Raw genomic sequence first — 56,401 nt, 5'->3', positions numbered from 1 at the left:
CTGGAGGATCTGGTGGCGCTGGACCCGGAAGACCTGTACGAGGTGGACTCGGACGTCCCTGACCTCGGCGGGGCCGTGCTCCTGCACTACTTCGACGGATTCATGGACGCGGGTTCGGCGGGCAAGCTCGTCGCCGAGCAGCTCCTGAACTCCTCCGAGCACCGGGTGATCGCGCGGTTCGACGTCGACCGCCTCATCGACTACCGCTCGCGCCGCCCGGCGATGACCTACTCCATCGACCACTGGGAGGCCTACGACGCCCCCGAACTGGTCGTCCACCTGCTGCACGACGCCGACGGCGTGCCGTTCCTGCTGCTCACCGGGCCGGAACCGGATCACGACTGGGAGCGGTTCTGCGCCGCCGTGCGCGGGCTGGTCGAACGCTGGGACGTCCGGCTCACCACCGGTTTCCACGGCATCCCGATGGGTGCGCCGCACACCCGGCCGCTCGGCGTGACCGCGCACGCGACGCGGAACGAACTCGTCGGCGAGCACCGTCCGCTGCCCAACCGGATGCAGGTGCCGGGCAGTATCGCCGGGCTGCTGGAGTTCCGTCTCGGGGAGTGGGGGCACGACGCGTCCGGGTTCGCGGCGCACGTGCCGCACTACCTGGCGGACTCGACGTACCCGAGCGCCGCGCTGAACCTGCTCGGCGCCGTCGCCGCGGCGACCGGGCTGAACCTGCCGGACGGTGACCTGCGTGAGGCTTCGCACGAGGCGGAGGCCGAGATCGCCCGCCAGGTCGCCGGATCGGAGAAGGTCGCCGACGTCGTGCGCGCGCTGGAGCAGCAGTACGACACGTTCATGGAGGCGTCGGGCAAGGAGAGCCTGCTCGCGGAGTCGGTCGAGCACATGCCGACCGCCGAGGAACTGGGCAAAGAGTTCGAGCGGTTCCTGGCCGAGCAGAACGGCGGCGACGCCCCAGAGCGCTGAGGCACTGTCCAGCGGTAGCGCGTGAAGGCCCCCTTCCCTCGGCTCAGCCGAGGGAAGGGGGCCTTCACGCGCATCGTGTCAGTGGTCGATCGCGACCATGACCCGGGAATGCTTCGGCCGCTCGATCTCGTCGACCAGCGCGACCGCGAGATCCGCGTAGGAGAACGGCCCCGCGTCCGCCGCGCGCGGCAGCACCCGGTGGTCACCGCTGCGGTACTCGCCCGTGCGCCCGGCGTGCTCGTCGAGCATCACCGGCGGCGGCGCGACGACCACCCAGTCGAGTCCGTCGCCGGACGCACGGAAGACCTCCAGTTCCGCCGTGTGCCCGAGCGAGAACTCGCGGTGCTCGGGCGGCCAGCCCGGCTGGTCGTGGAAAGCGACGCCCGGGGCGATCTCCAGCGCCGACCCGACGCCGACGACGACCAGTCTCGCGACACCGGCCCGGCCGAGGCCGTCGATCAGCGCGTGCGCGGCGGCCGGGTAGTACTCGCGTGACGGGAGATCCGCGCGGTAGATGGAACTGATCGCGGCGTCGTGCCCGGCGGCGGCCTTCGCGACGTCGTCCGCGACGGTGACGTCGGCGGCGGTCAAGGTGACGTTGTCCCCGGCGAGATCCTTGTGGCGGCCGGGATCCCGCACCGCGGCGGTGACCCGGTGCCCGCGGCTCACGGCTTCGGCGACGGCCCGGCGCCCGCCGCGTCCGCCCGCCCCGAAGATGACGATCCTGCTCATCGTGCTCCCCTTTTTCCGTGCTGGGTAAGTGATCACGATGCTAGGAGCGGACCCCTCGGTTACCGCAACGAAACCGACCCCGCACGTTCCGGCCCCGTTCACCCGGATGGCGCTGGTGTATCGTCCCGGGATGCGTCACCTGGTACCCCATTCAGCCCTGAAAACCCTGGGCCGGTCGGCCCGTGGCACGCTCGGCCGGGGCCTGCACCGGCTCGCCCGCCGATTCCATGATCCTTATACGGAGGAATTGCAACAGGTCGTCGCGGAACTGCGCGAAGAGATCGTCCGGCAGGGGGATCGCTGTTTCGATCGGATCGTCGAGTTCGAAATCCGGAGCCGTCGCGACATCATCTACGCGGGCGACCAGGACGCGGCCAAGGACAGCAATCGTTTCGCCCGTGAGCAGCTGACCGGGACCAAGCATTTCGCGAATCCGGAAGAGACGCTCGCGTACGCGCTTTCCCTTGCCCCGTCCGGAGGAATGGCCCTCGAATTCGGCGTCGCGACCGGGAACACACTGGGCGCGATCGCCAGGGCCCGCGGTGGTGCCGAGACCTACGGATTCGACTGGTTCCAGGGGTTGCCGGAGAACTGGCTCAACGGGATGCCCGCCGGTTCGTTCGCGCGCGACGACCTGCCGGACGTCCCCGGCGCCGAACTCGTCGTCGGTCTTTTCGCGGACACGCTTCCCGGTTTTCTCGAGCGGCACGAAGGCGTCGTCGACTTCCTTCACGTGGACGGCGATCTGTACAGCTCCGCGAAAACCGTGCTCGATCTGGTCGGCCCGCGGCTGCGGTCCGGCAGCATCGTGCATTTCGACGAGTTCTTCAACTATCCCGGCTGGCAGCGGCACGAGTACAAGGCGTGGCTGGAGTACGTCGAACGCACCGGCGTCGAATTCGAATACGTGGCCTACACCTACACCGACAACCAGGTCACCGTCCGGATCAGCTAGAGCAGTCCGCGGACCTCGATCGTGCCGATCGCGGCCCACGGGCGGCTCTTCGCCGCCTCGACGGCCTGTTCACGGCTGTCGCGTTCGAGGATGTTGATCCCGCCGATCTGTTCCTTCGTCTCGGCGAACGGACCGTCCGTGAGCAGTGTCTCGCCGCCGCGGACGCGGACGGTCGTCGCCGAGGCGGGCGGGTGCAGCCCCATCCCGTCGACACGCAGGCCGCGCCGCGTCATCTTCCTCGCCCCAGGCGCGGCAGGGGTTCGGTGATGTCGGTGGCGACCGCCGGATCGCCGGCGGTCCCGCAGAGCATGAGCAGGTAGCGCACCGCTACTCCTAGTCGGTCAGTCCGTCTTCGTAGGCGCGCAGGGTATCGATGAACAGGCGCCGTTCGGCCGGGGTCAACGGCGTGAGCGCCTTCTGCCAGGCTCGGGCGCCCTGCGCGAGCCAGCCGTCGATCGCGGGCCGCATCCGCTCGGCGATCGCGACGATCCGCCGCCGCCGGTCCGCCTCGTCCTCGCGCCGGTCGAGCACGTCCTTCTTGGTCAGTTCGCCGACCATCAGGCTCACCGTGGTCGGGGCGACCTCGAGCCGTTCGGCCAGTTCGTTCACCGTCATGGGCCCGTCGAAGAGCAGGTACGACAACAGGGACAGGTGACGCGGAGCCAGTGACAGCGACTGGAGCTCTTCGGGGATCTTGATCCGCTTCGCGCGCCCGACCATCCGCGGCATGAGCAGCAGCAAAGCCCGCACGGCGTCGTCGACTTCCATGTCCTCGGTTGACACCGGCCACCCTCCTGGATACCTTTGCAAGCAAAGAGGCTTTGCTTGCAAAGCAAAACAGCTTTCACGATGATGCTACCTGGGGAGTACCGGTGCTGATGACCACCGCGGACGCCGAAACGGGGCGTCCCCGCACCACTCGTGTCGACTGCCGCCCGTCCGGAAGCCGGTATCTGGTGTTCGCGCCCGACGACGATTCGGCTTGGTATCGCGACCTTCTGGTTAGTCCACAAGCGACACTCGAAATCGACGGCGTGCCGCATGCCGCGCGCGCCGTGCCGCTCGAAGGCGGGGAACCGGGTTTCGCGCTGCATCTCTTGGAGGTCGACGCCGCCCGCGGCCGGGCGATCGCCGATCAGCTGCTCGTCCACCACGGGGAGCTCCGCAAGACGCTGGCGGCGGCGCGGGCCGAACTCGACGGCGCGCCCGCCGCGCGCCGGACGGAGCTGCGGGGCGAACTGCTCGGCCATTGCGTGACCTTCTGCAACGACCTGCGCATGCACCATCTCCGCGAGGACGGCGCGTTCACCGCGATCGAGAAGGCCCATCCCGGGCTCGCGCCGGCATTGAAGCGGCTGCGCCAGGAGCACGAATCCGTGTCCCGCGCACTGTGCGATCTCGATCGGCTGCTGCAGGGCAAGGGGGAAATCGACCGCGCCGCGCTGCGCGACGAGTTCGAGCGTGTCGTGAAGGGGCTCGAAGAGCACTTCGCCTACGAGGAGGCGAATCTGCTCCCCGCGCTTCGCGGTGAGGACCAGGTTGCTCCGAGCGGGTGAAAGCGGCGGGCCGGGCGGCGGAAAGCGCCGGTAACGAATACCCGTCGTCCGGCGACTGATCGTTGTCCGCACCGACGTCCGGGATTGTGAGAACCGATGAAGCTTCGAAGAGCCACACTTCTGTCGCTCGTGGTCGCGGCCGCCACCATCACGCTCGTGTCACCGGCGCCCGCCTTCGCCGAAACTCCCACCAGTTCGGTGGTGGTCGGCCCGACCACTGTCCAGCGTGGACAGACGTTCACCGTCGAGCACTCGCTGTACAACGCGCTCACGGACGCGGCCATCGAGGGCGGGGCGGCGACGCTCTACACCGCCGAGACCCCGCTCACGGGGATCGCCGATGTCGTCTCGTGCCCGGGCGCGCTCAGTTGCAGCTCGCACGTCGTGAGCATCCGCGGCGGGGTCGGGGACGTGGCTCCCGGCGACAGCCGCAAGGTGACCTTCACCCTGCGGGTCAAGGACGACGCCCCGCTCGGCCCGGTGACCCTGCGGCATCAGTTCCTTGGTGAGAACTACAGTTTCGAGACTTTCGACGGCCCCGTCCTGACCGTCACCGGCGGCACGACCGCGGCCGACCTCGGGGTCACGCTGACCGCGTCCCCGCGCGGGCTCCTGACGTCGTCGATCGATTACACGGTCAAGGTGACGAACGCCGGCCCGGCCGCGGCGTCCGGGATCCGGGTGGCGTCGGCCCTCGGAAACGGGCTGCGCTTCACCGGCTCGGCAGCCTGCTCGAACCCGGGCGGCACGAAGGTCGTCAACTGTGACTTCCCGTCGCTCGCGTCCGGAGCCAGCGCCACGGCCAAGTTCTCGGTGGCGACCGGGCTGCTGACCGTCGGGCCGGTCAAGACGACCGCGAAGATCACGCAGAGTTCCGTCGCCGACCCGAACGCGGCCAACGACACCGCGTCGTCGACCTGCACGGCGATCACCGGGCTCCTGGTCAGCTGCTAGTGGCTGCGCGCCTCGTGAGTGGTAAGGACGGTTCTAACCGTCCTTACCACTCACGAGGCGTTCGGCCCGGGCGTGCAGATAGCGCTGCTGCGGCAGGCTCGTGGCCCGCCGTGCCGCGTCCACATAGGACTCGACGGCTTCGGCGGTGTCCCCGGCCATCTCCAGCAGATGCGCGCGGGCGGCGTGGAACCGGTGGTCACCAGCGATCCGATCGCCGAGCTTTTCCAACGCCGCCAAGCCTTCCCGCGGCCCTTGGGCCATCCCGACGGCGACGGCGTGGTTCAGCATCACCACCGGATTGTCGGATAGCCGCAGTAGTAGTTCGTACAGCGCTTCGATCTGCGGCCAGTCGGTCTTTTCGGCGCTCGGCGCCTCGTCGTGCAGCGCGGCGATGGCCGCCTGGATCTGGTACTGCCCGGTCGGCCCGTGCGGCAGCGCTTCGGACAGCAGCGCGATGCCCTCGGTGACGTACTCGGTGTTCCACCGGCCCCGGTCCTGTTCGGACATCGGGATCGGCGCGCCGTCCGGCCCCGTCCTCGCCGGACGGCGCGCGTCGGTGAGCAGCATCAGCGCGAGCAACCCGGTGACCTCGCTGTCGTCCGGCAGCAGCCGGTGGACGATCCTGGTCAGCCGGATGGCTTCGGCGGAAAGGTCGCTCCGCACGAGATCGGGGCCGGACGTGCTCGCGTATCCCTCGGTGAAGATCAGGTACAGCACGTGGAGGACCGCGTCGAGCCGTCCCGCTTCCGGCGGCTTGCCGAACGGGACGCCGCTCGCCTTGATGGCGGCCTTCGCGCGGCTGATCCGCCGGGTCATCGTCGCTTCGGGGACCAGGAACGCGCGGGCGATCTCCGCTGTGGTGAGCCCGCCGACCGCCCGCAGGGTCAGCGCGATCTGCGACGCGGGCGACAGGGACGGATGGCAGCACAGGAAGAGCAGGACGAGCGTGTCGTCGGAGTCGGCGGCACGCCGGTCCGCGGCGGGGGCGAGGTGTTCCTCCGGCAAGGTCCGCTGGACGACGTTGTCCTCGCGACGGCGTCGCGCCTGCTCGGCGCGGAGCAGGTCGGTCAGCCGCCGTGAGGCGACCGTGATGAGCCACGCGCGCGGATTTTCTGGCCGTCCTTCGGCGGGCCACTGCGTCGCGGCTGCGAGCAGCGCCTCCTGCGTCGCGTCCTCCGCCAGGTCGAAGTGACCGTAGCGGCGGACGACGGCGCCGAGGACCTGCGGCGACAGCTCGCGCAGCAGGTCTTCGACGCCGGTGTCCCGCACCTAGAGCTCCAATTCTTCGAAGCTGTCGGCGCACGGCCGGATGTCGACGTACCAGTCGCGGCCGAGGTCGCTGCCTTCCGGATGCGGGGTGTTCGCCAGCTGGGCCGCGATCTCGGTCGCGCGGTCGTAGCTCGCGCAGTCGACGGTCGTGTACCCGACCAGGACCTCCTGCGTCTCGGCATACGGTCCGTCCGTCACCACAAGGGAGCCGTCGCGCAGGGAGATGCGGCGGGCGTGCGCCGGCTGGGAGAGGCCCTGCGCGTCGACGAACTCGCCCGATTCGACCAGGTCGTTGTTCCACTTGCTCATGAACTCGTGCAGAGCCTTGACCTCGTCGCTGCTCCAGGCCCCGGCGATGTCGGTGAGGTCCTTCTGCGACCCGAACATCATGATCATGTACTTCACGGTTCTCTCCTCTCGGCGGGGCACCGCTCCGGTGCCTTCTGCCGGGGACGTCGGAGCCGCCGGACAGGACCGGACATGGTCCGCCGAAGATTCTTCCTCAGCCGCGATCGGCCGCGGTGTTCATCGCGTCGGCGGGTTCCAGGGTCCGCCCGCCGGTGATCTTGGCGTAGAGGTGCTCGCCGCCGAGGACCGGCGGATACTTCGGCGGGTTTTCGACGGAATGGCAGGTCGGGAGGCATTCGAACCGCGCGTCGTGGTCGCCGTCGAAGAAGAACGCCACGCTCCGCCGCCGTGACGGCCCCGGCCCGGACGGCGGCACGACCCGGTGCAGGGTGGAGCGCCAGCGGTCGTTGGTCCACTGCGCGGTGAGGTCGCCGAGGTTCACCACCAGCGCGTCCTCGGCGGGGACGACGTCGTGCCAGGCGCCGTCGGGCCCGTGGATCTGCAGGCCGGGGACCGGGTCGGCGTAGAGGACGGTGACGATGCCGTAGTCGGTGTGCGCGCCGAGCCGCATCTGGCCCGGCAAGGGCTCGGGCGCTCCGGCGCGGCGCTCGAAGTGATTCACCCGCAAGGTGCGTGTCGGGTGCCGCGTGTACGCGCCGAGGTAGCCCTCGGGCAGCTCCAGAGCCTTCTCGAAGATCTCCAGCAGCACTCGCGCGACCCGGTGCGCTTCGTCGGCGTACGCGGTGAGCGCGGGACGCAGGTTCTCCGGCAGCTCGGGCCAGATGTTGGGGGCGAAGAAGCCGTAGGGGTCTTCGCCATCGATGTGCTCAGCGCCGATGACGAACGATTCCGACAGGTCGGGCGGCGTCTTCTCGCCGAGGCTGTACGCCAGCCCTTCGGTGCCTTCGGCCGCGTACCCACGATCCGAGGCGCGGTCGGCCGGCGCGGATTGCAGCTTCTCCTCGACGGGGAGCGCGAAGAAGGCGGCGGTCGCTTCGCACATGTCGTCGATCGTCGCCCGGGGGATGCCGTGCCCGACGACCTGCAGGAACCCGACGCCCCGCAGGGCCTCGTCGACGGCGTTCGCGAGCCGCGTGCGGTCGCCTTCGTGCCAGGTGCTCAGGTCGACCGTCGGTACGAGAGTCATACAGCGACGGTAGCCAGGTCCGCGCCGGTGATCACCGGGTCGCGGTCATCCGTTCGGGCGATCCGCGCTGCCCGATCGGCCCGCGCAGGTTCACCGCGCACACCAGACCGATGATCAGCGCGCCGACGGGAAGCAGGAAAGCGGCCTTGACCGCGTCCGTGAGCGCGGCGCCGGTGACCTGGGCGACCAGTTCCCTGGCCTGGGCGGGCAGATCCGCGGCGACGTCGGGAACACCGCCGAACTCGCCCGCCGCGACCACCGAACCGGCCTCTCCGGTGAATCCGCCGACGAAACGCTGCCGGAGCTCGGCGGGCAACGCGGCCGCCGCCTCGTTCGCCCGGGCCACCATCGAGGCACTGGTCCGCGCCTCCACCAGGACACCGACGGCCGCGCCGCCGAGCACCCCGCCGACCTGGCGCGCGGTGTTGAAGATGCCCGACGCGCTGCCGACCAGCGAACGCTCGACGGAGTTGAGGGTCACGTTGTTCATCGGGGAGAAGGTGAACCCGACCCCGAGGCCGCAGAGCAGCAGCCCGGGGAGCAGGGCCTGCGGCGAACTCGCCGGGATGATCACCAGCGAGACGAGGCACAGGCCGCCGCTCAACGAGAGCATCCCGAAAGCCAGCAGGTACTTGGGATTCACCCGGTCCGAGAGCCTGCCCGCGAACGGCGCGACGCCGCCGGACACCAAGGCGAGCGGCGCGATGAGCAGCCCGGCGTCGGCCGGGGACAGGCCCAGTACCGACTGGATGTAGATGACGAACACCAGGAGCATGCTGGTCATCGTGAAACCGACCGTCACCGCGGACGCCGCACCCAGTGAGAAGTCACGGTGGCGGAATATCCGTAACGGCAGCAACGGCTCCCGGCGGTTGGCCCGCTGCCACAGGACGAAACCGGCCAAGAGCAGCACCCCGGCCCCGATGATCTCGAACGCCGTGCCCCAGCCGTAGGTCTGTCCATTTTGGATACCGAAGACGACGCAGACGAGACCGGCGCCGAAGAGCAGGATGCCGGGAACGTCGAAGCGGTGCGAATTCCCCGGCCGCCAGTCGGGGACGAGGATGACGGTGAGCGCCAGCGCGATCAGCCCGACCGGGACGTTCGCGAAGAAGATCCATTCCCAGCCGAGCCGGTCGACGAGCACCCCGCCCAGTACCGGGCCGGCGATCATGGCGAGGCCCGCGACGCTGCCCCAGGCCCCCATCGCCGGGCCGCGTTCGTCCGGTGGGAACAGATGCGTGATGAAGGCCGTGGTCTGCGGGGTCATCAGCGCGGCACCGAAACCCTGCACCGCGCGGGCGGCGATCAGCGTCTCCACGTCGCCGGCGAGCCCGCACCAGAGCGACGCCGCGGTGAACACGAGCAGTCCGGCGACGAAGACGCGTTTCGGCCCGAACCGGTCGCCCAGCCTGCTGGCCGGCAGGATCGGGACGGCGTAGGCGAGCAGGTACACGCTGGTCACCCAGATCACCGCGGTCAGCTCGGTGCCGAGTTCGCGCACCATCGACGGCACCGCGATGTTCACGATGCTGATGTCGAGCATGACCATGAAGAAACCCAGGCACAGTGCGAAAAGCGCGGGCCAGGGCCGGGTTCGCTTCGCCATCCGTCCTCCTGTTCCGGCGCTGGAGGGGGACGACGAGCAGCGCCGCTCGCCGTCCGCCCCGGGGTCATCCTGCGTGCGTGACCATTTCGGCGACGGGCGCCACGGGGGCCCAGACGCTGTCCGGACGGCCGATGCCCTGATAGGCGAGCCCGGTCCGCGCCACGGTGCGCGGGTCGAGCAGGTTCCGGGTGTCGATGACGGACCGGCCGTGGAGCCGGTCGGCGATCCGTCCCCAGTCGAGGGCGCGGAACTCCGGCCATTCGGTGAGCAGCACGACCGCCGCCGCCCCGTTCGCCGCGTGATAGGCGGTCCCGGCGATCCGCACGGCGTCCGTCACGCCCGCCACCGGCGCGTGGACGCTGGGGTCGTAGCCGGTCAGTACAGCGCCTTCGGCGGCCAGCAGCGCCGCGATCGCCAGCGACGGGGAGTCCCGCAGATCGTCCGTCCCGGCCTTGAACGTCAAGCCGAGCAGGCCGATCCGGACGCCGGCGAGGTCGCCGCCGACGGCCTTGCGCACCTTGTCGACCACGAGTTCCTGTTGCTTCACGTTGGTTTCGATCGCCGCCCGCAGCAAGGCGAAATCGCTGCCCGCAGACTCCGCGGTGCGCAGCAGCGCGAAAGTGTCCTTCGGCAGGCAGGAGCCGCCCCAACCAGGGCCCGGGCGCAGGAACGACTTACCGATCCGCTCGTCGTACCCCATCCCGGTCGTCACGTCGTCGATACTCGCGTCGAGGTACTCGCACAGCTCCGCGACGGTGTTCACAAAGGACAGACGCGTCGCGAGGTAGCAGTTGGACGCGTATTTGATCATCTCCGCGCTCGCGGAATCGGTCACCAGCACGGAGGTGTCGAGCTTGTCGTACAGCTCCGCGACGCGGCGCGCGGGGACCGGGTCGCGATCGGCCGAACCGACCACGACCCGGTCGGGGTTCAGGAAGTCGTGGACCGCGAACCCCTCGCGCAGGAATTCGGGATTGGACACGACCGCGACGTCGGGGCGATCGATCAGGTCCGCGACGCGGGCCGCCGTGCCGACGGGGACCGTCGACTTGTTCACCACGACGCAGCCGGGCGGCAGGAGATCCCGCACCTCGGCCACCACGGATTCCAATGTGGACAGATTCGCCGCACCGCTCGCGCCCATCGGGGTCGGCACGCAGAGGATGACGATATCCGCCGCCGCGGCCGCCGCGCTCGCGCCGAGGACGAACCGCAGCCGTCCGGACGCCAGCCCGTCCACCACGAGTTCGCAGATCCCCGGTTCCCTGATGGTCGCTTCTCCGCGCTGCAGCGCGTCGAGCTTTTCCTGGTCGACGTCCGCGCATACGACGCGGTGACCCAAGGACGAAAGGCACGCGGCCGTGGTCAGCCCGACATAGCCGGCGCCGATCACGGCGACCTCTGCCCCCATAGTTGCACCCATTCCCTTACCCTCCAGTTTTCGACGTCGCCGGGCAGCACGGAACCGCACTGCCCGGCGACGTCGCGAGATACGGATTTTCAGCCGGACGAACGTCGTGTCACTTGGCGTGCGGGATCGCCCTGATCCCCTCGTACGGGGTTTCCCGGCCGAGGTAGTCCACCGTTTCGAACAGGCCGATGGCGTCCATCGGGTAGCGCGCGCCCCCCTCGGCCGCGAAGACGCACGGCAGGATCTGCTTCCGCTCGGAGGCGGCGGCCTGACCGCCCTTGCGGATGTGCTTGTGGGTGTGGATCAGGATCGGCATGTAGCCGCCGCCGAGGAACGAACCCGACTGCAGCACCGCGCCGCCGACGCAGTCGATCACGCAGCCCTTGCCGAGGATCGCGTCGCGGCCCTGGTAGTAGTACGAAGGCGTGGCGAGCGTGCCGTGCTCCACATGGAACACGCCCGCCGAAAGGCCGATGATCGAGCGGCCGCAGGTGCGCAGCACCGATCGGTAGAAGTCGACCAGGATCGGTCGCACGGTCGTGTCCGGAAGCGAGAATTCGCCGCACATCAAGGTGATGCGCACCAGTTCCGCGAGCGTGAGGCCGGAGCCGTGCTCCCCGGGGAATTCCTGGTCCCACGGCACGAGGTAGTCCGACGGCGCGACCATGGTCGTCCCGACGTCTTCGAGGATCAGCCGCTCCGGCTCGCCGACCGGTTCCTGGGGCAGGACACCGTTCGCGAGGACCCGGACGGCGAGCATGTGCCTGCTCTCCAGCGTTTTCGCCCGGCTGGCCGCGATCAGGAGGTTGAGCCTGCCGGTCACCGTTTCGGGGATGTCGAAGAGGTGGTCGATACCGTCGGTGGGGACGGCGATCTTCGCCTGCAATCCGCGGGCGGGCAGCGGTTCGTAGGAGTCGACGACCTCCTGGAGTGCACCGGCGTACTCGCCCGTCCCGGCCTGCACGAGCCGTTCCGCGGCCAGAGCCCGGTAGTCGTAGGGGATCGAGGTCGACGTCGACAGCACGACGTCGGCGAGCAGGGCGCGATACCGGTCGTCGTCCAGCGACGACGCGGCCAGTTCCAGTGACAGGTAAGGGGATTCGTCACCGGGGCCGTGGATCCAGCTCGCGGTGAACGGTGCCTCGAACCGGCACGCCTTCGAGAACAGCGCCCGGGCGGCGTCGTCGTTCTTGATCTGGCCGGTGACCTCGGCCAGCGCCACGTCGCGGTCCGAGACCTCGGGCAGCATGTCCTTGGCCGGCCGCAACAGTGTCGAAAGATCCTCGATGCTTCGCGTCATGCTTCGCTCCCAATCCGTGCGAACTTCTCGTTTTCCGTTGTCTGCGGGAAGATTCCGGTGAACATCGCCGAACCCAGGGCGGCGAGGAACCGGTGCTCGGCGGGGCGGACCACCGTGGTGCCCTCGCCGAGGTGCTGCAAAAGGTCCAGCTGGGTCAGAAGTGCCTCCTTGAAATGGTTGACGGCGATGCGGAAATGGCGCGCCGGAGCGGCGGTGTCCCTGATGTGGACGGTGTGGACGTTCTTGTGGTCGGGATCCGCGCCGAAGAACGGTTCGAAGACCAAGGTGACGTGCTTCCCGGAGCGGAGCTCGACGTCCGCGAACCGGTACCGGAACTCGGACCCGTACGGGATCGCCGAAGGGGTGATGAAATCTCTCGAAACCCTTTCCGGGAAAGCGAATCCGGCCAGCTCTGGGAAGGCGATTGCCCCGGTCGACGAGGTGTAGAGCTCGACCTCCGGGATACCGGGAGCCGTGGTCCGCACCCGCATCTCCGGCGTCACCGAAGACGGCACCGTGCGCAGATAGGTCCGGTACTCCGCGGACGGGAGGATCGCGCGCAGGATGCTCAGCATGTGGAAGCCCTCGTAGCCTGCTTCGCCGTACTGGGTGTCGACGAATCTGCCGTTCGCGACGTCGGATTCGCGGTTCTTGGTGAATTCGACGGTGATCTTCCTGATCGGATCGGGGCCGGCGGATGCCCGCACCGACGCCGCGAAACGCTGCACGGCTTCGCTGTGCGAGTACACGTCGTTGACGATGATCCTGGCACGGGGGTGGCGCCGGACGGTGCGGCCGAGATCGGCCAGGTCGTCCGGGTAGCAGGCCGGCTTCTCCAGCAGCACACGGGCATCGGGCCGACGCCGCAGGATCTCGTCGACGATCGCGAGATGGGACGCCGTCGGGGTGGCGACCACCCAGGCGTCGACCGCCGCGGGATCCGGCACCTGCGCCACCCGTTCCCAGTCGGCGCCGTCGCCGATGTCCACGGTGCGGATCCGGTGGCCCGCCTGCCCGTAACACGCGGCGTACAGCGAGCCGATCTTGCCGAGCCCGACGATCACGATCGTCTTTTCAGCCAGCGTTGGTGCCGACACGGGCTTCCCCTCCCCGTGACCGGATGGCGTGCCGGGCGGCGGACGTTCCCGCCGCCCGCCCCAGCACGGCGCCCGCCATCAGGCCGGTGCCGCCCGGATAGCCCTGGTCGTAAAGGCCGCCGACGATCACACCCGCCGCGTACAGGCCGCTGATCGGCTCGCCGCCGCCGCGTACTTCGGCATCCGGGGTAACGGACAGCCCGCCGTAGGTGAAGGTCAGCCCGCAGACCACCGGGACGAACAGGTACGGGGGCGTGTCGAGACGTTTCTCCGCCTGGCCGTCGTGCAGCCGCTGGACTTCGGCGGTCAGGTTCGCGGCGTCGATGCCGAGCCGCCGGGCGCCTTCTTCGAGCGAGGAGACGGACACCGACGCCGGGTCGCCGACGTAACCCTTCGGGAGCGAGCCCGCCGAGACGACCTTGTCGTCGAAGATCTGGAAGGCGATCCTTCCCGGCTGTTCCTGGATCTTCTGGCCCAGCGTGACGTAGGTGAGGTTGCTGTAGCCGCCGGATTCGTCGAAGAACCGGCGCCCCTCCCGGTTGACCACGACACCCAGCGGATAGGCGTAGCGGGCCAGGCCATGGGATTTGTGCATCTGTCCCGGCAGCATGTGGTCGGGCAGGTTGATGCCCTGCGGCGTGGTGTGGCACTTTTCCCAGTTGCCCGCGGTGTCGGCGCCGAGGTCGACGGCCGCCGCCAGCGGGGCCCCTTCGTTGAACGGGACGCCGCGCAGCTTCACGTCCCGCCACTGTTCGCCGAGGTGGCGTTCACGCAGCCGGTCGTTCGCCTCGAAGCCGGCCGATGCCAGCACCAGCGCGTCGGCGAGCATGGGGAACGCGGGGCCGGAACCGTGGAGCAGATACCGGCCGCCGTCGGTCCTCTCGAATCCGGTGACCGCGCTGTCGTAGAAGACCGTTCCACCGAGCTGTTCGAACCGGGCGAAGTTGCGGTCCTGCAGGCTCTGTCCGCCGCCGTCGAGGACGATCGGCACGTCACCGGGCAGCGGGGTCGGTCTCGGCGCCCAGCGCTGACCGAAGTCGCGCATCCAGGTGATCGTGTCCGTCGAACGGCGGATGATCGATTCGATGAGGGCGACGTCCACCTGATCGCCGGACACCGCCAGCCAATCGCCGAGGTACTGCTCGTCGGTGTATCCCGGCCTGCCCGCCAGTATCTCTTCGACCCGGCCTTTGTCCGCCTCCCGTAACAGGGAGGCGATGAATGGTCTTTCTTGCCAGGAGAAACGCATCGTCCTGGTCAGAGAACTGTTTCCACCGCGTAAATTCCTCGGTGCGGCTTCGAGGACACTGACCGTCGTCGCGCCCGCCTGTAGTGCGGCTATCCCCGCGCAGAGGCCCGCATTACCGGCACCGACGACGACTACCTGCCTTTCGGCGACGGCATTTTTCCCGTTATCCATCAACAACGCTCCACAAATCCGATGTTCGCCATTCAGGGACGACCGAGTTCGAACGAGATCGAGCCATACCGCCGGAAGGCACGGAGAAGGGTTATGCCCTCGAACGGGCGCCTGACCGCCGGTGCACTGCGGGAATCGCAGCGTTCACTCCTCGCGTGTGCTCAGATGTGCGGCGCACGAGGGATTTTCTTCGGAATCAGCGCATCGACCGCCCCACACGGGCGATGCCGGCGTCATCCGGTCTTCAGTACGGAGATTTCAGTGGACGCCTTCCGAGATGAACCGGGAGTTTCCGCCGGGTTCACCGTCGCCCTTGACGATGATCGTGCGGATGCTTCCGGTTTGCTCATTTTTCTCCGGCCCGGCTTTCCCGGGCCTCCCCAGGTTCGGTCGGTGTCGAGACCGACTGGGGCCAGCCTGACTTCCTGACCAGCGCAGGGGCAACCTTCGGCCAGTTCGGCCTTGTTCGAAATCGTTCGAGTGGTCCGAACAGCGGTTTCCGGCGCCGCTGAATGGCGGTATCGCGGCTGAGATCGGCTCAGTCAATCTAGAGCGATGATCGTTGATGAGGGGGGCGACGACGGGGAGTCGCCGGCGACGGTTCACCCGCCGGACTCGACGGCTTCACCGGCTGAGTTCACAGCAGCACTGCGTGTATTGAGAACGTGGTCCGGATTGACTTATCGGCAGTTGGCCGGGCGGGCGAAAGAACTCGGGGGAACACTTCCGGCGAGTACGGTCGCGACCACTCTCGGCCGCACCACACTGCCGCGCGAATCGTTCGTCGAGACGTTCACGCGCGCGTGCGGGTTGAACGACGAAGAGGTACGGCGGTGGCTCGACTCCCGGACCCGGATCGCGATGGGAACACCGCCGCGGCCCGCCGACGAGACGAAGGCGGAAGCCGTCCCGCCGCCGGAGCCGGAGCCGGAACCGCGATCCCGCCGGCGCTGGCGCGCGCCGCTGATCGTGGCCGCGATCGTGAGTGTCGTCCTCGTCGGGACCTTGGGATATCTGACGCGGTCGTTCGGCGCGTCCTCGAAGGCCAAGGAGACCGCGGCCGTGGTGCCGGGGCTGGACGTACGGGAAGTGGGCAGCTGGGCGCAGATCCGCCCCGCCCGGTCGCCCCAGTTCTGTCTCGCCGAAGGGCGGGACCGGACCCGGCTGTATTCCGGTGCCGTCGTCGCACAGCAACCCTGCGGTGGTGAGGCGGCGCCGCGCCTGTTCATCGATCCCGTGGGGGAAGAGAACGCCGTGCAGTTCCAGTGGCACCATCCGGAGACCGGGGTCGGCTGCCTCACGGTCGTGAACGAAGGGCTGGGGCACGACCTGATCGAGCCCCGCGACGACTGCGACGACGATGGTATGGACCAGTTGTTCACCATCGGCTCGGCGGGTCCGGACGAGCCGGGGCGGTTCGTCATCCGGCCCGTCGGCACCAGCCAGTGCCTGGGCCTGCGCGACCTGGACACCGTCGCGGGGACGGAGGTCGTGCGGGAGCGTTGTTCGGGAGCGCCCGACCAGACGTTCCTCGTCGATCTGATCCCGCCGCCGTGATGGCCGGCGCCGGGGTGGTCGTTCCGGTCACGGAGCGGCCACAGGAGGCACAGCGGCCGCGCGTGAAGGCCCCCTTCCCTCGGCTCAGCCGAGGGAAGGGGGCCTTCACGCACTTCGGGCGGGCTCGGGCGCCCGTGACTGCCCCCGAACGCCCATCCCGTGATCACTCCACGAGAAAGGTGCCGGAGCCGGGAACCGAAGACGACCTTTCGACGACTTGTGGGGCTGAATCGTGCGGCCCGGCGAGCGGAGAGAGATGCACTGGTACGAGGACGACGACCTGTGGGTCGGCTTCGCGGACGTCATGTTCCCGCCCAGCCGCGCCGAAGAGGCCGAACGCCTGACGGCCACGTCACCGCTGCTCGCGGTCACACCGGAGACGAAGGTGCTGGACCTGGCCTGCGGCCCGGCGACCCACGTCGTGCCGCTGGCGAAGCGGGGCGCCGACGTGACCGGCGTCGATCTCAGCCCGGCGATGCTCGAACGCGCGCGTGAAGCCTGCGAGAACGCGGGAGTCGCCGCGAAGCTGATCCAGGCCGACATGCTCGAATACACCGAACCCGCCGCGTACGACCTGATCATCAACATGTACACGTCCTTCGGCTACTTCACCGAGCCCGGCGACAACCTCGCGGTGCTGCGAAACGCCTACGCCAGCCTCGCGCCCGGCGGAAGGCTGCTGATCGACGTGCTCGGCAAGGAGGTGCTGGCCGGCTGGGTCGGGCGCCCGAAGGCGGTCGACGTCGACGGCGGGACGGTGTTCATGCGCGACACCATCCTCGACGACTGGACCCGGCTCAGGACCGAGTGGACCCTGGTCCGCGACGGCGAGGCGAAGCAGGCGTCGATCCTGTCCTTCCTCTACAGCGCCGCGGAACTGAAGGCGCTGTTCGAGACGGCGGGGTTCACCGGTGTCGAGTGCTTCGGTGACTTCGACGGTTCGCCGTACGACAACCACGCGCGCCGCCTGATCGTGCGTGGTGAATGTGCCTGAGCCGCTCCGCCTCTTCGCGGAACCGGATGACGAGACCGCGCGTCCGCTGCGGCTCACCGGCCCGGTGATCCTGCTGTCGGTCGCGCTCCTGATCTCGCTGATCGCGGGCATCGCGCTCGGCCCGTCCACCGTCGCGCTCCCGGATGTCCTGCGCTACCTGGGAAAGGCGATCACCGGGGGCACCATCACCGGCGACGAGGTCACCGGCTACTCGATCGTCTGGCAGGTCCGCGCCCCGCGGGTGCTGCTGGCGGCCGTGGTCGGCGCGGGGCTCGCGGTGGTCGGCGTCGCGGTGCAGGCACTGGTCCGCAACGCCCTCGCCGATCCGTTCGTGCTCGGGATCTCGTCGGGCGCCTCGGTCGGTGCCGCCGCCGTTGTGGTGTTCGGCCTGTTCGCCGGCCTCGGCGTGCTGGCGTTGTCGACGGCCGCCTTCCTCGGCGCGCTCGGCGCGACGGCGATCGTCTATCTCGCCGCCCGCAGCAAATTCGGTCTGACGCCGTTGCGTCTGGTGCTCACCGGGGTCGCGCTCACGTATGCCTTCCAGGCGGTGATGAGCGTGCTCGTCTACCTGTCACCGAACGGCCAGGCCGCGCAGACCGTGCTGTTCTGGCTGCTCGGCAGCCTCGGCGCGGCGACGTGGGCGTCCCTGCCGCTGGCCGCGCTCGGGGTGGCCGTCGCGGTCGTGGTCCTGCTGCGGTACGGCACCGCGCTCGACGTCCTGTCCATGGGCGACGAGACCGCGATGAGCCTCGGTACCGACGCGGCCGCGTTGCGCCGCTGGCTCTTCCTGCTCACCGCGGTCGTCACCGGCCTGCTGGTGGCGGTCAGCGGTTCGATCGGGTTCGTCGGGCTGGTCCTGCCGCATGTGGTGCGGATGATCGCCGGTTCGGGGCACCGCCGGGTGCTGGCGCTCGCGCCGCTGGTGGGCGCGGTCTTCCTGGTGTGGGTCGATCTGCTGGCCCGCACGCTCGTCGCGCCCGAGGAACTGCCGCTCGGCGTGATCACCGCGCTGATCGGCGTTCCGGTGTTCCTCGTCGTGATGCGGCGCCGCGGCTACGCGTTCGGAGGCCGCTGATGCTGTCGCTGCGGGAACTTTCCGTCGAGGTGGCCGGGTCGGCGCTGATCCGCGAGCTGTGTCTGGACGTCGGGGCGGGCGAGGTCGTCGGCCTGCTCGGCCCCAACGGCAGCGGCAAGTCGACGGCGTTGCGCTGTGTCTACCGGGCGCTGTCGCCGTCCGGCGGTGCGGTCCTGCTCGACGGGACCGACCTCGCCGGGCAGGGGTTGCGCGACACCGCCCGGCGGATCGCCGCGCTCACCCAGGACAGCCGGGCCGATCTGGACTTCACGGTCGAGGAGGTCGTCGCGCTCGGGCGGTCGCCGCATCAGCGCGGCAACCTCCGGCTCTCGGCCCGCGAACGCGCGCTGTGCCGGGAAGCGTTGCGGCGGATGGACATCACCCATCTCGCCCAGCGCAGCGTGCTGACACTTTCCGGTGGCGAACGGCAGCGGGTGCTGGTGGCGAGGGCGCTCGTGCAGGAACCGGAGGTGCTGGTCCTCGACGAGCCGACGAACCATCTCGACGTCCGTCACCAGGTGGAACTGCTGAAGTTCCTGCGTGACTGCGGGCTCACCGTGCTCGTCGCGCTGCACGACCTCAACCTCGCCGCCGCCGTCTGTCACCGGATCGCGTTGCTGCGCGCCGGATCGCTCGCCGCCTGCGGCACCCCGGCCGAGGTGCTCACGCCGGAAACGGTCCGCGCCGTGTTCGGCGTCGAGGTCACCCAGGTGACCCATCCCGTGACCGGGGCGCTCCAACTGCTCTACGACCTTCCCGCCGATGAAACCGAGGGGATCACACGATGAAGCCGTTTAGGGTGACCGCGATCTTCGCCGCGGCACTGCTCCTGAGCGCCTGCGGTGCCCAGGTCGAGGCCGGGCCGACCGCGCCGGCACAGGCCACGGTGACCAATTGCGGCGCGCAGGTCACCTTCCCCGCGCCGCAACGTCCCGTCGCCTACGACGTTTCGGGGGCCGAGAAGATGTTCGCGCTCGGGCTCGCCGGCCGGATGCGTGGCTACGTGATGAATTCGCTCGGCGACCCGTCGATCGCCGGTTCGCCGTGGAAGGACGACTACGCCAAGGTCGAACGGCTCGGCACTTCGCGGGTCACCCGTGAGATCCTGGTCAACGCCAAGGCGGACTGGGTGATCGCGGGCTGGAATTCCGGGTTCAGCGAGGAACGCGGGATCACGCCGAAACTGCTGGAGCAGGTCGGCATCCGGAGCTACCTGCACACCGAGACCTGCTGGGAGTATCCCACCGCGAAGCAGGAAGTGACGCCGCTCGAAGCGCTCTACACCGACCTGCGCAATCTCGGCGACATCTTCGGCGTGCGCCAGCGGGCCGACGAGCTGGTCGCGGAACTCAAGGGACGCTTCGACAAGGTTCGCGCCGGAGCGCCGAAGACACCGCCCGCCAAGGTGTTCGTCTACGACTCCGGCACCGACCAGCCGTTCACGTCCGGGAAACACGCCGCCCCCAACGACATCATCGACGCCGCCGGCGGGACGAACGTCTTCCGCGATCTGCGGGACGGCTGGGGCAGCGTCGGCTGGGAAGCGGTGGTGAAGGCCGAACCCGAGGTGATCGTCGTGGTGGACTACGCCGATCAGCCCGCCAAGGACAAGATCGCCTTCGTCAAATCCGCGCCACAGCTGAAGAACACGCCCGCCGTGCGCGACAACCGGTTCCATGTCATCTCCTACGGGGACCTCGTGAGCGGCCCGCGCAACGCGGCGGGTGCCGAGTCGCTGGCCGCGTACCTGCGCTCGATCGGCCGGTGACCGCGATGTCCGCGCTGGTCCACGACCACGTCACCGACGCGATCAAGACGCCGGCGTTGATCCGGCTCGAACCGAACATCGTGCTGATCCGCTTCGAGACCCTGAAGGTCTACGCGGCGCTCGGCGCGGTGCGGTCGCTGCTCGCCGACGGGACAGTCCGAAAAGGACAGACGCTGATCGACAGCTCCAGCGGAATCTACGCGCTCGCGCTGGCGATGGCCTGTCACCGCTACGGCCTGCGCTGCCATATCGTCGCGTCCACCACCGTCGACCTCACCATGCGCTCACAGCTGGAGATCCTGGGCGCGACGGTGGACCAGATGCCGCCGTCGGACGATCTCCGCCTCGATCAGCGGCGCCGGGTCGCCCGCGTGCACGAACTGCTGGAACGTCATCCGGACATGCACTGGATGCGCCAGTACCACGACCCCGTGCACTACGTGGGTTACGCCGAGGTCGCCGCTCTCGTCGCCCGCGCGCTGCCGTCCGGGCCGCTCACCGTCGTCGGCAGTGTGGGCACCGGCGCGTCGACCGGCGGCATCGCCCGCTCGCTGCGCGAACGCGATCCCGACGTCCGCCTGACCGGGGTCCAGCCGTTCGGCAGTGTCACCTTCGGCAGCGAACGGTTCACCGATCCGGACGCGATCATCGCGGGGATCGGCTCCGCCATCCCGTTCGGCAACGTGGATCACGCGCTGTACGACCGGATCCACTGGCTGGACTTCGTGCACGCGATGGCCGCGACCGTCGGCCTGATGCGTGACCACGCCGTGTTCGCCGGGCTTTCCACCGGTGCGGCGTATCTCGTCGCGGGCTGGGAGGCGGCGCGGAATCCGGAGCGGACTCATGTAGTGATCGGCGCGGACACCGGGCACCGTTACACGGCAAGGGTTTTCGCCCGGCACCGGGAAGCGGTCGACCCGGCGGGCCTCGCGCCGCGCGAGATCGCCTCACTCGACGAACTCGCCCTGCCGTGGGCGGCGATGGACTGGCGGCGCCGCCGGTTCGGGATACCCGTGCAGCCGTCGTACCGGAAGGAGCGGGTGTCGTGACCGTCGTCCTGCTGGAAGCACTCACCTTCGGCCTGGGCAGGCTCGCCGACGCGGCGGCGGAGGCCGGGCGGAAGCTGGTGCTGTTCACCGGAAATCGCGATATCTACCGCTACGAACTCGGCACGCTCGGGCCGGATCGGGTCGAGGTCGTCGACATCGACACCACCGATATCGCGGCCTGCGAAACCGCGTTGCGCGCCATCCCGGACCTCGCCGGGATCATCAACTCGACCGACACGTGGGCGCTGCCCGGCGCGGAACTCACCGCCCGGCTCGGCCTGCCCGGCCCGGACCCGGCCGCCGTACGGGTGCTGCGGGACAAGGGCGCGGTGCGCGACCGGCTGTACGAACACGGGCTCACCCGCGGCAGGCCGGTGCCGGTCATGGTCGCCGAGGAACTCGGATTTCCCTTGGTGGTCAAGGATTCTTCGGGAACGTCGTCGCGGGGCGTGTGGCTCGCCCGCGATCAGGCCGAACTCGAGCGAGCCAGGCTGGAGGCGAAGACGACGCCGCTGAAGGGGTATCTGATCGCCGAACCGTATTTCGCCGGCCCGCTCTACAGCGCGGAAACCGTGACCTGGCAAGGAAGGACCCGGTTGCTCGGGATCCTCTCCCGCCAGTTGTCGCCCGAGCCGGTGCGGCGCGAGGAAGCCGCCGCGTTCCCGGTGGCCTTCCCCGCGGCCGAGTACGCGGGCTTGGCGGACTGGATCGGCCGGGTGCTCAAGGCCGCCGGGCACGAGCAGGGCTTCGCGCACACCGAATTCGTGCTCACCGCCGACGGCCCGGAGGTCGTCGAGATCAACATCCGGATCGGCGGGGCGATGCTCGGCGAGGCGCTGTGCCGGTCGTTGGGTACCAACGTCTATTCCGCGATGATCGCCATGGCGCTGGGTGAGGAGCCCGCCTTGCTCACCCAGGAGGTCGGTGGGGGACCGGGTGTCGCGTTCGTCCTGGCGTACCCGGCCACGGAAGGGGTGCTGAAGGGCTGGTCGGGGCTCGACAGGCTGCCTGGCCTGCCTGGTTCGCCTGAGTGGTATCCGACGGCGAGCCCCGGCGACGAGATCCGTCATCTCGCGGACCAGCGGTCGTGTACGGGCATCGTCCTGGCCGAAGGGCCGACGGCGGAGCTGGCGCTGCATCGCGCGCTGGCCGCGGCGGGCGGGATCACCCCGGAGATCGATTCTTGAGAGTTCCCTCAGATGGATAGCCCTACTGTCTGTTTCGGGAAGCAGGGTTATCCATCTGGAGGGAAATCGTGGGCGGAACAGTGGGCAGGCGCGCGGTGCTGGGCGGCGCGATGGCGGCCGGTGTCACGATGATGGCGGCGAACACGGCCACGGCCGGGGAAGACCGGCGGCGGTTCGCGGGCAAGGTCGTGATCGTCACGGGGGCGACGTCGGGGATCGGCCGCGCGGCGGCCATCGCCTTCGCCGCGGCCGGCGCGAAGGTCGGTTTCTGTGGCAGGCGGGAAGAACTCGGGCGCGAGGTCGAGCGGGAGATCCGCCGCGCGGGCGGGGAAGCGGCCTATCTCCGGGCGGACGTCCGGGTTCCCGAACAGGTCCAGTCCTTTGTGGATGGTGTCGTGCGCCGGTACGGCAGGCTCGACGTCGCCTTCAACAACGCCGGGATCCACCTCGGCAAGCCCTTGCACGAGATCTCCCTCGACGAATGGGAGGACGTGCAGCGGACCAACGCGCGCGGCGTGTTCCTCTCGATCAAGTACGAGGTGCCGCATCTGCTGAAGGCGGGCGGCGGGGTGATCGTCTGCACCGCGTCGGCGCAGGCCGACCAGACCAGGCCGGGACACGCCGCCTACACGTCGAGCAAACGCGCCGTGCAAGGCCTGGTGCGTGCGGCCGCGCTGGATTACGGCGCGAAGGGGATCCGGGTGTTTTCTATCGATCCGGGGACGATCGATACGAAGCTGGTGCGCCCGCCGGGTATCCCGGACGACCTGTGGGCGCGCTTCAAGGCGGCTTGGGGACCGCTGAACGTCCATGGCCTGCCGAGGATGGGGGAAGCCGCGGAGATCGCCTCGGCCGTGCTCGCCCTGGCGTCACCGGATTTCGCTTACCTGACCGGGACTTCCGTTCTCGTCGACGGCGGTTTGAACACCGGGCGGCCGATGGTCATGCCGCCTGGGTTCGCGCCGCCCGCCTGAGTGGCCGGTCCGCGGTTCCCTGGGCCAGGGCGACTTTCGAGATCTACCCCTGCCGACGTGTTGCGAAAGCCACTTTCGCAACCTTCAACGTTGCGAAAGTGGCTTTCGCAACGTCGGCGGAGGCCGTCAGGAAGAGGGCGCGCACTTCTTGGCCGCCGCTGCGGTGGCCATCAGCTCCGGCGTCTCGATTTTGAGCGCGGGCATAAGATCGGGTGACTCCGTGAGGGGTTTCTGCGTGTCGTCCATCGCCTTGATGGCCGCGTCCATGGCGGCTTGGTTCCCGGACTTCTCCAACCGCTGCTTGCCCGCGGCCGCCGCGTCCCTCGCGGCGGTGTACTGGTCCACAAGGGACTTCCGCACCGTGTCGCCGCCGGGAATCGGCGACGGCGGCAGCGCGGCCAGGTCGTCGACGGCCTTGCCCGCGAACCCCGCGCGGATCCCGAGTTCTTCCTTCAGCGCACCGCGTGTGACTTCCGTTCCCGATCGCTGCTTGCTCGTGTAGTCGTTGGAAGCCTTCAGGTAGCCGTACACCGCGCCGCACACTCCGTCGAGCCAGGCGACGGTTTTGGCGTCCGGCTCGGCAGGCGCCGAGGACGACGGGGTGACGGTGACCGTCGCGGGGGCCGCCGGTGGCTCCCCGGAACAGGCCGTCGTCGCGAACAGTGTCAGAGCGATGAGCAGAAGTTTCGTCTTCATGGGATCCCCTCCGGAGTGGACACGCGCCGGAGGGGCGGAGGGTTGCCCTCAGCCGCAGCCGCCCATGATCCGGGCCAGCTCCTCGGGTCGCAACGGAGGCTCCGGCAACGGATTCGCGGCGGGCGCCCGCATCCCGTCGAACAACAGCGCGAGATGGCGGCGCCACGCCTCCGGCCGCACGGCCGCGGTCGCCTCCACGGTGCGCGCGATGCCCCAGGTCACGAAGGCCATGTCCTCGAGGGTGAAATCCGCGCGCAGGGCGCCGCTCTCCTTGGCGCGGTCGACGATCCGGGTCATGAGTTCGTAGCCGCGTTCAAGGTCTTCGGCCTGCGGCGGACGCGTCGAGGCGAGTTCGTTGTAGCCGCGGTCGGCGGCCTGCAATTCGCAGACCCGTTCGACGAAGGAGGTCAAGCCGATCCAGGCGTCGTCGAGGGAGAGCGCGTGCTCGGCGAGCTTCGCGACGGTCTCGGTCCGGTCGGCGAACACGGCGTTCACCAGATCCGCGCGCTGGGGGAAGTGGTTGTACAGCGTGCCGATGCTGACGCCCGCGGTCTTGGCGATCTCTTCGAGCGCGACGTCGAGGCCGCGTTGCGCGTAGAGCCCCCTGGCGGCCTCGACCAGCAGGTCGCGGTTGCGCTGGGCGTCCTTCCGCAGGGGTTTGGTCATGACGGCATCGTAGTCAAGTTGAAGAGGGCCTCAAGTTATGGGTATAAGTTGAGGGCAACCTCAACTTAGCTCTGGAGGACAGATGATCAAGACACTCGCGATCTTCGGCGCCGGACCGGTGCTGGGACTTTCGCTCGCGCGCCGCTTCGGCCGCGAGGGCTTCCGGATCGCCCTCGTCGCGCGCACCACCGAGAACCTCGACGCGCTCGTCGCCGAACTCGGCCGTGACGGCATCGAAGCGAACGGTTTCGTCGCCGACGTCTACGAGCCGGCGCAGATCGCGTCCGCCGTCAGCGAGATCGGCCGGATCGACGCGGTCGCGTTCAACCCCGGCGGCGGGACCATGGGCGAGGGCATCGCGCCGGTGCTCGACGTGGATCCGGAGAACCTCCGGCTCGTCCTCGACCGTTTCCTGGTGTCCGCGGTGGCACTCGTGCGCGCCGTGCTGCCGGCCATGACCGAGCGCGGCGACGGCGCGATCCTGTTCACCGCCGGGCAATCCGGGCTGTACCCGGCGCCCTTCCTCGGCAACATCGGCATGGCGCAGGCCGCGCTGCGGAACTACTTCCACAACCTGAACGCCGTGCTCGCGGAGAAGGGGGTGTACGCCGGAGCCGTCAACGTCGGCGCGCTGATCGAGGGCAGCGTGCCCCATCAGGCGCTCACCGCGAGCCCCATGGACTTCGAACCGGAGGTGATCCATCCGGACGTCTTCGCCGACGCCTTCTGGAAGCTCTACGAGACGCGCGAAGCTCCCGAAGCGCTCGTCGGATCCTTCGGGAGGTAGCCGTCATCCCCACGGAGTACGGGCGGATGTACCACGGTGGACGGATGTGAGCGCCCGGCTCCGCGCCCACAATCGGGGAAACGGACAAGGGAGGCCCCGGTGGGGAAGACGATCGTCGACATCAGCCCGTCGCTGGACGGGTACGTGGCAGGCGAAGGCGTCGGTGTGGACGCGCCGTTCGGGACCGCGGGACAGCGGCTCACCGCGTGGAGCATGGAGGACCCGGACGACGCCGACAAGGTGGCGGCCAGGGTGATGTTCGAGAACACCGGCGCGTTCGTCATCGGCCGGACACTGTTCGACGTGGGGATCGGGCTGTGGGGCGAGGACGGGACCTGGGGGATGCCGGTGTACGTCGTCACCAATCGGCCAGGACCCGATCTGGTGAAGGGACCGACCCGGTTCTCCTTCGTCACCGGTGTTGAGGAGGCGCTCCGGCGGGCGAAGGAGACGGCGGCCGGGCGTGACGTCGTGATCGCGGGAGGGGCTTCGGTCGTCCAGCAGGCGCTCGCCGGTGGCCACGTCGACGAACTGCGGCTGCACCTGGTGCCGGAGATGGTCGGCGGCGGCACCCGCTTGTTCGAGGGCATGAGTCCCGCGTCCCTCGTCCAGGTGAGCGCGGCCGCGGGCAGGGGCGCGGTTCACGTGACCTATCGCGTCGAGGGGCGCGGCTAGGCCGTGTCCGGTGAGTCTGTTCGATGGGCTTCGTGATCCAGGTGGTTCCTGGCGGCGCGGGCGGATCGGCCTCGTACCGGGTCGTACTCGGCCGCATCCGCCCGTGTCGTCAGGGATCACCTGGGCGCGGAGACCGCGAACACGACTTGCCGGACACGGCCTGGTTCACCGGCCGGGCTCGGGTGGGCTGACCAGGCCGTGCCGATAGGCCATGGCGACCAGCTGAGCCCGGTCGCGCGCGCCGAGTTTGCTCAGCGCGCGGCTGACGTGGGTCTTGGTCGTCGCCATGCTGATGAACAACCGGGCGGTGATCTCCGCGTTGCTCAGCCCCTCGGCGACGAGCGCGACGACTTCCCGTTCCCGGACGGTGAGTTCGGCGAACACCGTGTCGTCCACCGTCGCCCGCGCGGGGGTGACGAGCCGCGCGATCAGCCTCCGGGTCAGCCCGGGGGCCAGCAGCTCCTCACCACCCGCCACCACCCGGATGCCGTGCAGGAGCTGGGCGGGTGCGGTGTTCTTGAGCAGGAAACCGCTCGCACCCGCGGTGATGCCCGCGACCGCGTACTCCTCGGTGTCGAAAGTGGTGAGGATGAGGACGCGAACCGCCGAAAGCTCCGGATTCGCGGTGATGCGCCGGATGCCTTCGATCCCGTCGGTGCCGGGCATCTGCACGTCCATCAGGACCACGTCGGGGCGGAGGCGCTCGGCGAGGGCGGCCGCGGTGGCGCCGTCTCCGGCCTCGCCGACGACCTCCATGTCGTCCTCGGACTCCACCAGCACCCGGAAACCCGCCCGGACCAGTGACTGGTCGTCGGCGATGAGCACCCGGACCGGCATCAGCGGCCCACCGGCAGCGTGGCGGTGACTTCGAAGGTCTCACCGGTCCGCGCCGCGTGCAGGGTCCCGCCCAAGGCGGTGGCCCGCGAGCGCAGTCCGGAGATCCCGTTGCCGCCAGTGGGAGAGGGGGCGCTCTCGCCCGCTCCGTCGTTAAGAACCCCGACCTCCAGCACGTCGTCACCATAGAGCAGGCGGACCCGGATCGACGCCGGCCGCGCGTGCCGTCGCGCGTTGGTCAGTGCTTCCTGGACGATCCGGAACGCGGCCAGGTCCACCCGCGGCGGCAAGGGACGGCGTTCGCCCTCCACCACGAGTTCCACCGGGACACCGGTCGCCCGCGTCACGTCCAGCAAGGTCTCCAGCCGGGATAGTCCGCCGCGGTCGGCCGCGGTTCCGTCGACGCGAAGCATGCCGAGCAGCGCTTGGACTTCGGCCAGCCCCTCGTCGCTGATCGTCTTGATGGTGCGCAGCGCGGCCGCACCCTGTTCCGGGTTCCGTTCCAGCACATGGGTCGCGACGCCCGCCTGCACGCTGATCGTCACCATGGTGTGGCCCACCACGTCGTGCAGTTCGCGGGCGATCTCCAGCCGTTGTTCGGTCTCCCGCAACCGGTCTCGCAGTGCCCGTTCCCGTGCGCCCGCGGCGTACGCGCGGTGGTAGTGGACGGCGGAACCGAGTGCCACCGCGGCAAGTTCCAGCGAAAGCGCGTTCACCGCCCGGTCGTCGAACCACGCCACACCGAGGGTTCCGTGCACCACGACGGTGGACACCGCCGCGGTGACCGCCCAGGCCGCCGCGCCGAGCCGCCAGCCGCGTTCGGCGGCGACGGTGTAGCAGGCGATCAGCGCCGCCACGGTGATGAGCCTGCCGGGGAAGTCGAGGACGAACCACGCCGCGACGACCGCGTTGACCGCCACCAGCACGCCGAACGGGAACATCCGGCGCGCGGTGAGCAGCGCGGCCAGCAGCACCAGCAGGACGGCCCCGAGCGGGCCGAGCGTTCCTTCCGGTCCGCTCGGCCCGATCCGCGTCACCGCCGAGACGGCCACGAGTGCCGCGACGCCGGTCCCGGTCGCGGTCTCGGCCGCCGTGGGTCGTCTCACGCTCATCAGGACCTCTGTGATGTCAGGCAACGCGCACCAGGGCACGTGCGCCGCGCAGCGCCAGCGGTTCCCCGGTGCGAAGGTCGCGCACCCAGGTGACCAGCGCGTACTCGCCGGGCGGGAGCGCCGTGGTGAGTATCGCCGAACGCCACGGCGACAGCGGGACGACCCCCGTCGGGCGGCCGGTGAACGGGCTCGGCCCGGTGCGGGCGAAGAAGGCGTCGAGATCGGTGAGCCTGGTCCCCGGCCGCACCGGCAGCAGCATGGCTTCGGTGAACTGGCCGGACGCGTTGAGCACGAACACCGGCGCGCCGGACTTGAGCGAAGGCGGCGCGAGGAATCCGCTGTCGGTCGCGATGATCGCCGCCGTCGCCTTGGCCGCGTTCGGCGTCGTCCCGGCGCCGATCCGCAGCGGCCGGATCCGCGAGAGGAAATCCGGCTCGGTGACGTCGCGGAAATCCACCAGGTGGTAATCACCGGGGGACACGGCGATATCGGCCGCCGCCGGGACGGCGGCCACGGCGACCCCGCCGAACATCTCCGCGTCGGCGGTGACGGCCCTGCCGCCCGCCATCACCTCCGCGGGATCGTCGGACATCGCCTGTTTCAGGTGCCGCGTATAGGTTTCGAGCGCGACTCCCGGGCGCAGCCGCACCAGGCCCACCCACGCGCCCGCCGGGTCTTCCGACCGCACCTTCAGGGTGAGGACGCCCGCACGGGTGGTGGACGGCGCGGTGAAGCCCGACGGGGTCACGGTGAGGTCGAGTCCGCCCGGCTCGGCGAGCGCGGGCGAACCGGTCAGGAAGGCGGCGACGGCGATCGCCGCCGTGACGAGTTTTCTCATGGTGGCGACCCTGGCCGAACCCGTCGCTCGGCGCGTCCGTCCGTGACGGGTAATGGCCTACCGCACCGGGATGACGTACCGCGGCGGTCTGATTTCCCGGACTACCGTTCCCGGCCGACGCGCCGGGCACCTTCCCGCCGCGACCATCACGTCATGGACCGACGCTCCTTCTTGAAACTCGGCGCGCTCGTGGCCGCCGGTGTCGCGGGCTGTTCGGCGGGAACGGCGCATCCGCCGGGAGGGTTCGCCAACCGCCTGCGGGTGCCGCCGCTGCTGTCGCCGGACTCGGACGCCTCCGGTATCCGCCGGTTCGAGCTCACCCTCCGCACGGGAAGCACCGAACTGATCCCGGGCAACCGGGCGGACACGTGGGGGATCAACGGCGACCACCTCGGCCCGACGCTGCGGATGCGCCGCGGCGACCGGGTGGCGATGGCCGTCACCAACCGGATCGGCGAGCCGACCACGCTGCACTGGCACGGGATGCGCCTGCCGGCGCGGATGGACGGCGGTCCACATCAGACGATCCGGCCGGACGGGACCTGGAGTCCGGAGTGGACGGTCGACCAGCCTGCCGCCACCGGCTGGTACCACCCGCATCCGCACGAACAGACCGCCCGGCACGTCTACCGCGGCCTGGCGGGGATGATCCAGATCGTGGACCCCGAGGCGGACGCGGCCGGTCTGCCGTCGGACTACGGCGTGGACGACATCCCCGTGATCCTCCAGGACAAGCGGCTCGACTCGGACGGACAGCTCGTGGAGGACTTCGGCGGCACCTTCGGCTTGATCGGCGACACGATCCTGGTCAACGGCACGTTCGATCCGTTCGTCGAGGTACCCGCCGGCCGGAGCCGGTTCCGGGTGCTGAACGCGTCGAACGCCCGGATCTACTTCCTCGAATTCGCCGATGGGCGCGAATTCCACGTGATCGCCACCGACGGCGGCCTCCTGCCCGGACCGGTCGCCGTCCGGCGGGCGGTCCTCAGCCCCGGCGAACGGCTGGAGTTCGTCACCTCCTTCGCCCCTGGCGAGCAGGTGGTCCTCCGAAGCGTCGGCGAGCGGACCGAGGCGGCGACGGACATCGAGGAGGGCGACTTCGACCTGCTCAAGATCATCGCGACGGGCCCGCGGCGCGACGCGTCACCGTTGCCAGAGCGGCTTTCCGCGGCCGCCTTGCCCGAGGCGCCGCCCGGCGCCCGTGTCCGGCGCATGACGCTGACCGGCTCGGAGATCAACGGCAAGGACATGGACATGACGCGGATCGACGAGGTCGTCCCGGCGGGCGCGCGCGAGATCTGGGAGATCCACAACACGACCTACACACACAACTTCCACATCCACGAAGTCGCGTTCCGCGTGCTCGAGATCGACGGCGCGCCGCCGCCCGCCTATCTCGCCGGTCCCAAGGACACCGTCTACGTGCCGAAGCAGGCCACCGTGAAACTCGCCGTCGAATTCGGGCGCCACGCGGATCCGGCGGCGCCCTACATGTACCACTGCCACATCCTGCGCCACGAGGACAAAGGGATGATGGGCCAGTTCGTCATCGTCGCCCCCGGCACCGAAGACAGCGTGTCACGGCTGCTCCCGATGCCGGGCCACGATCACGGCGGTTGAGCTACTTCTCGATGGCGTAGGCCTCGATCTCGACCTTCATCTTCGGGTCGAGCAACGCCGACACCTCGACCATGGTGGCCGCGGGCAGCACGTCACCGAAGGCTTCCCGGTGCGCCCGCGCCACCAGGTCGGCGTCCTTGATGTCGGTGACGTAGGTGACCGTGCGGACCACCGCGACCAGACTCGAGCCGGCGTCCCGCAGCGCGGCCTCGATGATCGAAAGCACGGCCACGGCCTGCTCGTACGCGTCACCCGAGCGGGCGGGCTCGCGCGCCGTGGTCCCGGAAACGTGGATGTGCTCGCCGACGCGCACCGCCCGGCTGTAGCCGAAGACCGTCTCGTAGTCGCCGCCGGAGGAGATGTTCACCCGTTCAGTCATGACTCGAACGAAAGCACAGGCGGCCCTGTCCCGGAACACCGGTACAGGGCCGCCTGCCCCTTACTGCTCTTCCTTCTCCTCCGGCGGTGTCTCTTTCACGGCTGGCGGGATGGCCTTCGTCAACTCGACGACGGTCTTCCCCGCCATGCCCGACGCGCCGTAGGTCGGGTCGCTGAGGATCTTGAGCCCCTTCTCGAGCTTGTCGAGCGCGTCCGCCGCCTTCGGGAACCTCGTTTTCAGGTCACCGATCGGGAAGCTGTTCCAGTAGTCGTACCGCTCCAAGATCTTCTTGGCGTCGGGATGCCCCTCCAACTCCTTCGCCAGCTTCTCGCGCACCACCCTCGGGGGTATGTCGCTGAGCTTCTCCGGTTTGGGCTTCGGAGCGTCGGGCGTCGCGTCCGGAGTGCCGTCGCCCGGCTTCGGGGGCGGGCCTTCGATCGGCTTCTTGCCACCGGGCATCGGTGTGCCACCAGCGGGTTTCGGCTTGGGCAGGGTGATCTTGCCGCCGCCGAGGGTCAGCTTGACGACGTCGTCGGCCGCGCCGCGGGTCTTCGCGAGGATCTTGAGCATCTCGGCGAGCTTCTTGGCGACGTCGGCGATCTGCTTGGCGATCTTGGCGATCGCCACCGCGACCGTGCTCATGATGGAGGTGATCGCCGCGATGATCGAACCGCCGAAGGTGACCGGCGCCAGCGCCACCGCGACGATCGCCGCCTTGAGGATGCCCGCCAGCGTCATGGCGATGATGTCGCGGACGATGCCGCGGACCGCGCCGATGACGGCACCGGCGATCCCCATCTGCTTGCCCGCGAATTCGATGTACCCGGCGAGCGCCTCGATCTGGGCGGCGACGCCCTCCATGTCGGCCCGGAAGGTGTCGGCGGACTCGCCCGTCCACTTCTCCATGAACTTCTTGGTGGCGGCGTCGTGGTCCTTCGCCCACTCCCGCACCTCCGCGCCCTCTTTGTAGATCGCGGTCTTGGCCGCCTCGATGCCCTTCGGGTCTCCCAGCAGGAAGTCCAACGGCCAGCGGAAGATGACGATGTGCTCGATCAGCCAGCCGATCCCGGCGGTGAGCAGCGAGCCGATCGGATCGGCGACCATGCCGAGGATCTCGATCGCCATCCCCGCCGAGGCCAGTCCGATGCTGAGGCTGTCCCCTTCGTCGACGGCCTTCTTCAGCGAGAACGCGGAATCGAAGAAGCCCGCGCCCGTGGTGTCGCCGCTACCCGCGAGGAAGCTGTTCTTCTCGTCCTTGAAGTCGCTGGCCTTCGTGCCGGTGTTGTTCCCGAAATCGTTGCGGTGGTACTCGTCGCTCACTTGACCTTCACCTCGTCGATCCCCTTGCCGGCTTCGGTGATCAGCCTCTCGGTCTCCTGCTCGTTGGCTTTGTACTGCTTCGCCGCCTCGCGCACCCTGTCCGAGAACTCCTGCACGTTCTCCGAGTACTTGTGGAGGTGGTCCCGCGCCTTCCCGCAGTGCATGCTCGCGCCGGCGCCGTAGATCTGGCCGCCGAAAATGCCGAAGATGCCGGGGTCCGCCACGCAACTGCCCACCATGTCGGCGCTCTTCCGCAGGGCGTCCTCGAGTCTGCCGAGGTGACCGGCGAACTCGTTCATGGTCTCCGTGTCGACACCGAATCCGGTCACCAGGGGCTCATCTCATCGTCGTCGGGGGAGGCCGGTCGCCGGGGTCGCGGCGCCGGGGGGGTCGGCGGCCGCACGGGGCGGCCGGGCTGCGGCGGCATCGGGGGGCCGGCCTGCGGGGGCGGCGGCCGGTATCCCGCCTGAGGACGCGGCGGCTCGTTGTGCGCCTCCGGCGCCCACTTGTCCTGTTCCGGGTCGCCCGGCGCGGTCTCCTCGTCCTCCACCTTCGGCAGGAAGGTGCGGACCAGTTGCGCGGCCTCGTCTTCACCGTTGATCTCGGTGTAGGACTCGGTGACCTTCTCGACGGTCCTGCGCTGGGCCGTGCGCACCGTCTGCATGACCAGAGAAGAGAGCCGTGCCGGTCCCAGCGAGGTGGCCCGGTTGCCGAACTCGATGGCGCTCAGCGAGCCGTTGGCCTCGACCGTCACCGTCACCGAGCCGTCGGGAGAGGTCACCGTGGACGCCGAGGCGGTGAACGCGGCCGTCAGGGCTTGGGCTTTTTCCTCGAGTTTCTTGGCCTCTCGCTCCAAAAGGAGTGCGAAGTCCTCACCTGCGTCGAAATTGGGTTGCATGCGTCGCCTTGGCCTGGTTGGGATGGGATCACGATCGGCGGAAATACGAGGTCGACGAGGCGGAACACCCTCGGCTTCCCAGCGCGGAGGGTGGACCGGCCGTCCCGGCCCGCACGTATCGTTACCACCGGGCGCGTACCGGGACAACCCCGGTGATCAAGGACTGCCCGAAAGGTCCGCGGGGGGTGGCGGTTCGGGGCAGCCGCCCGCTGTCCTCATCGGACAGTCAGCCGCCGGTGCCGTAGCGGAGGTTGCGGGCGAACGGCCCGTCGAGCCAGCGATCGACCTGACGCTGCCCGCGCAGCCGGACGACGACGAGGTCCGGATACCGGTTCTCGGCGATGACCTTGCGCACGCGGGCCCGGATCATCGGGTGGTAGCGCCAGGCGAGCTTGACGATGTGATCGCGATCGGTGAAGAACGTGTGCAGCGGGCCCTCGACGTTGCCGCCGGCGATCTTCGAGCCGCGTCCCACGCGGCGCTTCAGCGTCCGGACGACCGTGCGCGCCACGGTCATGGCACGCGGATGGTCGAGCCAGACCAGGACGTCCAGCCGCGCGGTCATCCGTTCCCGGACCTCTTCGCCCTGCCATTCGATGGCCCATTCGTCGCCGGCCACGAATTCCAGGACGTCGGCCTGCCAGGTCTCCCGCACCGTCCAGCCCGGCGCGTGGAAGAAGGACTCGAATTCGACGAACTGGATCCCCATGCGTTCACACAGGGTTCGCGCCAGCGTCGATTTGCCGGATCCCGCGGGGCCCGCCACCGCGACCCGCCGGATCCGGTGTCCGGGAAGCGCGTCGGCGGGCCCGATGATCTCCATGCGAAAAGCTTATTGGTTCCGGCTTTCGGCGGCCTTCTTCAGGTCCTTCAGCCAGATTTCGAGGCCCTGCCCGAGCATCGCGGTGGAGCCGGGCACGTCCTTGTCGACCTGCGGGCCGGTGTGGCTCTCCTCGGTGCGCACGATGACGCCGCCGGGGACCTTGACGAAGTTCCAGACGTGGACGCCGTCGATGTGCATGCCGCCGGGGCCGTCGAGGGGCCCGGTCCAGCGGATGCATTTGCCGGGCTGGAGTTGCCGGACGGTGGACACGATGGTCACGTCACCGGGCGGGTAGGGCATGCCGGGCGGGACGGGAATGGTCCACTGGAAGCGGGAATGCTTGCGCAGCGGGCCGTCGTCCAGCCGTTTCATGGTGACGGGGATGGCGGGGTTCTGCCAGGACGGCCAGGCCTCCACGTCGGTCTGCAGGTTCCAGATGGTGCGTATCGGTGCCTTGACGAAGATCTCGGTCCGGTAGTGCACCTTGGCGGATCGGTCGATGCCTTTGCCTTGGCAGGTGAGCGAAGCCGGCTTGTGGTGGGCGGCGGTCGCCTGGGCGGGCGCCGTGGCGCCGAGGACGCCGGCGATGGCCAGCGGGACCGTGAGCAGGGCGACGCGGGTGGTGATCCGGCGGCGTGCGGTGCGGAACATGACACTTCCCCTTCGATGCGTTAGCGCTTGTCGCTATAGTTAGAACCTATAACGATCGCGCCGTGAGCGTCAAGCCGAAGGCTCGCTATCGCCGCACCCTCCGAAGCGCGTGAAGGCCCCCTTCCCTCGGCTGAGCCGAGGGAAGGGGGCCTTCACGCGCGAAACGCCGGGCTCAGGCCGAGCGGCCGAGGAAGGCCAGGAACCGCGCCTGCGGGCCGGCGTCCGCGGGCGGTTTCACCCGCGGCCCGAAGGTGCCCGGCGTACGGCTGATGATCAGCCGGGCCAGGGAGAACGACGGCGCGACGATGTCCGGATCCATGCGCACGTCCATCCCGAGCGCGGAACCGATGTCCCAGGTGTGCACCAGGGTGTCGAACGTCAGCAGCGCCAGGTAGTCCGTGACCGTCGCATCAGGACGGTTGGCGACGTACCACGCGGGAGCGGGACGGCCGAGCAGCTCGCCGGTGACGGCGGTATCGGCCGCTTTCCTGGCCGCGCGCCATGCGGCCAGCGGGTCCTCACCGGCCAGTTCGCCGGGCTTCTCTGATCCCGCGGGCCCGTTCTCCACCGTGAATTCCCGGCCCGACGCGTGGTGGCGAAGCACCTCCAGCCCCCAGATGACGTGACCGGTCACGTCGCGCACCGTCCAGTGTTCGCACGCCGAGGCCGCGTCCCACTGGTCCGGCCGCACGGTGGCGAGCACGGCATCGAAGGCGTCCTGTGTCCGCCGGTGGCGATCCAAGGTTTCCATGGGTTCCTCCTAACGCAGTGCCGCGTCGACGGCGGCCGTCAGTTCCGCCGCCCCGGGTACCAGGGCCTTGTCGAGCGCGAGGGCGTACGGGATGACGGTGCCGTCCGGACGGCAGACCCGCCGCGGCGGTGCCACCAGATCGAATTCCTCGGCCGCGGTCGCGACGATCTCCGCCCCCAGCCCGCACATGCGGTTCGAGTCGTCGATCACGATCAGCCGCCCGGTCTTGTCGACCGACTTGCGCAGGCACTCCCAGTCGAAGGGGTACACCGTGCGCGGGTCGACGATCTCGATGTCGACCCGGTCCGCGAGATTCTCGGCGACCTCGATCGCCGTGCCGACGTGCTGGCCCACCGCCACGACCGTCAGGTCGCCGCCTTCCCGGACGACGTTCGCCTGCCCCAGCGGCACGATGTCCTCTTCGCCCGCGTACGAGACGTCCGTCGCGCCCAGCAGCGGAGAGGGAGCGAACACGGCCACCGGATCCGGATCCTGGATCGCCGCCCGCAGCAGCCCGTACGCGTCGGCGGCCAGACCCGGGACGACGGTCTTGATCCCCGCGTGCGCGAGCAGGCTGTACGGGTTGTCCGAATGCTGGCCCGCCCAGCCGAACCGCGAACCCGATCCGGACACGAGATAGGTGACCGGGATCCGGACCTGTCCACCGGTCATCAGGGAGAACTTGTGGGCCTGGTTCACGATCTGTTCGAAGACGAGGTAGATCAGCGAGGAGATCTGGAACTCGATCACCGGTTTCTTGCCCGCCATCGCCGCACCGGTCCCGAAACTGGTGAAGGCCTGCTCGGACAGCGGAGTGTCCAGCACCCGCTCCGGGCCGAACCGGGGCAGCAGCCCCGAAGTGACCCCGCTCGCCCCGACGCCGACGTCCTCGCCGAGCAGGAAGACGTCCTCGTCGGCAGCCATCTCGGCGTGCAGGGCGCGGTTCATCGCGTGCATGTAGCCGAAGTTCTCCGGCGAAGGCAGCCCGCTCACAGGATCACCCCCGGCCGGACGGCGGTGGCTCCCGCGTACAGGTACATGAGTGCGTCCTTCGGGTCGGGCGACGGCGCGTTCTTCGCGAACTCGACCGCCTCGTCGATGGTTTCCTTGACAGCCGCGTCGATCCCGGCGACGACGTCTTCGCCTAGCTGATCGCCCAGTAGCGGGATCGGGTCCTTCGTGCGCCAAAGAGCGACCTCGTCGGGGTCGCGGAACTCGACCCCGAGGAGTTCGAGCACGGAATGGTGCCCGAAGAACCGGTACGTCCGGCATTCCAGGAACGCCGGACCCCGCCCCGCGCGAACCCCTTCGAGCAGTTCCGCCGCGGCGCTCTCCACCGCTTCGACGTCCATGCCGTCGACACTGCGCGAAACCAGCCCGAAGCCTTCGGCGCGCCGGGTCGCGCCTCCCGCCAGCCCCGCTTCGAGTTTGAGGCTCGTCGCGTACTGGTTGTTCTCGCAGACGAACAACACCGGCAGCGACCAGATCGCGGCCAGGTTGAAGGCTTCCAGCAGGACACCCTGGCTCATCGCCCCGTCGCCGAAGAAGCTGACGACGACGTCGGAATCGCCACGGGCTTTGGCCGCCCACGCGGCGCCGGAGGCGATCGCGCCGCCCGCGCCCACGATGCCGTTCGCGCCCAAGATGCCCAGCTTCATGTCCGCCGCGTGCATCGATCCGCCGCGGCCCTTGTTGAACCCTTCGAGGGTGCCGAGGAGTTCGGCGAGCAGGCGGCGCGGTTCCGCGCCCTTCGCCAGCACGTGACCGTGTCCCCGGTGGGTGCTGGTGATGCCGTCGCGTTCGGTCAGGTTCGCGCAGATGCCCACCGCGACGGCCTCCTGCCCGATGTACGGGTGGATCCCGCCGTCGATCTCCCCGGCGATGGCCATCGCCAGGCAGCGCTCTTCGAACTCGCGGATCAGTTTCATGGACCGGTACAGGGCCGGCCGGTTCTCACGGGTCATTTTCGCGACAGCCCTTCAGCAGCGGTCCGGACGAGCATTCGGTCGACGTAACGGAGCAGCGCGCCGTCGTCGGGGCTCGGCACGACGACGGGCTCGAATTCGCTGCTCGGGCGGCCGCTCGACGAAGTGGAGCCGAAGAGCAGCTTCAGGATGGCGTGTTCCTCGGGGGAATGGGCTTCGAGAGCGGAGAGCCAATCCGCCACGGGCAGGGTGCCGATGTCGGTACCGGCGTTCCGCAGGAGCTCGACCAGGTACGTCAGCCGCATCGGCCGTTCGCCCGCCAGCACGAACCGGCCGCCGTCCGGCCGCCGGTCCAGGCCGAGCCGGGCGAGCGCGCTCGCCGTCTCGTCGACCGCGATCCACGGTTCCTCGATCTCGGTGTCGGGCGCGGCGCCGAGTTCGAGGATGTTCCGCAGCACCCGCAGCATGATGTCCCGCGTGTTCCCCTGCCCGGTCCTCGAATCCCCGACGATCCGGGGCAGACGGCAGATCTCCGCCGGTAGCCCGCGCTCGTACGCGGTGATGACCAGCTGCTCCGCGTGCGCCTTGGTCTCCGCGTATCCGCTGCGGGAGCCGTTCTCCTCACCGGCGGAAATGGTCGACACGAACTGCAGCCGCTTGAGCCGCGTGGTGGCCGCCAGCCGGATCAGCTCGCGGGTGCCGCCCACGTTGGCGCCTTCGAGTTGTTCGTAACTGGAGAGCGCGTCGACCCAGGCGCCGTTGTGGCAGATCAGGTCGATTTCGCCCGCGAGCCGCGCGAACACCGTGTCGGTCAGCCCGAGTCCGGGTGCCGCGAGATCGCCGGGGAGCACGCTGATCCGCTTCTCGTCGACGTCGTCCCGCAGGCCGTAGCGGTCCAGGTTTTCGCGCAGCCGCCGCCATCCCGACCGTTCGTCGGCGGCACGGACGAGGCAGTGCACCCGCACGTTCTCGCGCGCCAGCAACTCGCGGACCAGGTACGCCCCGACGAATCCGGTGGCACCGGTGAGCAGTATTTCCGACACGGCATCGGATCCCCGCGGTGGCAACGACTCCGGAAGGACACCGCGCAACGAGGCCCGCGGATCGAACGAACGCACGGTGGTCCGCCGGTCGCCGTTGATCTCTTCGGCCAGCTTCGCGATCGTGGGCCGCTCGAACAGCGTCCGCAGTGGCAGGTCGATCCGCAGGGTCTCCCCGATCCGGACCGCGAGTTGCGCGGCCTTCAGGGAATGCCCGCCGACGTCGAAGAAGCTCTCGTCCCTGCCGACGGTTTCCCGGCCGAGGACCTGCGCCCAGATCGCCGCCAGCTTCTCCTCGGTCGGGTTGCGCGGCGGGGCGGCCTCGTCCTTCCGGGTGTCGTCCTCGGGTTCCGGTAGCGCGCGGACGTCCAGCTTTCCGTTGATGGTCAACGGGAGTTCGGGAAGCGACACGAACGCCGAGGGCACCAGGTACTCCGGCAGCTCCCGGCGCAGCTCCGCGCGCAGAGCGGTGTCGTCGGCAGTGCCCTTGAGATAGGCGACGAGCCGCTTCTGACCCGAGCCGTCCTCACGGGCGACGACGGCGGCCTGGGTGATCTCCGGCCGGGCCAGCAGCGCGGCTTCGATCTCACGGGGTTCGACGCGGAAGCCGCGGATCTTGACCTGGTCGTCGACGCGGCCGAGATACTCGAGATCGCCGTCGGCGTTGTACCGCACGATGTCCCCGGTCCGGTAGAGCCGGCCACCGGTGGTGTCGTCGGGATCGGCGACGAACTGTTCCTCGGTGAGTTCCGGCTGTCCCCGGTAGCCCCGTGCGACACCGGGCCCGGCCACGTGGAGTTCGCCCGGTACCCCGGTCGGCGTGAGCCCGCCGCGTTCGTCGAGGACGTACACCCGCGTGTTCCCGAGCGGACGGCCGATGGGGATTCCCTTGACGCCTTCGGGAACAGGGGCGGGGATCGGGTGACACGTGGCGAACGTGGTGCACTCGGTGGGGCCGTACCCGTTGAAGAACTTCGTGCCGGGCAGCGCGGCGACGGCACGGCGGACATGGGTGACGGACAGCGCTTCACCGCCGACGAGCAGATTCCGGAGCCCGGTCAGCGCCGTGGTGTCCTCGTCGACGATGTGGTTGAACAACGACGAGGTCAGCCACGCCGTGCTGATCCGGTGCCGGGTGAGCGCGTCCGCGAGCGGCCGGGCGGTGAGCACTCGTTCGGTGGAGACGACACAGGTCGCTCCGGTGAGCAGAGCGCCCCAGATCTCGAAGGTGGCCGCGTCGAAGGAGATCGCCGACGCGTGCAGCACCACCTCGTCCGGGCCGAGGATGCCGTCCGGCAGTCCGGTGACCAGCCGGATGATCGACCGGTGCTCGATTTCGACGCCTTTGGGACGGCCGGTCGAGCCGGAGGTGTAGATGACATAGGCCAGGTCGCGCGGGCCTACCTCGGTCTCGAGGGCGGCCGATGGTTCCTGGTCGAGGGTGGGGTCGGCGATCAGATCGGTCGTGATCACCAGCCGCGCCCGGCCGTCGGCGAGCAGGAGCCGTTGGCGTTCCTCGGGATACTCCGGGTCGATCGGCAGATAGGCGGCGCCGGTCTTGAGGATCGCGAGCAACGCGGTGATCAGGCCGGGGGAGCGCGGTAGGCAGACGCCGATGACGGTCCCCGGCCCGGCGCCCAGCGTGCGCAGCCGGTGCGCAAGCCGGTTGGACCGGACGTCGAGTTCCTCGTACGTCATGGAATCGTCGCCGCAAATCAGCGCTGTCGCTTGTGGACGGTCGCGCACCTGTGCGGCGAACATCGCGGGCACCGTCGCCGGGGAGGGCAGCTCCGTGGTCGTGTCGTTCCAGTCCTCCGTCAGCCGCCGGAGCTCGGCGTCGTCCATCATCGGCCAAGCGGAAAGCGGCCGCTCCGGCTCGGCGGACGCGAGCAGTCGCCGGAAGTGCCGGACGAAGCGTTCGATCGTGACCCGGTCGAACACTTCGGCGTTGTAATCGATCCGCGCCTCCATCACCCCGGCCCGGTCCGACACGAGGAATTCGAGATCGAACGGTTCCGAGCGGCTCCCGGCCGGTGCGATGGCCGACAACGGCTCGTCCACCACCCGGAGCATGACCTGGACGAGAGGATTGCGGCTGAAGTCCTGTCGCGGCGCCAATTCCTCGACGAGACGCTCGAAGGGAACGTCCTGGTTCGCAAACGCGCCGAGCGTGGTCTCCCGCACGCGGCCGAGCAGCTCCGCGAACGTGGGATCGCCGGAGAGATCGGTGCGCAGCACCAGCATCTTCGCCTCGGGCACCGGGACACCGACCGTGACGTCGGTGGTGCGCGCGTAGCGGGACAGCACGACGTCGAAGGCCGCGAGCAGTGTCATGAAAAGGGTGGCGTCGTGGCGGCTTCCCGCTTCACGGATCCGGGGGCCCACGTCGAAGGAGAGCGAGCCGGTGCGATAGGACGCCACCGGCGGGCGTGCGCGGTCCGTCGGCAGCTCCAGCGCCGCGGGCAGGCCGTCGAGTTTTTTGCGCCAGTAGTCGAGCTGCCCGTGCAGTGCCGCGAAAAGCGGCTCGTCGGGGTGTTCCAGCATGTGTTCGACCAGCCGGACGAGCCTGCCGACGAGCCGGGTGGCGGTGGAGCGGTCGAAAAGGCTGGTGCGGAACACCAGCGAGCCGTGCAACTTCCCGTCCTGCACATGGGTGACCAGTTCCAGATCGAACCGGGTCGCCACCCCGGCCCATGGCACGCTGGAGATCTCGTCTTCGCCGTCGGCGGGGATCTCGCCGTTGTGCACGACCACGACGTCGAAGATCGCGTTCCGCCCGGCGTCCCGTTCCGGGCGGACTTCCGCGACCACCTGGTCGAACGGCGCCTGCTGATGGGCGTAGGCGTCGACCATCTTGGTGCGCGTCACCTTCAGCAGCTCGCGGAACGACATCGACGGCGTGATGCGGGCGCGCAGCACCACGGTGTTCACGAAGAAGCCGAGGACGTCGGCGAACCTGCGGTCGTCCCGGCCGGCCAGTACCGTGCCGATCGTGATGTCCTCCTGTCCCGAATGGAGGGACAGCAGGGCCTGGAAAACCGCGGCCACGGCACTGGACAGCGCGCATCGGTTCCGCAGCGCGAAGGAACTGAAGGCTTTCGTCAGGTCGGCGGGCAATTCGAAATCGACGTGGTCGCCCGCGAAGCCGGGGTTGCCCGAACGCGGCCGGTCCGTCGGCAGCCGAAGCGGCTCGAAGCCGTCGAGCTCACGCCGCCAGTAGTCGATGTGCTCCGCCACCGAACCGGCGGCCGCGCGCTGTGACGCGACGTACTCCTCGTAAGTCACCTCCAGCGGCGCCGGAGTCTCCGAACGGTACAGCTTGACGACGTCCTCGGTCACGATCTGGATGGACCGCCCGTCGGTGATGATGTGGTGGTTCACCACGCACAACACCGCCGAACCGTCGGCGCATTCGACGACCATCGCGCGGATGGGCGGCGCCGCCGCGAGGTCGAACGGCTCGCTGACCAGATCGGCCGTGTGGTTCCGCCAGTCGTCGTCGGCCGCGGTGCGCCGGGCCACCGGGATGCGGAACCCCGGGGTCGGCACGGCGGCGGGTGTCCCGGACTCGTCCACGACGAACCGCCAGCGCAGCACCGGATGCCGTTCGACGAGCGCGCCGAGCGCCCGGTCGAGCACGGCGAAGTCGACACCGTCGTGGAACCGGAAGACGATCGGGATGTTGTACGCGGCGCTGGTCCGGTCGAGTTGCTGCACCAGCCACAGCCGCTCCTGCCCGAGCGACAACCTCATCGATTTCTCCTTCATCGGGCGTTCGCGATCAGGGCCTGTTCGTCGACTTTCCCGTTGCGGGTCAGCGGGATCTCGTCGACCACCACCCAGAGGGCGGGTAACGCGTAGCTCGGGAGCTGCCGTGACAGATACGCGCGCAAGGTGCGGGGTTCGGTGTCCTGGCCGGGGTTCACGACGATGGCCGCCACGAGCTGAGGACTTTGGTTCTCCTGCCGGGAAACGACGATCACGGCGTCGCGGATACCGGGGTGACCGGCGAGGATGGTGGCGATCTCCTCGGTTTCGATGCGATGCCCGTCGAGTTTGACCTGCTTGTCCGCGCGGCCGAGGAAGACCACGTTCCCGTCCGGGTCGAGCCGGACCAGATCTCCCGTGCGGTACAGGCGTTCGTCCACGTCAGGGGAGAAGTAGCCGAAGCGCCGCTTCGTTTCGGTCTCGTCGTCCAGGTACCCGTCGGCCAGGCCCGCTCCGGCCGCGTACAGCTCGCCGACGCCGCCGGGCGGGACGAGCCGGGCGTTCCGGTCGAGCACGAACACCTTCGTGCCGGCGATCGGCCTCCCGATGGGCAGGGGGCCGTCGATCTCCGCGCTGCCGCGCACGGTGTGCGTGGTCGTGAACGTGGTGTTCTCGGTGGGCCCGTAGCCGTTCGTGAGCACCAGCCCCGGGTAGGACCCGAGCACCCGCGCCGCCGCGTCGTGCGGCACGACCTCGCCTCCGCTCAGCAGCCAGCGGAGTCCGGCGAGCGCCTGCGGCCGGGAGTTCGCGACCAGCCGGAACAGGCTGGCGGTCAGCCAGGCGACGGAGACCTCCCGCTCGACGAAGAACTTCTCGAGCGCCCTGACCGTCGGAAGCCGTCCGGGAAAGGCCTCCAGCGTCGCGCCGTTGAGCAAGGTCACCCAGATCTCGTACGTCGACGCGTCGAAGGCCAGCGGCGCCATCCGCAGGACACGGTCACCCGGGCGCGGCCGGAGCTCCGTCGTCCGCGCGAGCCGCGTGACCGCGCGATGCGGGACGACGACGCCCTTCGGTTCACCGGTGGACCCCGAGGTGAACGCGACGTACGCGGTCCTTTGTGGATCGTCGTGGGCGGGAACCGGTTCGGGATCCGCGCCGGCTTCCTCGCCGGGGACCCAGGTATCGACCAGGGTGAGCCCGCGCAGAACCGGATGGCCCGCCGTGGTGGCGTCGACCACCACGGCCGCGGGCGCCAGCTTGCCGATGATCCGCGCCAACCGGGCTTCCGGCGCGTCGTCGTCGAACCCCGCGTACGCGGCTCCGGCACGGACGATCGCGAGCAGCGCCACGATCTCCCCGACCGACCTCTTGGTCGCGACGAGCACCGTGTCACCGGGCCGGACCCCGGCGCGACGCAGGACGCCCGCGTACCGATCGGCCGCCCGCGCGAGCCGCCCGTAGGTCAGTTCGGCGCTCGCGTCACGGACCGCGACCTGCTCCGCGTGAAGCCGCACCTGCTCCAGGAACAGGGTTTCGATGTCCGCCGGAGGAAGGTCGGCGCCGGCGAGCGCGTCGAGGATCCGGCGGCGTTCCGGCGCGATGCAGCGCACGTCCTCCAGCGAACCGTCGAGAAAGGCCAGCTCGCCCACCGCGGTGGCGACGTCGGCGAGGAAACCGTGCTCGGCGTCGGGCACCTCGGTGACGAAGCGGGCCTCCCCGGACCGCAGATCCGCGTGCAGGGAGGCGAGCGCGACATCCACCGGCCCGTCCTCGGCGACGCCGACCGGGTGGACCGAACCCAGGAAGTCCTCGACGCACGCCTTGTCGTCGACCTGGACCCGGATCACCCGCCCGGCGACCGAGATCGCGACCTCGCTCGCCGCCGTCCACCGGCTCAAGGTGACCGCGAACGCGGCGAGCACCACCTTCGTGCGCTCGTACTCGGAGGGCTCGGCAGCGAGTTCGGTCGTCAGATCGTAGGGAACGGTGAGCACGTCAGGCATCGCGTTCGCGCTCCAGCCGGACATGGAGGTGATCGGGCCGCCGGAAGATGTGGCCGCGTTCCCGCAGCCGCCAGAACCCCGGCCGGACGCCGTCGAGCGAGCCGCTGAGCCGGACGCCGCCGAACCGGTGGGACAACCGCTCGAACAGCGTGTCGAACTCCGCCAGCGCCAGCTGGATGCCCAGGCAGGTGTGCGGGCCCGACGAGAACGCCAGCAGCCGCTGGTCGGTCCGCTCGGGGCGCCAGGAGTCCGGGTCCTCGAACGCGTTCTCGTCACGGCTGGCGCTGCCCAGCGACAGCAGGAGCGCGGACCGGCGCGGGACGTCCACCCCGTGCAGGTTCAGGTCCCTGGTCGCGTATCGGAGGATGGTGTGGCTCGGCGGTTCCCACCGCAGCGTCTCGCGCACCACCTGGGTCCGGTACTCCTGATCGGCCAGGGCCGACAGGTCGACATTGTGCGCGAGTACGGCGTACATGATCTTGCCGATGGTCGCGACGCTCGTCTCGGTGCCGGCGAGCAGGAAGAGCGTGGCGGTGCCCAGCATGGATTCGTCGAGCGGTTCACCCGGCGGGAACACGAGATCGAGGAACGGCATCCGGCCGCCTTCACGGCGGTCGGCGAGTTTGCCCTTCAGGTAGTCGATCAGCTCCGCCTTGGCCGCGAGCGCCGAATCCAGCGAGGTCGCCGGGAACTCGATCGCACCCGCCAGCGGCAGCACCCGGGGACGCAGCCAGGCCGCGTCCTCCGGCGGCAACCCGAACAACCGGGTGACCATCGCGTAGGGCACCCCCACCGCGACCCGCTCCATGAACTCGACGTCGACCTCGTCCCCGGCGCCCATTTCGGCCTCGATCGAGTCGAGGACCTGGTCCACCGCGGGGATGAGGATCTCCGTGCGCAGCCGTTTCACCGACGCGCCCGCGAACAGCGGCATGAACAGCTTCCGCAGATCGCGGTGGCGGGGCCCGTCGGTGTCCAGCAGCGTCCGGCCGAACAGGCGGCGGCTGCTGCGCATCGGGAACCCGCTGCCGACTTCGCGGTCGGCCAGCAGGGCCTGGACGTCCTCGAACCTGGTGACCAGGAAGGCGTTGAACGCCGCCGACCAGTGCACCGGATCCGACCGCCGGAGCTCTTTGTAGATGGGCCAGGGGTCGGCGAGGAATTCGTCGGAGCTGAAGTCCAGTTTCACCGGGGCGGTGCTCATTTGTCACCTCCGTTGCCGACCAGCTCGGTCCGGGACTTCAGCTGGCGGGCGGCCTCTTCCGACGTGAGCCGGAGCGATTCGGTCGTGCCGTCGTAGCCGCCGACGAGGGCGGGCACGACCTCGTGCGCGAGCGCGGTCAGCTGGTCGAGGGTCGCGCGGTGCGAAATCCACCTTGGCACGAAGAAGTTCAGCGACACCGGGTCGCAGATCCGGTCCACCAGATCACGGATCCTGGCGGCGCAGGTCGCGGCGTCGCCGACGATGAACCCGCCCGTGTCGACGAGATTCTGCAACGTCTTGCGGTGCGCGACCGGCGAATCCGGGATGGGCATGCCCAGCGTGCCCCGGTACAGGCCGCGGCGGAGCGCGGAAAAGCCTTCCAGCAGTTCTTCGACACCTTCGGCGGGAGAGTCCGCGATGTGGACGAAGACGTTGCACCGGATCCGTGTCCCGCCCGCGGATTTGTTTCGGTAGGCGTCGATGCGCTCGATCAGCGCGCCGACCGGGTCCGGGTCCATGCCGGGCCGGATGGCGCCCCACGGCGGTGCCACGTGGACGGTCGGGGTCGTCGCCGTGTCGATCAGGAGCTCGATTCCGGCCGGGCTCAGCGAGGACGCGACGACGGTCTCGATGGTGCCGGGACCCCTCAGCGGCTGGAGCTGGAGCACGGCTTTCTTCACCGTGAACCACGGCGTCGTGGTGTTGACCGTCTCGCCGTTGAGAAGAGCTTGCACGGTCCCCAACGCCGCACGGAAATGGTCGCGAACCGACGCCGGGTCCACCCCGATCATTTCCATGTCGTGGACGTAGGTTCCCGTGCCGACACCCAGGATCGCCCGGCCGGCGGTGAGGTGATCGAGCAGTGTGATCCGTTCCGCGACATGCAAAGGGTGGTGGTAGGGCAGCGGGATCACTCCCGTGGCGAACCGGATCCGGCGCGTTTCGCGGGCCAGCGCCGCCATCAGCATTTCCGGTGAACTGAGCGTGCTCCAGCCGCTGGAATGGTGCTCACCGAGCCAGATCTCGTCGAAACCCAGGTCGTCGACGAGAGCGCACAGTTCGATGTCGCGCTTCAGCGACGCGTGCGGGCTGACCGAAGGGTCGTGAAAGGGAGGCAGGAAACAGCCGAATGCCTTTGCGTTCATTTCGATCCTTTGTCTGGAGGTGGGCGATCTTGCCGCTTCAGGCGGACGGCACCTGTTCGAGCAGGTAGTCGCAGAACTTGTCCACAGTGGTCAGATCCTCGTTCTCTTCGAGGTCGATGAACACGTCGAGCTTCGTCTCGATCTTCTCGATGAGCGCCAGGTACTCGATGGAGCTCATACCCGTCTCGGGGAACTCCGTGTCCGCTTCGATGGTCTGGTTCTCCAGCACACCGCCCGCGACCTCGGTCAGCAGGGAGAAAATCTGCTGACGCAATTCCGCCCGCGCGTCTTCCGCGTTCATGTGGCCCCTTTGCTGATTCCGCGCACAAGCGCGTGAATGGATGAGTGTCGAATGGTGATGTCGCCGCATGCGAAACGGCGGAAAATTCGATGATCACGACGGCGGAAGTCACCCCGGTGTGCTCGCCGTCGCGCCTCCCAGTGCGCCCGGATTTCGCGTCCGGACTTGCGATTCGACACCATTGTCGCCCGAATCCTCCGCGATCCGCAACAGTCCGGGACGCGGGTCTTCGTCGATTATTTCGCGGTTAGGTGAGGAAAGATCACCGTGGAACGCCGCGAAGGGGGCTTTCCGCGCGTCGCGTGCGTGGAAAGCCCCCTCCGTCGTCAGGTCAGCGCTTGCGCTTCTTCAGCAGTTCCGCGAACTGCCGCCAATCCTCCGCTCGCGCCCTGGCGAGTTCGGAGATCAATTCCAGCCGGTGTTCGGGGATGTTCCTGGCGACCTGGTCCCATTCGTCCCGGTCGTTCAGATGCCCGTCCAGCAAGCGGACCAGGGTGCGGCCGGACTCGGTGTACCGGATGGTGGGGTCCGAGCGGAGCCGTTCCACGGCCGCCTGGGTGTCCGTTCCCGTCTGTTCGCCGCCTTCGGCCGGGCGGGTGCGCGGCCTGGCTGCGACGCGTCCCGGACTCTTCTCGCCCTGCAGGTGCCGATGCCGTACGTCGTGCGCGGTCGCGAGGGAAACACCCGCGCCACGCGCGATTTCACGGATCGAAGCGGAGGGATTGCCCGTGATCAGCTCATGGGCACGACGGCGGCCCTGCGCCGGATCGAGCGCGCGGACACGGCCGTCGCGGCCGACGTGGGCGTTCGGCTGGGGAACTTCCCCACTCGAACGCCGGCGCAACTTGCCGACCGTCTTGTGCGAAAGGCCGGTGACCGCCGCGATCGCCCGGTCGGACCAGTGGGGCCGGGTGCCGAGGATCCGGCAGGCGGCGGCCTTGCGGTCGGCGAGGGAAAGCGGCAGGCCGTGCGCGATGTTCGTCTTCACCGCGAGGATGAAGGCCGCCTGCTCGTCCCCGTCGAAGAACTGGACGTCGATCGCGGTGGCGTTCTTCAGCTTCGCCGCCTGAAGCCGATGCGTTCCGTCGATCACCCGCATCGTGGGACGGTGGACGAGAATCGGCGGAAGCGGGGCGTCCGTCTCCGCGAGCACCTGTGCGTACGCGGGATCCACGCCCGCCGCCCGTGGGGAGTCTTGCACCGACAACTCGTCGAGCGGGACCTCGACGACCTCGCCGAGCGGCGGGTCGGAGCCAACCGCGACCCACTCGTCTTCCCTTCTGGCCGCGGGGATCTGCGCGCCCTCCGCAGTTTTATGCCAGTTTAACATCGTCCAGCCCCCAGAGCACTTGGTGAATATCAAACCTTTTCAATGTTCGAGCGGGGGTGAGTGGATGTCAAGGTCCGTGAGTCGCAATCGGCGGTCCGGGCGTCGCCAGGGTGTTCGACCGTGTCTCGTGTTTTCGGCTACTGTCCGTCGTCAGGTGACCGAACGGATGCAAATCGCTTGACGGGAGCGGGGAAACCACGCAACCTGGACTCGGCCCGTCTACGGAGGGAAGCCCATAAACCGCTCGGTGAAATACGTCCTGGTGAATTCCGGAGACGAATACGGCGCGATTGTTCTTTCGGGTCGCCGGATGATTTCCGCCACTCGTCGTCCGCGGCGGCACTGATCGCTGTGGAAGAGGTCCAGGTGGTCGTCGCGCACCATGATTGCGCGACCGTGCGTGCCGGTGACGTGTTCCTGAAGATCGACGCCGATCAAACCCGCACCGACGTGGAAGTGGCGGCGATGGCGATGGCGCCGGTCCCGACCCCGGAGGTCCTGTGGCGAAAGCCGCCCGTGCTCGCGCTCGCCGCCCTGCCGGGCGCGGCGCTCGGCCGCCTCGGCCGCCCCTCGACCGCGTCGCCGGAGGCATGGGCCGCGGCGGGCGCCGTCCTGCGAACACTGCACGACGCGCCGCTGCCACCGTGGCCGGGCCGGGACCCCGGTGAGGTCGAGGCCCACCTCGACGACGAATGCGAATGGCTCATCGCGCAAAAGGTCCTGCCCCCGAAGCTGGTCGAGCGCAATCGCCAGATCGCCGAAGCCGCGATTCGGCCGTGGACACCGGTGTTCACGCACGGCGACCTGCAGATCGCCCACGTCTTCGCCGACGGCGACGAGATCACCGGCGTGATCGACTGGTCCGAGGCGGCGCGGGGCGACGCCCTTTTCGATCTCGCCACCTTGACCCTCGGACACGAGGAGCGTCTCGAAGACGTCTTGTCGGGCTACGGCACCGACGTGGACCTGGACGTCATCCACGCGTGGTGGTCGTTGCGAAGTCTGCGAGCGGTTCGCTGGCTGATCGAGCACGGTTTCGATCCGGCCGCGCCGGGCTGCGAGATCGATGTACTGAAAGCGCGGATGTGAAGGACGGTCGTCGACCCGCTCCGTCGCCTGGCCGGCATCTGGAAGTTCGTGCTCGCCGACGTGCGACTGAGCCGCACGGCCTATCTGTGTGCCCTCGGCAGGATTCGAACCTGCGACACCTGCCTCCGGAGGGCAGTGCTCTATCCCCTGAGCTACGAGGGCGTTGCCGCCTGGGCGACGTTGGAAGCTTAGCGCATGTCTCCGCGGGCTCTCCCGAGTGGTGGTCGTTAGGTGTCGTGGTGCTCGACCTGGGTGTCTTGCGCGGCTCTGACCAGGTCATCCGGCCGCGCGGCGTAACTTCGGTGTCATCGACGAACCGGGAGGCCCGATGATCGAGCCGTTCGAAGTCCAGATCCCCGAAACCGCCATCGCCGACCTGCGCACCCGGCTGCGCGCCACGCGCTGGCCCGAGCCGGCCACCGTGGACGGCTGGGAGCAGGGGGTTCCACTGGAGTTCGCGCGGGAGCTCTGCCGCTACTGGGCGGAGGACTACGACTTCGGTTTGGCGGAGCGTGTCAACGCTTTCCCGGGTTTCAAGACCACTGTGGACGGTCTGGGGATCCACTTCCTGCACGTTCGCTCGCCGGAGCCGGACGCGACGCCGCTCGTGCTCACGCACGGCTGGCCAGGGTCGGTCGTGGAGTTCCTCGACGTGCTAGGGCCGCTGACCGACCCCGCCGCGCACGGAGGCGATCCGGCGGACGCGTTCCACGTCGTGGCGCCGTCGCTGCCGGGGTTCGGCTGGAGCGACAAGCCGTCGGCGACGGGATGGAACGTCAAGCGCATCGCCCGGGCCTGGGACGAGCTGATGGGGCGGCTCGGCTACGAGCGCTACGCGGCTCAGGGCGGCGACTGGGGCGCCGGGGTGACGAACATGCTCGCCAAGATCGCGCCGGGGCGGCTGATCGGTGTCCACGTCAACATGGCGGGCGTCCCGTACGACGAAGCCGTGCTGGGTGAGCCGACGGCGGAGGAGAAGTCGGCGCTCGACGATCTCGCGCGGTTCCGTGCGGTCGGGTCGGCGTACGCGCAGCAGCAGGCCACGCGGCCGCAGACGCTCGGTTACGGGCTCACCGACTCGCCGGCCGCGCAGGCGGCGTGGATCGCGGAGAAGTTCTGGGAGTGGACCGACAACGACGGCTCGCCGGAGACCGCGCTGTCGTGGCGGCAGTTGCTCGACGCGATCTCCGTCTACTGGTTCACCGCGACGGCGGCCTCGTCGGCGCGGATCTACTGGGAAGGCAAGGAGCGGGACGTCTCGGCCGTTGAAGTTCCTTCGGGTATCTCGATCTTCCCGCGCGAGATCATCCGGCCGTCGCGGCGCTGGGCGGAGCTGCGTTACACCGATCTTCGCTGGTACGAGGTGCTCTCCGCGGGCGGCCACTTCGCCGCCTTCGAGCGGCCGGACGTCTTCGTCGGCCAGCTGCGGGGGTTCTTCCGCTCGCTTCGGTAGCGGTGCGTGGCGATTCCAGGTTTCGGGAAGGCCCTCCTGGGGGATGGCTTCCTTGTGTGGCTTAGGACATGGTGAACTTAGGCTCACCTGTATTGCACATATGCGCATGTGACAATATATTCGGCCTGTCGACTTCACGAGAGGCGGAGCAATGGGTCACGGGCACGGGCATGGAACGGCCTCGCCGTCGAGCGCGTCAGGCCGCTACCTCAGGAGCCTGACGATCGCGCTGGTCATCGGCGCCGGCTTCATGGTCATGGAGTTCGTCGTCGGGTTCGCCACCGGCTCGCTCGCGCTGATCTCCGACGCCGCGCACATGTTCACCGACGTCCTCGGTGTCGGCATGGCGCTGGCGGCCATCCTGCTCGCCCGGCGCAGCGGCCCGACGCTGACCCGCACGTTCGGGTTCTACCGGGCCGAAGTGCTCGCGGCCCTGGCCAACGCCATCCTGCTGTTCGGCGTCGCGGGTTACGTCCTGGTCGAGGCCATCGGCCGGATCAGCGACCCGCCCGCGGTGCCCGGCCTGCCCGTCCTGCTGGCGGCGGCCGCCGGCCTCGTCGCGAACATCGCCTCGTTCATGATCCTGCGCAAGGGCGCCGAGGAGAGCATCAACGTCCGCGGCGCGTACCTCGAAGTCCTCGCCGACCTCATCGGTTCCGTGGGTGTGCTGCTGAGCGGCGCGATCACGCTGCTGACCGGCTGGCGCTACGCCGACCCGATCATCGGTGTCGCGATCGGCCTGTTCGTCCTGCCCCGCACGTACGCCCTCGCTCGCCGCGCGCTGCGGATCCTGTTCCAGCACGCGCCGAAGGGCGTCGACGTCGCCGGGATCCAGGCCGAACTCGGCGGGCTGAAGGGCGTCGAGGACGTCCACGACCTGCACGTCTGGACGCTGACCTCGGGGATGGAGGTCGCTTCGGCGCACCTCACCATCGCGCCGACCGTGGAGCAGGCCGAGGTGCTGACCGAGGCGCAGAACCTCCTGGCGAACCGCTACTCCATCGAGCACGCGACCCTGCAGATAGAAGTGCCCCAATGCGCTCAACGCTGCCGGGAACTCTCCTGGTGACCCCCTCCTGACGCATTTCGTCCTCTGGATGCGGTAGTTCGCGACACGAACTACCGCATCCAGAGGACGAAATGCATCAGGAGAGTCCCTCGCCGCCTAGGCCGCTCACGCTGCGTATGCGCTGTGCGGGAATAGAGACACTCAACGTCCCTATCTCCACACACCCCGCCTGCCCCCATACGCAATTCGTCCTCTGGATGCGGTAGTCGGCAAAGCGAACCACCGCATTCAGAGGACGAAATGCATAGTGTCAGGCGGGAAGGGGGGCCGCACCGCGTTCCTGGAGGAGCCCCCTCATCAGCGTGACCTCGGCGCCCTGCGAGACCAGCATGCTCTGGGTCAGTGACTTCACGTCCGCGATCGACGTGTGATCGTGGCCGTACTGGGCCATCGCCGTCCCGCCCTGGTGGTGCCGCAGCATCAGCTGGAGGAAGAAGACGTCCATCTCCTTGCCGGTCAGCGACCGCAGCTTGGCCAGTTCGGCCGACGTCGCCATCCCCGGCATCGGCGCGCCGTTCGACGCCTTCATGTCGGCGCCACCGTGCCCGCCGTGGCCGGACGGCTCGGTCATCCAGGTCATGTAGGCGCCGCTCGTCTGCTCGGGCTGGCCCCACAGGCCCAGCCAGCCCTTCATCCGCCCCACCTGGCCGGTCTGCGTGCGCTCGATGTCGAACGCGAGGGTCTTGATCGCCGGATCGGTCGTGTGGTCCCGCGCCCAGCCCGCCATGGTGACGGCCTGGAGGTGGTGCACCGACATGTCCTGCGCGAAGCCGACCTCGACGGAGCCCGCGCCCGGCGTCTTCTGCTCCGGTTCGGAGTCGATCAGCCTGGTCGTCAGCGCGCCGAGGCCGAAGCCGAGGATCACCATGACGACCAGGGCGGCCCCGATCACCAGCCATCGGCTCTTGGTCGACCGCGAGGTGCCGTCCGGTTCGTCGACGTACTGGAGATCGGGGTCCACTTGGCTCACTAGTTGCTCGCGGGCGCCGAGGGCTGGGTGGCGGGCGCGGAAGGAACGCCGCTCTGGCCGGTGCCGGGCTGGTCCGGCTGCGTGCCCGCGCTGCCCTTGTAGTCCATCGGCTTGGCGTCCGGCCCCGGCGGGGTCGGGTCGAAGTCGCCCGGCTCGATCTGCGCGTCGCAGGTGGCGTCACGCTCGGGGTACGCGCCGAACGGGTTGGTGCGCAGCGCGGCGACGAACTGGTCGATCCGCTCGTCGGAGGCGGAGTCCAGCTTCAGCTGGTGGCCCCAGGACTGCACGGAGATCGGCTTGTCCAGGTTCGGGTACGGCGACATCACCATGTACGGCTTGCCCTCGACACGCACCTTCAGCAGGTCCAGCGCCTCGCCGGTGACCTGCGCCGGGTTGTAGGCGATCCAGACCGCGCCGTGCTCGAGACCGTGGACCATGTTCTCGTTGCGGACGGCCTTTTCGTAGACGACGCCGTTGCACGCGGCCCAGGCCTGGTCGTGCGGACCACCGAAGGGCGGGGTCTTGTCGTACGCGACCCGCTCGGCGGCCGAGACGTGCACGGAGCCCTCGTAGGTGGCCGTGGTCACGCCGGGGATGCGCTTGGACGGGTCCGGGTCCTGCTGCGAGGGGGCGAAGGCGGCGGCGGCCTCTTCGCGGGTCTTCTGATCGCGCTTCGGCGCGGAAGCGACCATGTAATAGGTGACCACCGAGGCCGCCAGGGCGACGATCGCGACGACGGCGATGATCGTGCCCCAGGGCGTGCCCTTCTTGGACACGACGGAACTACGGGCGGCCTTCATGGCGTTCTTCGACGACGCGCCCTTTTTTCTGGTTGTCCCGTTAGCCATGGCTCCTGCGTTCTCCAAAGGGGGTGGTCCCTGCGCGGGCCAGTGTAGAGACCGCGCGTCTGATCACCGTGAACAGCCGGAAGATCACCGGCTTGGCTCACACCTTCCGGCGGTCGCTGCGAAGCCCGGACCAGGTCACACCTAGAATTCCGCGAGTGACTCCCGCAGCTCTCGCCGACCTGGTCCGTAACTCCGCCGTGCAGGTTCTCACCGCGCGCGGCCTCGACGATTCCGTGCTGCCGGAGAAGGTGACGATCGAGCGTCCCCGCAACCCCGAGCACGGCGATTACGCGACCAACCTGGCGCTGCAGGTGGCCAAGAAGGCCGGGATGAAGCCCCGCGACTTCGCCGACGCGCTGGCCGAGGCGCTCTCGGCCACCGACGGTATCGACTCGGCCGAGGTCGCCGGGCCGGGCTTCCTCAACCTGCGGCTCGCCGCCGACGCGCAGGGCCAGATCGTCCAGCAGGTGCTCGACGCCGGCGAGAAGTACGGCCTCGGCGACGCGCTGGCGGGCGTCAAGATCAACCTCGAGTTCGTCTCGGCGAACCCGACCGGCCCGATCCACCTCGGCGGCACCCGCTGGGCCGCGGTCGGCGACGCGCTGGGCCGCGTGCTGTCCGCGCAGGGCGGCCAGGTCACCCGCGAGTACTACTTCAACGACCACGGCGCGCAGATCGACCGCTTCGTCCGGTCCCTGATCGCCGCCGCCAAGGGCGAGCCCGCCCCCGAGGACGGCTACGCGGGCGGTTACATCAACGACATCGCCGCCGAGGTCATCCGCCAGGAGCCGAGCGCGCTCTCGCTGCCCGAAGACGAGCGTGCCGAGACCTTCCGCCGCGTCGGCATCGAGCTGATGTTCACCGAGATCAAGCAGAGCCTGCACGATTTCGGCACCGATTTCGACGTCTACTTCCACGAGAACTCGCTGCACGAGTCCGGCGCCGTGTCGTCCTCGGTCCAGCAGCTGAAGGACTCCGGGAACCTCTACTTCGAAGACGGCGCCTGGTGGCTCAAGTCCAAGGAGCACGGCGACGACAAGGACCGCGTCGTCATCAAGAAGGACGGCAACCCGGCCTACATCGCCGGCGACCTCGCCTACTTCCAGGACAAGCGCAAGCGCGGTTTCGACCTCTGCATCTACATGCTCGGCGCGGACCACCACGGCTACATCGCCCGGCTCAAGGCCGCCGCGGCCGCCTTCGGCGACGACCCGGCCGTGGTCGAGGTGCTGATCGGCCAGATGGTCAACCTGGTCTCCGAGGGCAAACCGGTCCGGATGAGCAAGCGCGCCGGCACCGTGATCACCATGGAGGACCTGGTCGGCACCGTCGGCGTCGACGCGGCCCGCTACGAGCTGATCCGCTACTCCGTCGATTCCACTTTGGACATCGACCTCGATCTGCTCCGCAAGCACTCCAACGACAACCCGGTCTACTACGTCCAGTACGCCCACGCGCGGCTGTCCTCGTTGCAGCGCAACGCCGCCGACCTCGGCCTGAAATCCGATGGCGAAGTGGACTTCGGCCTGCTTACGCTGCCCGCCGAGGGCGATCTGATCCGCACGATCGGCGAATTCCCGACCGTCCTCCGCCGGGCCGCACAGCTGCGCGAACCGCACCGCGTCGCCCGGTACCTCGAAGAACTCGCCGGCGCGTACCACAAGTTCTACACCGTGGGCCGTGTTCTTCCCCAGGGCGACGAGGAGGCCACCCCCCTCACGTTCGCCCGGCTCGCGCTGTGCCAGGCCGCCCGCCAGGTGCTGGCGAACGGCCTCAACGTGCTCGGTGTCTCTGCTCCGGAACGGATGTAACCCAGAATGGCTCACCCCGCGGGCCCCCGCCACGCCGACGTCTACCCCCACGCCGACGCCTCCGGTTTCCCGCCGTCGAGTCCCGAAGAACTCGACAGGCTGTACCCGAAAGTCTGGCCCCGCAATACTTTCCGCGGCGGTGACGGCGTCGTCCGCATCGCCGGGGTCGACGTCCGCGAGCTCGCCGAGAAGTACGGCACGCCGCTGTTCGTCGTCGACGAGGCCGACTTCAAGTCCCGCTGCGCCGACTACGCCGAGGCGTTCGACGACCCGGCGCTCGTGCACTACGCGTCCAAGGCCTTCCTCTCCATCGAGATCGCCCGCTGGGTGGCCGAGCAGGGGCTGAGCCTGGACGTCTGCAGCGGCGGCGAGCTCGCCGTGGCACAGCGGGCGGACTTCCCGGCGGAGCGGATCACCTTCCACGGCAACAACAAGTCGCTGCCCGAGCTGGAAGCCGCCGTCGAAGCGGGCGTCGGCACGGTCGTGGTGGACTCCTACTACGAGATCGCGCGGCTGGCCGACGTCGCCGCCCGGCACGACGTCGTGCAGAACGTCCTCATTCGGGTGACCGTCGGCGTCGAGGCGCATACGCACGAATTCATCGCGACCGCGCACGAAGACCAGAAGTTCGGTTTCTCGCTGGCTTCCGGTGACGCGGCCGAGGCCGTGCGCCGCGTGCTCAACGCGCCGTCGCTGAAGCTGATCGGCCTGCACAGCCACATCGGCTCGCAGATCTTCGACGCCGACGGTTTCGAGGTCGCCGCCCGCCGAGTGGTCGGCCTGCTGGCCGAACTCGCCAAGGAGCACGGCACCGACCTGCTCGACCAGCTGTCGATCGTCGACCTCGGCGGTGGTTTCGGTATCGCCTACACCGACAAGGACAACCCGCCCCCGCCCGCGCAGATGATCACGCAGATCCGCGAGATCGTCCGCAAGGAATGCGAGTACGCGGGCCTTCCGGTGCCGAAGATCGCCGGCGAGCCCGGCCGCGCCATCGCCGGCCCCGGCACGATCACGCTGTACGAGGTCGGCACCATCAAGGACGTCTCGCTCGGCGACAAGGCAGCCCGCCGCTACGTCAGCGTCGACGGCGGTATGAGCGACAACATCCGCACCG

Annotated in this window: 53 protein-coding genes and 1 tRNA gene (1 of these 54 only partly in view); 20 read left to right on the top strand and 34 right to left on the bottom strand. The window is 69.1% G+C overall.

The genetic code is table 11. The annotated features are described in order from the left end of the window. The first annotated feature begins 12 nt into the window (after positions 1-12). Positions 13-933, top strand: a complete 921-nt coding sequence (locus H4W30_RS14370) for a proteasome assembly chaperone family protein (protein ID WP_126735650.1) — start codon at positions 13-15, stop codon at positions 931-933. A gap of 78 nt (positions 934-1,011) precedes the next feature. Here H4W30_RS14370 and H4W30_RS14365 read toward each other — a convergent pair whose 3' ends face one another. Then, positions 1,012-1,665, bottom strand: coding sequence for an NAD(P)-dependent oxidoreductase (locus H4W30_RS14365; protein ID WP_192743289.1), 654 nt, complete (start codon positions 1,663-1,665; stop codon positions 1,012-1,014). A gap of 130 nt (positions 1,666-1,795) precedes the next feature. On the opposite strand from H4W30_RS14365, the gene H4W30_RS14360 reads away from it, so the two are divergent. Continuing rightward, entirely contained in the window at positions 1,796-2,620 is an 825-nt protein-coding gene (locus tag H4W30_RS14360; protein ID WP_225949329.1) for a class I SAM-dependent methyltransferase, read from the top strand. Here the strand turns inward: H4W30_RS14360 and H4W30_RS14355 are convergent. Then, positions 2,617-2,853: a YciI family protein gene (locus tag H4W30_RS14355; protein WP_192743288.1), complete on the bottom strand. Its 237-nt coding sequence runs from the start codon at positions 2,851-2,853 to the stop codon at positions 2,617-2,619. The genes H4W30_RS14360 and H4W30_RS14355 overlap by 4 nt on opposite strands. A gap of 100 nt (positions 2,854-2,953) precedes the next feature. Then, complete coding sequence (locus H4W30_RS14350; protein WP_126732862.1) at positions 2,954-3,388, bottom strand: MarR family winged helix-turn-helix transcriptional regulator; 435 nt, start codon at positions 3,386-3,388, stop codon at positions 2,954-2,956. 110 nt (positions 3,389-3,498) lie between these two features. Here H4W30_RS14350 and H4W30_RS14345 point away from each other — a divergent pair, with 110 nt between their 5' ends. Beyond that, on the top strand, positions 3,499-4,176 hold the full coding sequence (locus H4W30_RS14345) for a nitroreductase/quinone reductase family protein (protein WP_192743287.1): 678 nt from the start codon (positions 3,499-3,501) through the stop codon (positions 4,174-4,176). 96 nt (positions 4,177-4,272) lie between these two features. Next, positions 4,273-5,130 (top strand): DUF11 domain-containing protein, encoded by an 858-nt coding sequence (locus H4W30_RS14340; RefSeq protein WP_192743286.1) that lies wholly within the window; start codon positions 4,273-4,275, stop codon positions 5,128-5,130. A gap of 33 nt (positions 5,131-5,163) precedes the next feature. On the opposite strand, the gene H4W30_RS14335 is transcribed toward H4W30_RS14340, so the two are convergent. From H4W30_RS14335 to H4W30_RS14295, 8 genes are all read right to left on the bottom strand, one after another. Next, positions 5,164-6,399, bottom strand: a complete 1,236-nt coding sequence (locus tag H4W30_RS14335) for an RNA polymerase sigma factor (RefSeq protein ID WP_192743285.1) — start codon at positions 6,397-6,399, stop codon at positions 5,164-5,166. Further along, entirely contained in the window at positions 6,400-6,795 is a 396-nt protein-coding gene (locus H4W30_RS14330) for a YciI family protein (protein WP_225949545.1), read from the bottom strand. A 106-nt stretch (positions 6,796-6,901) separates the two neighbouring features. Beyond that, on the bottom strand, positions 6,902-7,894 hold the full coding sequence (locus tag H4W30_RS14325; RefSeq protein ID WP_192743283.1) for an isopenicillin N synthase family dioxygenase: 993 nt from the start codon (positions 7,892-7,894) through the stop codon (positions 6,902-6,904). Between the two features lie 31 nt (positions 7,895-7,925). Next, positions 7,926-9,503: a DHA2 family efflux MFS transporter permease subunit gene (locus H4W30_RS14320; protein ID WP_192743282.1), complete on the bottom strand. Its 1,578-nt coding sequence runs from the start codon at positions 9,501-9,503 to the stop codon at positions 7,926-7,928. Positions 9,504-9,567: 64 nt separating this feature from the next. Continuing rightward, positions 9,568-10,914 carry a UDP-glucose dehydrogenase family protein gene (locus H4W30_RS14315; RefSeq protein ID WP_264082845.1) on the bottom strand — a complete coding sequence of 449 codons (1,347 nt, stop codon included), beginning with the start codon at positions 10,912-10,914 and terminating at the stop codon, positions 9,568-9,570. Positions 10,915-11,023: 109 nt separating this feature from the next. Further along, entirely contained in the window at positions 11,024-12,214 is a 1,191-nt protein-coding gene (locus tag H4W30_RS14310; RefSeq protein ID WP_264082844.1) for a hypothetical protein, read from the bottom strand. Beyond that, on the bottom strand, positions 12,211-13,311 hold the full coding sequence (locus tag H4W30_RS14300; protein WP_192743278.1) for a Gfo/Idh/MocA family oxidoreductase: 1,101 nt from the start codon (positions 13,309-13,311) through the stop codon (positions 12,211-12,213). The genes H4W30_RS14310 and H4W30_RS14300 overlap by 4 nt, the downstream gene beginning before the upstream one ends. Continuing rightward, positions 13,289-14,731, bottom strand: a complete 1,443-nt coding sequence (locus H4W30_RS14295; RefSeq protein ID WP_192743277.1) for an FAD-dependent oxidoreductase — start codon at positions 14,729-14,731, stop codon at positions 13,289-13,291. Before H4W30_RS14295 ends, H4W30_RS14300 begins: the two co-directional genes overlap by 23 nt. A gap of 555 nt (positions 14,732-15,286) precedes the next feature. Between H4W30_RS14295 and H4W30_RS14290 the strand changes: the two genes are divergently transcribed. The 8 genes from H4W30_RS14290 to H4W30_RS14255 all read left to right on the top strand — a co-directional run bounded on the left by H4W30_RS14290 (position 15,287) and on the right by H4W30_RS14255 (position 23,338). After that, positions 15,287-16,288: an XRE family transcriptional regulator gene (locus tag H4W30_RS14290; protein ID WP_192743276.1), complete on the top strand. Its 1,002-nt coding sequence runs from the start codon at positions 15,287-15,289 to the stop codon at positions 16,286-16,288. Positions 16,289-16,544: 256 nt separating this feature from the next. Beyond that, positions 16,545-17,282: a class I SAM-dependent methyltransferase gene (locus H4W30_RS14285; protein WP_192743275.1), complete on the top strand. Its 738-nt coding sequence runs from the start codon at positions 16,545-16,547 to the stop codon at positions 17,280-17,282. Continuing rightward, the gene (locus tag H4W30_RS14280; protein ID WP_192743274.1) at positions 17,266-18,357 is read left to right on the top strand and encodes a FecCD family ABC transporter permease; all 1,092 of its coding nucleotides are present in this window, start codon (positions 17,266-17,268) and stop codon (positions 18,355-18,357) included. The genes H4W30_RS14285 and H4W30_RS14280 overlap by 17 nt, the downstream gene beginning before the upstream one ends. Continuing rightward, entirely contained in the window at positions 18,357-19,145 is a 789-nt protein-coding gene (locus H4W30_RS14275; protein WP_192743273.1) for an ABC transporter ATP-binding protein, read from the top strand. The genes H4W30_RS14280 and H4W30_RS14275 overlap by 1 nt, the downstream gene beginning before the upstream one ends. Continuing rightward, a complete protein-coding gene (locus H4W30_RS14270) occupies positions 19,142-20,125 on the top strand; it encodes an ABC transporter substrate-binding protein (RefSeq protein WP_192743272.1) in 984 nt (327 codons plus the stop codon). Before H4W30_RS14275 ends, H4W30_RS14270 begins: the two co-directional genes overlap by 4 nt. Then, a complete protein-coding gene (locus H4W30_RS14265) occupies positions 20,122-21,177 on the top strand; it encodes a cysteine synthase family protein (protein WP_192743271.1) in 1,056 nt (351 codons plus the stop codon). Before H4W30_RS14270 ends, H4W30_RS14265 begins: the two co-directional genes overlap by 4 nt. Then, positions 21,174-22,364: an ATP-grasp domain-containing protein gene (locus H4W30_RS14260; RefSeq protein ID WP_192743270.1), complete on the top strand. Its 1,191-nt coding sequence runs from the start codon at positions 21,174-21,176 to the stop codon at positions 22,362-22,364. Before H4W30_RS14265 ends, H4W30_RS14260 begins: the two co-directional genes overlap by 4 nt. Before the next feature lie 68 nt (positions 22,365-22,432). Beyond that, on the top strand, positions 22,433-23,338 hold the full coding sequence (locus tag H4W30_RS14255; protein ID WP_192743269.1) for an SDR family NAD(P)-dependent oxidoreductase: 906 nt from the start codon (positions 22,433-22,435) through the stop codon (positions 23,336-23,338). A gap of 126 nt (positions 23,339-23,464) precedes the next feature. Here the strand turns inward: H4W30_RS14255 and H4W30_RS14250 are convergent, their stop codons facing one another. Both H4W30_RS14250 and H4W30_RS14245 read right to left on the bottom strand, forming a co-directional pair. Continuing rightward, complete coding sequence (locus tag H4W30_RS14250; protein WP_192743268.1) at positions 23,465-24,034, bottom strand: hypothetical protein; 570 nt, start codon at positions 24,032-24,034, stop codon at positions 23,465-23,467. Positions 24,035-24,082: 48 nt separating this feature from the next. Then, a complete protein-coding gene (locus H4W30_RS14245; RefSeq protein WP_192743267.1) occupies positions 24,083-24,700 on the bottom strand; it encodes a TetR/AcrR family transcriptional regulator in 618 nt (205 codons plus the stop codon). 82 nt (positions 24,701-24,782) lie between these two features. Between H4W30_RS14245 and H4W30_RS14240 the strand changes: the two genes are divergently transcribed. Both H4W30_RS14240 and H4W30_RS14235 read left to right on the top strand, forming a co-directional pair. After that, positions 24,783-25,487, top strand: coding sequence for an SDR family NAD(P)-dependent oxidoreductase (locus tag H4W30_RS14240; protein WP_192743266.1), 705 nt, complete (start codon positions 24,783-24,785; stop codon positions 25,485-25,487). 99 nt (positions 25,488-25,586) lie between these two features. Beyond that, positions 25,587-26,162: a dihydrofolate reductase family protein gene (locus H4W30_RS14235; RefSeq protein ID WP_192743265.1), complete on the top strand. Its 576-nt coding sequence runs from the start codon at positions 25,587-25,589 to the stop codon at positions 26,160-26,162. 165 nt (positions 26,163-26,327) lie between these two features. Here H4W30_RS14235 and H4W30_RS14230 read toward each other — a convergent pair whose 3' ends face one another. Genes H4W30_RS14230 through H4W30_RS14220 form a run of 3 tightly spaced genes read right to left on the bottom strand, consistent with a single transcriptional unit; the run spans position 26,328 to position 28,946 of the window. Beyond that, a complete protein-coding gene (locus tag H4W30_RS14230; RefSeq protein ID WP_192743264.1) occupies positions 26,328-26,999 on the bottom strand; it encodes a response regulator in 672 nt (223 codons plus the stop codon). Further along, positions 26,999-28,108 (bottom strand): sensor histidine kinase, encoded by a 1,110-nt coding sequence (locus tag H4W30_RS14225; RefSeq protein ID WP_192743263.1) that lies wholly within the window; start codon positions 28,106-28,108, stop codon positions 26,999-27,001. The genes H4W30_RS14230 and H4W30_RS14225 overlap by 1 nt, the downstream gene beginning before the upstream one ends. 16 nt (positions 28,109-28,124) lie before the next feature. Beyond that, on the bottom strand, positions 28,125-28,946 hold the full coding sequence (locus tag H4W30_RS14220; protein ID WP_192743262.1) for a hypothetical protein: 822 nt from the start codon (positions 28,944-28,946) through the stop codon (positions 28,125-28,127). A 153-nt stretch (positions 28,947-29,099) separates the two neighbouring features. Between H4W30_RS14220 and H4W30_RS14215 the strand changes: the two genes are divergently transcribed. After that, complete coding sequence (locus H4W30_RS14215) at positions 29,100-30,566, top strand: multicopper oxidase family protein (protein ID WP_192743261.1); 1,467 nt, start codon at positions 29,100-29,102, stop codon at positions 30,564-30,566. 1 nt (position 30,567) lies between these two features. Here H4W30_RS14215 and H4W30_RS14210 read toward each other — a convergent pair whose 3' ends face one another. The 15 genes from H4W30_RS14210 to H4W30_RS14140 all read right to left on the bottom strand — a co-directional run bounded on the left by H4W30_RS14210 (position 30,568) and on the right by H4W30_RS14140 (position 48,044). Beyond that, entirely contained in the window at positions 30,568-30,945 is a 378-nt protein-coding gene (locus H4W30_RS14210) for a RidA family protein (RefSeq protein WP_225949325.1), read from the bottom strand. Between the two features lie 60 nt (positions 30,946-31,005). After that, positions 31,006-32,265: a hypothetical protein gene (locus H4W30_RS14205; RefSeq protein ID WP_192743260.1), complete on the bottom strand. Its 1,260-nt coding sequence runs from the start codon at positions 32,263-32,265 to the stop codon at positions 31,006-31,008. Then, a complete protein-coding gene (locus tag H4W30_RS14200; RefSeq protein ID WP_318780602.1) occupies positions 32,262-32,594 on the bottom strand; it encodes a type VII secretion target in 333 nt (110 codons plus the stop codon). Before H4W30_RS14200 ends, H4W30_RS14205 begins: the two co-directional genes overlap by 4 nt. After that, positions 32,591-33,163 carry a YbaB/EbfC family nucleoid-associated protein gene (locus tag H4W30_RS14195; RefSeq protein ID WP_192743259.1) on the bottom strand — a complete coding sequence of 191 codons (573 nt, stop codon included), beginning with the start codon at positions 33,161-33,163 and terminating at the stop codon, positions 32,591-32,593. Before H4W30_RS14195 ends, H4W30_RS14200 begins: the two co-directional genes overlap by 4 nt. Before the next feature lie 226 nt (positions 33,164-33,389). Next, the gene (locus H4W30_RS14190; protein ID WP_192743258.1) at positions 33,390-33,986 is read right to left on the bottom strand and encodes a (d)CMP kinase; all 597 of its coding nucleotides are present in this window, start codon (positions 33,984-33,986) and stop codon (positions 33,390-33,392) included. A gap of 9 nt (positions 33,987-33,995) precedes the next feature. Beyond that, positions 33,996-34,637 carry an SRPBCC family protein gene (locus tag H4W30_RS14185; RefSeq protein WP_192743257.1) on the bottom strand — a complete coding sequence of 214 codons (642 nt, stop codon included), beginning with the start codon at positions 34,635-34,637 and terminating at the stop codon, positions 33,996-33,998. A 172-nt stretch (positions 34,638-34,809) separates the two neighbouring features. After that, positions 34,810-35,388, bottom strand: a complete 579-nt coding sequence (locus H4W30_RS14180) for a TIGR03086 family metal-binding protein (protein WP_192743256.1) — start codon at positions 35,386-35,388, stop codon at positions 34,810-34,812. A 9-nt stretch (positions 35,389-35,397) separates the two neighbouring features. Continuing rightward, complete coding sequence (locus H4W30_RS14175) at positions 35,398-36,381, bottom strand: alpha-ketoacid dehydrogenase subunit beta (RefSeq protein ID WP_318780601.1); 984 nt, start codon at positions 36,379-36,381, stop codon at positions 35,398-35,400. Further along, positions 36,378-37,352: a thiamine pyrophosphate-dependent dehydrogenase E1 component subunit alpha gene (locus H4W30_RS14170; RefSeq protein WP_192743255.1), complete on the bottom strand. Its 975-nt coding sequence runs from the start codon at positions 37,350-37,352 to the stop codon at positions 36,378-36,380. Before H4W30_RS14170 ends, H4W30_RS14175 begins: the two co-directional genes overlap by 4 nt. Next, on the bottom strand, positions 37,349-42,106 hold the full coding sequence (locus H4W30_RS14165; RefSeq protein WP_192743254.1) for a non-ribosomal peptide synthetase: 4,758 nt from the start codon (positions 42,104-42,106) through the stop codon (positions 37,349-37,351). Before H4W30_RS14165 ends, H4W30_RS14170 begins: the two co-directional genes overlap by 4 nt. Before the next feature lie 11 nt (positions 42,107-42,117). Beyond that, positions 42,118-44,064: an amino acid adenylation domain-containing protein gene (locus H4W30_RS14160; protein WP_192743253.1), complete on the bottom strand. Its 1,947-nt coding sequence runs from the start codon at positions 44,062-44,064 to the stop codon at positions 42,118-42,120. Then, a complete protein-coding gene (locus H4W30_RS14155) occupies positions 44,057-45,268 on the bottom strand; it encodes a cytochrome P450 (RefSeq protein ID WP_192743252.1) in 1,212 nt (403 codons plus the stop codon). Before H4W30_RS14155 ends, H4W30_RS14160 begins: the two co-directional genes overlap by 8 nt. Next, positions 45,265-46,413: an LLM class flavin-dependent oxidoreductase gene (locus tag H4W30_RS14150; protein WP_192743251.1), complete on the bottom strand. Its 1,149-nt coding sequence runs from the start codon at positions 46,411-46,413 to the stop codon at positions 45,265-45,267. Before H4W30_RS14150 ends, H4W30_RS14155 begins: the two co-directional genes overlap by 4 nt. Positions 46,414-46,450: 37 nt before the next feature. Beyond that, entirely contained in the window at positions 46,451-46,714 is a 264-nt protein-coding gene (locus H4W30_RS14145; RefSeq protein ID WP_034309004.1) for an acyl carrier protein, read from the bottom strand. Positions 46,715-47,045: 331 nt separating this feature from the next. Further along, positions 47,046-48,044: a ParB/RepB/Spo0J family partition protein gene (locus H4W30_RS14140; RefSeq protein WP_192743250.1), complete on the bottom strand. Its 999-nt coding sequence runs from the start codon at positions 48,042-48,044 to the stop codon at positions 47,046-47,048. A gap of 351 nt (positions 48,045-48,395) precedes the next feature. Between H4W30_RS14140 and H4W30_RS14135 the strand changes: the two genes are divergently transcribed. Next, positions 48,396-49,133, top strand: coding sequence for a phosphotransferase family protein (locus H4W30_RS14135; RefSeq protein WP_192743249.1), 738 nt, complete (start codon positions 48,396-48,398; stop codon positions 49,131-49,133). An 89-nt stretch (positions 49,134-49,222) separates the two neighbouring features. Here H4W30_RS14135 and H4W30_RS14130 read toward each other — a convergent pair. Continuing rightward, positions 49,223-49,295, bottom strand: a tRNA-Arg gene (locus H4W30_RS14130). Positions 49,296-49,461: 166 nt separating this feature from the next. On the opposite strand from H4W30_RS14130, the gene H4W30_RS14125 reads away from it, so the two are divergent. Both H4W30_RS14125 and H4W30_RS14120 read left to right on the top strand, forming a co-directional pair. Then, a complete protein-coding gene (locus H4W30_RS14125) occupies positions 49,462-50,586 on the top strand; it encodes an epoxide hydrolase family protein (RefSeq protein WP_192743248.1) in 1,125 nt (374 codons plus the stop codon). A 151-nt stretch (positions 50,587-50,737) separates the two neighbouring features. Then, positions 50,738-51,655 carry a cation diffusion facilitator family transporter gene (locus tag H4W30_RS14120; RefSeq protein ID WP_192743247.1) on the top strand — a complete coding sequence of 306 codons (918 nt, stop codon included), beginning with the start codon at positions 50,738-50,740 and terminating at the stop codon, positions 51,653-51,655. A gap of 250 nt (positions 51,656-51,905) precedes the next feature. Here the strand turns inward: H4W30_RS14120 and H4W30_RS14115 are convergent, their stop codons facing one another. Next, a complete protein-coding gene (locus H4W30_RS14115; RefSeq protein ID WP_192743246.1) occupies positions 51,906-52,616 on the bottom strand; it encodes a DUF305 domain-containing protein in 711 nt (236 codons plus the stop codon). 8 nt (positions 52,617-52,624) lie between these two features. Further along, complete coding sequence (locus H4W30_RS14110) at positions 52,625-53,425, bottom strand: DUF3105 domain-containing protein (RefSeq protein WP_192744097.1); 801 nt, start codon at positions 53,423-53,425, stop codon at positions 52,625-52,627. 203 nt (positions 53,426-53,628) lie between these two features. Here H4W30_RS14110 and argS point away from each other — a divergent pair, with 203 nt between their 5' ends. Beyond that, positions 53,629-55,284, top strand: a complete 1,656-nt coding sequence (gene argS / locus H4W30_RS14105) for an arginine--tRNA ligase (protein ID WP_192743245.1) — start codon at positions 53,629-53,631, stop codon at positions 55,282-55,284. Between the two features lie 6 nt (positions 55,285-55,290). Further along, positions 55,291-56,401 carry the 5' portion of a diaminopimelate decarboxylase gene (lysA, locus tag H4W30_RS14100; RefSeq protein WP_192743244.1) on the top strand. Its footprint extends 323 nt past the window's final position, so 1,111 of the gene's 1,434 nt are visible here — the first part of the coding sequence; its start codon is at positions 55,291-55,293; its stop codon lies off the right edge, out of view.

The sequence above is a fragment of the Amycolatopsis roodepoortensis genome, assembly GCF_014873915.1.
Taxonomy (GTDB): domain Bacteria; phylum Actinomycetota; class Actinomycetes; order Mycobacteriales; family Pseudonocardiaceae; genus Amycolatopsis; species Amycolatopsis roodepoortensis.
This window is presented reverse-complemented; position numbering and strand designations above follow the sequence as displayed.

What these genes read in the sequence shown, in the direction of transcription:
- H4W30_RS14190 (WP_192743258.1), bottom strand. Translation starts at nt 33,986, where the DNA reads ATGGAGATCATCGGGCCCGCCGACGCGCTTCCCGGACACCGGATCCGG.
- H4W30_RS14240 (WP_192743266.1), top strand. Translation starts at nt 24,783, where the DNA reads ATGATCAAGACACTCGCGATCTTCGGCGCCGGACCGGTGCTGGGACTT.
- H4W30_RS14110 (WP_192744097.1), bottom strand. Translation starts at nt 53,425, where the DNA reads ATGAAGGCCGCCCGTAGTTCCGTCGTGTCCAAGAAGGGCACGCCCTGG.
- H4W30_RS14230 (WP_192743264.1), bottom strand. Translation starts at nt 26,999, where the DNA reads ATGCCGGTCCGGGTGCTCATCGCCGACGACCAGTCACTGGTCCGGGCG.
- H4W30_RS14185 (WP_192743257.1), bottom strand. Translation starts at nt 34,637, where the DNA reads ATGTTCCGCACCGCACGCCGCCGGATCACCACCCGCGTCGCCCTGCTC.
- H4W30_RS14170 (WP_192743255.1), bottom strand. Translation starts at nt 37,352, where the DNA reads ATGACCCGTGAGAACCGGCCGGCCCTGTACCGGTCCATGAAACTGATC.
- H4W30_RS14270 (WP_192743272.1), top strand. Translation starts at nt 19,142, where the DNA reads ATGAAGCCGTTTAGGGTGACCGCGATCTTCGCCGCGGCACTGCTCCTG.
- H4W30_RS14215 (WP_192743261.1), top strand. Translation starts at nt 29,100, where the DNA reads ATGGACCGACGCTCCTTCTTGAAACTCGGCGCGCTCGTGGCCGCCGGT.
- H4W30_RS14290 (WP_192743276.1), top strand. Translation starts at nt 15,287, where the DNA reads ATGATCGTTGATGAGGGGGGCGACGACGGGGAGTCGCCGGCGACGGTT.
- H4W30_RS14295 (WP_192743277.1), bottom strand. Translation starts at nt 14,731, where the DNA reads ATGGATAACGGGAAAAATGCCGTCGCCGAAAGGCAGGTAGTCGTCGTC.
- H4W30_RS14125 (WP_192743248.1), top strand. Translation starts at nt 49,462, where the DNA reads ATGATCGAGCCGTTCGAAGTCCAGATCCCCGAAACCGCCATCGCCGAC.
- H4W30_RS14330 (WP_225949545.1), bottom strand. Translation starts at nt 6,795, where the DNA reads ATGATCATGATGTTCGGGTCGCAGAAGGACCTCACCGACATCGCCGGG.
- H4W30_RS14275 (WP_192743273.1), top strand. Translation starts at nt 18,357, where the DNA reads ATGCTGTCGCTGCGGGAACTTTCCGTCGAGGTGGCCGGGTCGGCGCTG.
- H4W30_RS14350 (WP_126732862.1), bottom strand. Translation starts at nt 3,388, where the DNA reads ATGGAAGTCGACGACGCCGTGCGGGCTTTGCTGCTGCTCATGCCGCGG.
- H4W30_RS14160 (WP_192743253.1), bottom strand. Translation starts at nt 44,064, where the DNA reads ATGCCTGACGTGCTCACCGTTCCCTACGATCTGACGACCGAACTCGCT.
- H4W30_RS14245 (WP_192743267.1), bottom strand. Translation starts at nt 24,700, where the DNA reads ATGACCAAACCCCTGCGGAAGGACGCCCAGCGCAACCGCGACCTGCTG.
- H4W30_RS14225 (WP_192743263.1), bottom strand. Translation starts at nt 28,108, where the DNA reads ATGAGCGTGAGACGACCCACGGCGGCCGAGACCGCGACCGGGACCGGC.
- H4W30_RS14210 (WP_225949325.1), bottom strand. Translation starts at nt 30,945, where the DNA reads ATGACTGAACGGGTGAACATCTCCTCCGGCGGCGACTACGAGACGGTC.
- H4W30_RS14155 (WP_192743252.1), bottom strand. Translation starts at nt 45,268, where the DNA reads ATGAGCACCGCCCCGGTGAAACTGGACTTCAGCTCCGACGAATTCCTC.
- H4W30_RS14120 (WP_192743247.1), top strand. Translation starts at nt 50,738, where the DNA reads ATGGGTCACGGGCACGGGCATGGAACGGCCTCGCCGTCGAGCGCGTCA.
- H4W30_RS14150 (WP_192743251.1), bottom strand. Translation starts at nt 46,413, where the DNA reads ATGAACGCAAAGGCATTCGGCTGTTTCCTGCCTCCCTTTCACGACCCT.
- H4W30_RS14180 (WP_192743256.1), bottom strand. Translation starts at nt 35,388, where the DNA reads ATGGAAACCTTGGATCGCCACCGGCGGACACAGGACGCCTTCGATGCC.
- H4W30_RS14320 (WP_192743282.1), bottom strand. Translation starts at nt 9,503, where the DNA reads ATGGCGAAGCGAACCCGGCCCTGGCCCGCGCTTTTCGCACTGTGCCTG.
- H4W30_RS14345 (WP_192743287.1), top strand. Translation starts at nt 3,499, where the DNA reads ATGACCACCGCGGACGCCGAAACGGGGCGTCCCCGCACCACTCGTGTC.
- H4W30_RS14285 (WP_192743275.1), top strand. Translation starts at nt 16,545, where the DNA reads ATGCACTGGTACGAGGACGACGACCTGTGGGTCGGCTTCGCGGACGTC.
- H4W30_RS14360 (WP_225949329.1), top strand. Translation starts at nt 1,796, where the DNA reads ATGCGTCACCTGGTACCCCATTCAGCCCTGAAAACCCTGGGCCGGTCG.
- H4W30_RS14145 (WP_034309004.1), bottom strand. Translation starts at nt 46,714, where the DNA reads ATGAACGCGGAAGACGCGCGGGCGGAATTGCGTCAGCAGATTTTCTCC.
- H4W30_RS14355 (WP_192743288.1), bottom strand. Translation starts at nt 2,853, where the DNA reads ATGACGCGGCGCGGCCTGCGTGTCGACGGGATGGGGCTGCACCCGCCC.
- H4W30_RS14140 (WP_192743250.1), bottom strand. Translation starts at nt 48,044, where the DNA reads ATGTTAAACTGGCATAAAACTGCGGAGGGCGCGCAGATCCCCGCGGCC.
- H4W30_RS14325 (WP_192743283.1), bottom strand. Translation starts at nt 7,894, where the DNA reads ATGACTCTCGTACCGACGGTCGACCTGAGCACCTGGCACGAAGGCGAC.
- H4W30_RS14195 (WP_192743259.1), bottom strand. Translation starts at nt 33,163, where the DNA reads ATGCAACCCAATTTCGACGCAGGTGAGGACTTCGCACTCCTTTTGGAG.
- H4W30_RS14220 (WP_192743262.1), bottom strand. Translation starts at nt 28,946, where the DNA reads ATGAGAAAACTCGTCACGGCGGCGATCGCCGTCGCCGCCTTCCTGACC.
- H4W30_RS14315 (WP_264082845.1), bottom strand. Translation starts at nt 10,914, where the DNA reads ATGGGGGCAGAGGTCGCCGTGATCGGCGCCGGCTATGTCGGGCTGACC.
- H4W30_RS14165 (WP_192743254.1), bottom strand. Translation starts at nt 42,106, where the DNA reads ATGAGGTTGTCGCTCGGGCAGGAGCGGCTGTGGCTGGTGCAGCAACTC.
- H4W30_RS14365 (WP_192743289.1), bottom strand. Translation starts at nt 1,665, where the DNA reads ATGAGCAGGATCGTCATCTTCGGGGCGGGCGGACGCGGCGGGCGCCGG.
- H4W30_RS14340 (WP_192743286.1), top strand. Translation starts at nt 4,273, where the DNA reads ATGAAGCTTCGAAGAGCCACACTTCTGTCGCTCGTGGTCGCGGCCGCC.
- H4W30_RS14250 (WP_192743268.1), bottom strand. Translation starts at nt 24,034, where the DNA reads ATGAAGACGAAACTTCTGCTCATCGCTCTGACACTGTTCGCGACGACG.
- H4W30_RS14310 (WP_264082844.1), bottom strand. Translation starts at nt 12,214, where the DNA reads ATGACGCGAAGCATCGAGGATCTTTCGACACTGTTGCGGCCGGCCAAG.